General features: G+C 68.7%; 53 protein-coding genes (1 of these 53 running past the window's edge). 26 read left to right on the top strand and 27 right to left on the bottom strand.

What is annotated here, in order from left to right:
- Window positions 1-144: 144 nt before the first annotated feature.
- From ACIBZJ_RS28415 to ACIBZJ_RS28430, 4 genes are all read right to left on the bottom strand, one after another.
- On the bottom strand, window positions 145-903 hold the full coding sequence (locus ACIBZJ_RS28415; RefSeq protein WP_395934875.1) for an SDR family oxidoreductase: 759 nt from the start codon (window positions 901-903) through the stop codon (window positions 145-147).
- 107 nt (window positions 904-1,010) lie between these two features.
- The gene (locus ACIBZJ_RS28420) at window positions 1,011-2,477 is read right to left on the bottom strand and encodes a PhoH family protein (RefSeq protein WP_395934876.1); all 1,467 of its coding nucleotides are present in this window, start codon (window positions 2,475-2,477) and stop codon (window positions 1,011-1,013) included.
- Window positions 2,478-2,749: 272 nt separating this feature from the next.
- On the bottom strand, window positions 2,750-3,517 hold the full coding sequence (locus ACIBZJ_RS28425) for an isoprenyl transferase (protein ID WP_395934878.1): 768 nt from the start codon (window positions 3,515-3,517) through the stop codon (window positions 2,750-2,752).
- A gap of 116 nt (window positions 3,518-3,633) precedes the next feature.
- Window positions 3,634-5,472 carry a phosphoenolpyruvate carboxykinase (GTP) gene (locus ACIBZJ_RS28430; RefSeq protein WP_395934880.1) on the bottom strand — a complete coding sequence of 613 codons (1,839 nt, stop codon included), beginning with the start codon at window positions 5,470-5,472 and terminating at the stop codon, window positions 3,634-3,636.
- A gap of 430 nt (window positions 5,473-5,902) precedes the next feature.
- Here ACIBZJ_RS28430 and ACIBZJ_RS28435 point away from each other — a divergent pair, with 430 nt between their 5' ends.
- Window positions 5,903-6,523 (top strand): hemolysin III family protein, encoded by a 621-nt coding sequence (locus ACIBZJ_RS28435; protein WP_395935566.1) that lies wholly within the window; start codon window positions 5,903-5,905, stop codon window positions 6,521-6,523.
- 77 nt (window positions 6,524-6,600) lie between these two features.
- On the opposite strand, the gene ACIBZJ_RS28440 is transcribed toward ACIBZJ_RS28435, so the two are convergent.
- Window positions 6,601-7,206 carry a hypothetical protein gene (locus ACIBZJ_RS28440; RefSeq protein WP_395934882.1) on the bottom strand — a complete coding sequence of 202 codons (606 nt, stop codon included), beginning with the start codon at window positions 7,204-7,206 and terminating at the stop codon, window positions 6,601-6,603.
- Between the two features lie 129 nt (window positions 7,207-7,335).
- Between ACIBZJ_RS28440 and ACIBZJ_RS28445 the strand changes: the two genes are divergently transcribed.
- Both ACIBZJ_RS28445 and ACIBZJ_RS28450 read left to right on the top strand, forming a co-directional pair.
- The gene (locus ACIBZJ_RS28445) at window positions 7,336-8,073 is read left to right on the top strand and encodes a TetR/AcrR family transcriptional regulator (RefSeq protein ID WP_395934884.1); all 738 of its coding nucleotides are present in this window, start codon (window positions 7,336-7,338) and stop codon (window positions 8,071-8,073) included.
- Complete coding sequence (locus ACIBZJ_RS28450) at window positions 8,070-8,492, top strand: DUF6069 family protein (protein ID WP_395934886.1); 423 nt, start codon at window positions 8,070-8,072, stop codon at window positions 8,490-8,492. The genes ACIBZJ_RS28445 and ACIBZJ_RS28450 overlap by 4 nt, the downstream gene beginning before the upstream one ends.
- A 35-nt stretch (window positions 8,493-8,527) precedes the next feature.
- Here the strand turns inward: ACIBZJ_RS28450 and ACIBZJ_RS28455 are convergent, their stop codons facing one another.
- From ACIBZJ_RS28455 to ACIBZJ_RS28470, 4 genes are read right to left on the bottom strand one after another with little or no spacing between them, the layout of a single operon-like run.
- Window positions 8,528-10,888: a hypothetical protein gene (locus ACIBZJ_RS28455; protein ID WP_395934888.1), complete on the bottom strand. Its 2,361-nt coding sequence runs from the start codon at window positions 10,886-10,888 to the stop codon at window positions 8,528-8,530.
- 51 nt (window positions 10,889-10,939) lie between these two features.
- Window positions 10,940-12,907 (bottom strand): thioredoxin domain-containing protein, encoded by a 1,968-nt coding sequence (locus ACIBZJ_RS28460; RefSeq protein WP_395934890.1) that lies wholly within the window; start codon window positions 12,905-12,907, stop codon window positions 10,940-10,942.
- Window positions 12,904-14,142, bottom strand: a complete 1,239-nt coding sequence (locus ACIBZJ_RS28465) for an RNA polymerase sigma factor (protein WP_395934892.1) — start codon at window positions 14,140-14,142, stop codon at window positions 12,904-12,906. The genes ACIBZJ_RS28460 and ACIBZJ_RS28465 overlap by 4 nt, the downstream gene beginning before the upstream one ends.
- Window positions 14,143-14,183: 41 nt before the next feature.
- The gene (locus tag ACIBZJ_RS28470; RefSeq protein ID WP_395934894.1) at window positions 14,184-14,609 is read right to left on the bottom strand and encodes a YciI family protein; all 426 of its coding nucleotides are present in this window, start codon (window positions 14,607-14,609) and stop codon (window positions 14,184-14,186) included.
- Between ACIBZJ_RS28470 and ACIBZJ_RS28475 the strand changes: the two genes are divergently transcribed.
- Entirely contained in the window at window positions 14,590-14,778 is a 189-nt protein-coding gene (locus tag ACIBZJ_RS28475) for a hypothetical protein (RefSeq protein ID WP_395935600.1), read from the top strand. The two genes, ACIBZJ_RS28470 and ACIBZJ_RS28475, sit on opposite strands and share 20 nt — an antisense overlap.
- On the opposite strand, the gene ACIBZJ_RS28480 is transcribed toward ACIBZJ_RS28475, so the two are convergent.
- Window positions 14,772-15,218, bottom strand: a complete 447-nt coding sequence (locus ACIBZJ_RS28480; RefSeq protein ID WP_395934896.1) for a hypothetical protein — start codon at window positions 15,216-15,218, stop codon at window positions 14,772-14,774. The two genes, ACIBZJ_RS28475 and ACIBZJ_RS28480, sit on opposite strands and share 7 nt — an antisense overlap.
- 115 nt (window positions 15,219-15,333) lie before the next feature.
- On the opposite strand from ACIBZJ_RS28480, the gene ACIBZJ_RS28485 reads away from it, so the two are divergent.
- Together ACIBZJ_RS28485 and ACIBZJ_RS28490 are read left to right on the top strand one after the other, a co-directional pair.
- Window positions 15,334-15,990, top strand: coding sequence for a phosphatase PAP2 family protein (locus tag ACIBZJ_RS28485; protein ID WP_395934898.1), 657 nt, complete (start codon window positions 15,334-15,336; stop codon window positions 15,988-15,990).
- Between the two features lie 29 nt (window positions 15,991-16,019).
- Complete coding sequence (locus tag ACIBZJ_RS28490) at window positions 16,020-16,277, top strand: hypothetical protein (protein WP_395934900.1); 258 nt, start codon at window positions 16,020-16,022, stop codon at window positions 16,275-16,277.
- On the opposite strand, the gene ACIBZJ_RS28495 is transcribed toward ACIBZJ_RS28490, so the two are convergent.
- Window positions 16,274-17,458 carry a 4-hydroxybenzoate 3-monooxygenase gene (locus ACIBZJ_RS28495; RefSeq protein WP_395934902.1) on the bottom strand — a complete coding sequence of 395 codons (1,185 nt, stop codon included), beginning with the start codon at window positions 17,456-17,458 and terminating at the stop codon, window positions 16,274-16,276. The two genes, ACIBZJ_RS28490 and ACIBZJ_RS28495, sit on opposite strands and share 4 nt — an antisense overlap.
- 102 nt (window positions 17,459-17,560) lie before the next feature.
- Between ACIBZJ_RS28495 and pcaH the strand changes: the two genes are divergently transcribed.
- Genes pcaH through pcaC form a run of 5 tightly spaced genes read left to right on the top strand, consistent with a single transcriptional unit; the run spans window position 17,561 to window position 21,278 of the window.
- Window positions 17,561-18,274: a protocatechuate 3,4-dioxygenase subunit beta gene (gene pcaH / locus ACIBZJ_RS28500; protein ID WP_395935568.1), complete on the top strand. Its 714-nt coding sequence runs from the start codon at window positions 17,561-17,563 to the stop codon at window positions 18,272-18,274.
- Window positions 18,271-18,828 (top strand): protocatechuate 3,4-dioxygenase subunit alpha, encoded by a 558-nt coding sequence (gene pcaG / locus ACIBZJ_RS28505; RefSeq protein WP_395934904.1) that lies wholly within the window; start codon window positions 18,271-18,273, stop codon window positions 18,826-18,828. Before pcaH ends, pcaG begins: the two co-directional genes overlap by 4 nt.
- A complete protein-coding gene (pcaB, locus tag ACIBZJ_RS28510; RefSeq protein ID WP_395934906.1) occupies window positions 18,818-20,131 on the top strand; it encodes a 3-carboxy-cis,cis-muconate cycloisomerase in 1,314 nt (437 codons plus the stop codon). The genes pcaG and pcaB overlap by 11 nt, the downstream gene beginning before the upstream one ends.
- Entirely contained in the window at window positions 20,128-20,910 is a 783-nt protein-coding gene (gene pcaD, locus ACIBZJ_RS28515) for a 3-oxoadipate enol-lactonase (protein ID WP_395934908.1), read from the top strand. Before pcaB ends, pcaD begins: the two co-directional genes overlap by 4 nt.
- Window positions 20,907-21,278 (top strand): 4-carboxymuconolactone decarboxylase, encoded by a 372-nt coding sequence (pcaC, locus tag ACIBZJ_RS28520; protein WP_395934910.1) that lies wholly within the window; start codon window positions 20,907-20,909, stop codon window positions 21,276-21,278. Before pcaD ends, pcaC begins: the two co-directional genes overlap by 4 nt.
- Window positions 21,279-21,355: 77 nt before the next feature.
- Here pcaC and ACIBZJ_RS28525 read toward each other — a convergent pair whose 3' ends face one another.
- Complete coding sequence (locus ACIBZJ_RS28525; RefSeq protein ID WP_395934912.1) at window positions 21,356-22,153, bottom strand: IclR family transcriptional regulator; 798 nt, start codon at window positions 22,151-22,153, stop codon at window positions 21,356-21,358.
- Between the two features lie 170 nt (window positions 22,154-22,323).
- On the opposite strand from ACIBZJ_RS28525, the gene ACIBZJ_RS28530 reads away from it, so the two are divergent.
- A complete protein-coding gene (locus ACIBZJ_RS28530; RefSeq protein WP_395934914.1) occupies window positions 22,324-22,887 on the top strand; it encodes an NADPH-dependent FMN reductase in 564 nt (187 codons plus the stop codon).
- A 62-nt stretch (window positions 22,888-22,949) separates the two neighbouring features.
- Window positions 22,950-24,635, top strand: coding sequence for an MDR family MFS transporter (locus ACIBZJ_RS28535; protein ID WP_395934916.1), 1,686 nt, complete (start codon window positions 22,950-22,952; stop codon window positions 24,633-24,635).
- Here ACIBZJ_RS28535 and ACIBZJ_RS28540 read toward each other — a convergent pair.
- The 4 genes from ACIBZJ_RS28540 to mca form a co-directional block, all read right to left on the bottom strand.
- A complete protein-coding gene (locus tag ACIBZJ_RS28540) occupies window positions 24,625-25,872 on the bottom strand; it encodes an Ig-like domain-containing protein (protein ID WP_395934918.1) in 1,248 nt (415 codons plus the stop codon). The two genes, ACIBZJ_RS28535 and ACIBZJ_RS28540, sit on opposite strands and share 11 nt — an antisense overlap.
- Before the next feature lie 189 nt (window positions 25,873-26,061).
- Window positions 26,062-28,446 (bottom strand): putative bifunctional diguanylate cyclase/phosphodiesterase, encoded by a 2,385-nt coding sequence (locus ACIBZJ_RS28545; RefSeq protein ID WP_395934920.1) that lies wholly within the window; start codon window positions 28,444-28,446, stop codon window positions 26,062-26,064.
- Between the two features lie 1,421 nt (window positions 28,447-29,867).
- On the bottom strand, window positions 29,868-30,173 hold the full coding sequence (locus tag ACIBZJ_RS28550; RefSeq protein WP_395934922.1) for a hypothetical protein: 306 nt from the start codon (window positions 30,171-30,173) through the stop codon (window positions 29,868-29,870).
- Window positions 30,170-31,054 (bottom strand): mycothiol conjugate amidase Mca, encoded by an 885-nt coding sequence (mca, locus tag ACIBZJ_RS28555; RefSeq protein ID WP_395934924.1) that lies wholly within the window; start codon window positions 31,052-31,054, stop codon window positions 30,170-30,172. The genes ACIBZJ_RS28550 and mca overlap by 4 nt, the downstream gene beginning before the upstream one ends.
- 102 nt (window positions 31,055-31,156) lie before the next feature.
- Here mca and ACIBZJ_RS28560 point away from each other — a divergent pair, with 102 nt between their 5' ends.
- The 3 genes from ACIBZJ_RS28560 (at window position 31,157) to greA (ending at window position 33,752) form a co-directional block, all read left to right on the top strand.
- Window positions 31,157-31,558, top strand: coding sequence for a DUF4307 domain-containing protein (locus ACIBZJ_RS28560; RefSeq protein ID WP_395934926.1), 402 nt, complete (start codon window positions 31,157-31,159; stop codon window positions 31,556-31,558).
- Between the two features lie 203 nt (window positions 31,559-31,761).
- Window positions 31,762-32,871 (top strand): hypothetical protein, encoded by a 1,110-nt coding sequence (locus tag ACIBZJ_RS28565; RefSeq protein WP_395934928.1) that lies wholly within the window; start codon window positions 31,762-31,764, stop codon window positions 32,869-32,871.
- 380 nt (window positions 32,872-33,251) lie between these two features.
- Complete coding sequence (gene greA, locus ACIBZJ_RS28570; RefSeq protein WP_395934930.1) at window positions 33,252-33,752, top strand: transcription elongation factor GreA; 501 nt, start codon at window positions 33,252-33,254, stop codon at window positions 33,750-33,752.
- 8 nt (window positions 33,753-33,760) lie between these two features.
- Here greA and ilvA read toward each other — a convergent pair whose 3' ends face one another.
- On the bottom strand, window positions 33,761-34,966 hold the full coding sequence (ilvA, locus tag ACIBZJ_RS28575; RefSeq protein ID WP_395934932.1) for a threonine ammonia-lyase: 1,206 nt from the start codon (window positions 34,964-34,966) through the stop codon (window positions 33,761-33,763).
- A gap of 267 nt (window positions 34,967-35,233) precedes the next feature.
- Between ilvA and ACIBZJ_RS28580 the strand changes: the two genes are divergently transcribed.
- From ACIBZJ_RS28580 to ACIBZJ_RS28590, 3 genes are read left to right on the top strand one after another with little or no spacing between them, the layout of a single operon-like run.
- Entirely contained in the window at window positions 35,234-36,148 is a 915-nt protein-coding gene (locus tag ACIBZJ_RS28580) for an anti-sigma factor RsbA family regulatory protein (protein WP_395934934.1), read from the top strand.
- A 40-nt stretch (window positions 36,149-36,188) separates the two neighbouring features.
- Entirely contained in the window at window positions 36,189-37,643 is a 1,455-nt protein-coding gene (locus ACIBZJ_RS28585) for a sigma 54-interacting transcriptional regulator (RefSeq protein ID WP_395934936.1), read from the top strand.
- A 14-nt stretch (window positions 37,644-37,657) separates the two neighbouring features.
- Window positions 37,658-39,661: a VWA domain-containing protein gene (locus ACIBZJ_RS28590; protein WP_395934938.1), complete on the top strand. Its 2,004-nt coding sequence runs from the start codon at window positions 37,658-37,660 to the stop codon at window positions 39,659-39,661.
- A 14-nt stretch (window positions 39,662-39,675) separates the two neighbouring features.
- Here ACIBZJ_RS28590 and ACIBZJ_RS28595 read toward each other — a convergent pair whose 3' ends face one another.
- Window positions 39,676-40,098, bottom strand: a complete 423-nt coding sequence (locus ACIBZJ_RS28595; protein ID WP_395934940.1) for a hypothetical protein — start codon at window positions 40,096-40,098, stop codon at window positions 39,676-39,678.
- Window positions 40,099-40,324: 226 nt separating this feature from the next.
- On the opposite strand from ACIBZJ_RS28595, the gene ACIBZJ_RS28600 reads away from it, so the two are divergent.
- Window positions 40,325-40,888, top strand: coding sequence for a DUF2269 family protein (locus ACIBZJ_RS28600; protein WP_395934942.1), 564 nt, complete (start codon window positions 40,325-40,327; stop codon window positions 40,886-40,888).
- Here ACIBZJ_RS28600 and ACIBZJ_RS28605 read toward each other — a convergent pair.
- From ACIBZJ_RS28605 to ACIBZJ_RS28615, 3 genes are read right to left on the bottom strand one after another with little or no spacing between them, the layout of a single operon-like run.
- Window positions 40,881-42,242: an amidase gene (locus ACIBZJ_RS28605; protein ID WP_395934944.1), complete on the bottom strand. Its 1,362-nt coding sequence runs from the start codon at window positions 42,240-42,242 to the stop codon at window positions 40,881-40,883. The two genes, ACIBZJ_RS28600 and ACIBZJ_RS28605, sit on opposite strands and share 8 nt — an antisense overlap.
- Window positions 42,239-43,375, bottom strand: a complete 1,137-nt coding sequence (locus ACIBZJ_RS28610) for a cystathionine gamma-synthase (RefSeq protein WP_395934946.1) — start codon at window positions 43,373-43,375, stop codon at window positions 42,239-42,241. Before ACIBZJ_RS28610 ends, ACIBZJ_RS28605 begins: the two co-directional genes overlap by 4 nt.
- Window positions 43,376-43,385: 10 nt before the next feature.
- The gene (locus tag ACIBZJ_RS28615; protein ID WP_395934948.1) at window positions 43,386-44,039 is read right to left on the bottom strand and encodes a YitT family protein; all 654 of its coding nucleotides are present in this window, start codon (window positions 44,037-44,039) and stop codon (window positions 43,386-43,388) included.
- A 60-nt stretch (window positions 44,040-44,099) separates the two neighbouring features.
- Here ACIBZJ_RS28615 and ACIBZJ_RS28620 point away from each other — a divergent pair, with 60 nt between their 5' ends.
- Both ACIBZJ_RS28620 and msrA read left to right on the top strand, forming a co-directional pair.
- A complete protein-coding gene (locus ACIBZJ_RS28620; protein WP_395934950.1) occupies window positions 44,100-45,506 on the top strand; it encodes a PLP-dependent aminotransferase family protein in 1,407 nt (468 codons plus the stop codon).
- A gap of 123 nt (window positions 45,507-45,629) precedes the next feature.
- Complete coding sequence (msrA, locus tag ACIBZJ_RS28625; RefSeq protein ID WP_395934952.1) at window positions 45,630-46,325, top strand: peptide-methionine (S)-S-oxide reductase MsrA; 696 nt, start codon at window positions 45,630-45,632, stop codon at window positions 46,323-46,325.
- A 64-nt stretch (window positions 46,326-46,389) separates the two neighbouring features.
- On the opposite strand, the gene ACIBZJ_RS28630 is transcribed toward msrA, so the two are convergent.
- Both ACIBZJ_RS28630 and ACIBZJ_RS28635 read right to left on the bottom strand, forming a co-directional pair.
- The gene (locus ACIBZJ_RS28630; protein ID WP_395934954.1) at window positions 46,390-48,621 is read right to left on the bottom strand and encodes a DEAD/DEAH box helicase; all 2,232 of its coding nucleotides are present in this window, start codon (window positions 48,619-48,621) and stop codon (window positions 46,390-46,392) included.
- A complete protein-coding gene (locus tag ACIBZJ_RS28635; protein WP_395934956.1) occupies window positions 48,618-49,307 on the bottom strand; it encodes a hypothetical protein in 690 nt (229 codons plus the stop codon). Before ACIBZJ_RS28635 ends, ACIBZJ_RS28630 begins: the two co-directional genes overlap by 4 nt.
- 1,251 nt (window positions 49,308-50,558) lie before the next feature.
- Here ACIBZJ_RS28635 and ACIBZJ_RS28640 point away from each other — a divergent pair.
- From ACIBZJ_RS28640 to ACIBZJ_RS28650, 3 genes are all read left to right on the top strand, one after another.
- The gene (locus ACIBZJ_RS28640; RefSeq protein ID WP_395934958.1) at window positions 50,559-51,275 is read left to right on the top strand and encodes a hypothetical protein; all 717 of its coding nucleotides are present in this window, start codon (window positions 50,559-50,561) and stop codon (window positions 51,273-51,275) included.
- Between the two features lie 251 nt (window positions 51,276-51,526).
- Complete coding sequence (locus ACIBZJ_RS28645; protein WP_395935602.1) at window positions 51,527-51,820, top strand: hypothetical protein; 294 nt, start codon at window positions 51,527-51,529, stop codon at window positions 51,818-51,820.
- Window positions 51,756-52,913: an MBL fold metallo-hydrolase gene (locus tag ACIBZJ_RS28650; protein WP_395934960.1), complete on the top strand. Its 1,158-nt coding sequence runs from the start codon at window positions 51,756-51,758 to the stop codon at window positions 52,911-52,913. The genes ACIBZJ_RS28645 and ACIBZJ_RS28650 overlap by 65 nt, the downstream gene beginning before the upstream one ends.
- A gap of 106 nt (window positions 52,914-53,019) precedes the next feature.
- Here ACIBZJ_RS28650 and ACIBZJ_RS28655 read toward each other — a convergent pair whose 3' ends face one another.
- Both ACIBZJ_RS28655 and ACIBZJ_RS28660 read right to left on the bottom strand, forming a co-directional pair.
- Window positions 53,020-53,229, bottom strand: a complete 210-nt coding sequence (locus tag ACIBZJ_RS28655) for a DUF397 domain-containing protein (protein ID WP_395934962.1) — start codon at window positions 53,227-53,229, stop codon at window positions 53,020-53,022.
- A complete protein-coding gene (locus tag ACIBZJ_RS28660; protein WP_395934964.1) occupies window positions 53,226-54,092 on the bottom strand; it encodes a helix-turn-helix domain-containing protein in 867 nt (288 codons plus the stop codon). The genes ACIBZJ_RS28655 and ACIBZJ_RS28660 overlap by 4 nt, the downstream gene beginning before the upstream one ends.
- A 172-nt stretch (window positions 54,093-54,264) precedes the next feature.
- Here ACIBZJ_RS28660 and ACIBZJ_RS28665 point away from each other — a divergent pair, with 172 nt between their 5' ends.
- Window positions 54,265-54,774, top strand: a complete 510-nt coding sequence (locus tag ACIBZJ_RS28665) for a hypothetical protein (protein WP_395934966.1) — start codon at window positions 54,265-54,267, stop codon at window positions 54,772-54,774.
- Window positions 54,775-54,928: 154 nt separating this feature from the next.
- Here ACIBZJ_RS28665 and ACIBZJ_RS28670 read toward each other — a convergent pair whose 3' ends face one another.
- Window positions 54,929-55,576, bottom strand: a complete 648-nt coding sequence (locus tag ACIBZJ_RS28670) for a hypothetical protein (RefSeq protein ID WP_395934967.1) — start codon at window positions 55,574-55,576, stop codon at window positions 54,929-54,931.
- Window positions 55,573-56,147, bottom strand: partial view of a replication initiator gene (locus ACIBZJ_RS28675; protein WP_395934968.1) — the 3' portion only. The gene runs 829 nt beyond the window's last position; 575 of the gene's 1,404 nt are visible here — the last part of the coding sequence; its start codon lies beyond the right edge, outside the window; it ends in the stop codon at window positions 55,573-55,575. The genes ACIBZJ_RS28670 and ACIBZJ_RS28675 overlap by 4 nt, the downstream gene beginning before the upstream one ends.

A 56,147-nucleotide genomic window follows, 5' to 3' on the forward strand; every position in this document is an offset into this window, starting at 1 on the left:
CCTTACATCCGGTTTCCTGTTTTGACATAAAATTTTTTTTTTTGGGGTTTTTTTAAAAAACCCACCCCCCCCACCCACCCCCCCCCCCCCCCCCCCCCCCCCCGGCCGCGCCCCCCCCGCGACGGCGAAAACGGTCGGAAGACCTCAGGCCCGTGGGCCACCGGCCACGTAGATGACCTGGCCGGACACGAACGACGCGTCGTCGCTCACGAGGAACGAGGCGACCCCGGCGATGTCTTCCGGCTGCCCCGGACGCCCGACCGGGATCTGCGACGCCGCCGCCTTGATGAAGTCGTCGAACGGGACCCCGATGCGCTCCGCGGTGGCCGCGGTCATGTCGGTCTGGATGAAGCCCGGCGCGATCGCGTTCGCGGTGACGTTGTACCGGCCGAGCTCGATCGCCAGCGTTTTCGTGAAGCCCTGCATGCCGGCCTTGGCGGCGGAGTAGTTCGCCTGTCCGCGGTTGCCGAGCGCCGACGTGCTCGACAGGTTGACGATCCGGCCCCACGCCTGCTCGACCTGGAACTTCTGCACGGCCTTGGTCATCAGGAACGCACCGCGCAGGTGCACGCCCATGACCGAGTCCCAGTCGTTCTCGGTCATCTTGAACAGCATGTTGTCCCGGATGATCCCGGCGTTGTTGACCAGCACGGTCGGCGCACCCAGTCCGTCGACGACCGCCTGGACGCCGTCCTCGACCTCGCCGGAGTGGCTGACGTCGGCGCCGACCGCGAGCGCCCGGCCGCCGGCGGTCGTGATCGTGTCGACGGTGTTCTTGCAGGCCTCCGCGTCCAGGTCGACGACGCCCACGGCGAAGCCGTCCCGGGCCAGGCGGACCGCGGTGGCGGCACCGATCCCCCGCGCCGCGCCCGTCACGATCGCTACCCGCTGCTCTGCGCTCACGTTCTTGCCTCCTCATTACCGGTCAGGCCTGACCGTCACCCTACCGACGCGTACCCGCAGCAAATCGGGGCTATGGCGTGTGCCATAGCCCCGATTTCGTGCTGACGTCAGTGCGGCAGGTCCTCGAGCATCTCGGTGACGAGCGCGGCGATCGGCGACCGCTCGGAACGCGTGAGCGTCACGTGCGCGAAGAGGGGATGTCCCTTCAGCGTCTCCACCACCGCGGCGACCCCGTCGTGCCGCCCGACCCGCAGGTTGTCGCGCTGGGCGACGTCGTGGGTGAGTACCACCCGCGAGTTGGCACCGACCCGGGACAGCACCGTGAGCAGCACACCGCGCTCCAGCGACTGCGCCTCGTCGACGATCACGAACGCGTCGTGCAGCGAGCGGCCACGGATGTGGGTCAGCGGCAGGACCTCGAGAAGATCACGGCCCAGCACCTCTTCCATCACCGCGTCGCTGACCAGCGCGCCGAGCGTGTCGAAGACCGCCTGGCCCCAGGGGCTCATCTTCTCGGCCTCACTGCCCGGCAGGTAGCCGAGTTCCTGGCCACCGACCGCGTACAGCGGACGGAAGACGACCACCTTCTTGTGCGCCCGGCGCTCCATGACCTGCTCGAGACCGGCGCAGAGCGCCAGCGCCGACTTTCCGGTGCCGGCCCGGCCGCCGAGCGACACGATCCCGACCTCGTCGTCGAGCAGCAGGTCGAGAGCGACCCGCTGCTCGGCCGACCGGCCGTGCAGACCGAACGCGTCCCGGTCGCCGCGCACCAGGCGGACGCTCTTGTCGGGGCGGACGCGAGCCAGCGCCGAGCCGCGGCCGGAGTGCAGCACCAATCCGGTGTGGCACGGCAAGCCTTGGGCGCCGGCCAGGTCGATCGTCTCCTCGCCGTAGAGGCGGGCCATCTCCTCGTCGGAGATGTCGAGGTCGACCATGCCGGTCCACGGCCGCTCGGCCACCGAGATCATCTCAGCGCGGTACTCGTCGGCGTTCAAGCCGACCGCACCGGCCTTGACCCGCAGCGGGATGTCTTTGGTCACCAGGACGACGTCGGTGCCCTCGGCGGCCAGGTTCAGCGCGACCGCGAGGATCCGGGCGTCGTTCGTCTCGGCGCGGAAGCCGATCGGCAGGTTGTCGGTCGAGACGTGGTTCAGCTCGATGCGCAGCATGCCGCCGGCGTCGTTCACCGGCACCGGAACGTCCAACCGCCCGTGCTTGACCCGCAGGTCGTCGAGCATGCGCAGCGTCTGGCGGGCGAACCAGCCCAGTTCCGGGTGGTGCCGCTTGCCTTCGAGCTCGGTGATGACGACCAGCGGCAGCACTACCTCGTGCTCAGCGAACCGTCCCAGCGCGCCGGGGTCGGAGAGGAGAACCGAGGTGTCGAGCACGTAGACCTTGTCGGGCTCGGATGGGTGGTCCTCCGAACGCGGCGCCCGCTCACGGGTTGCCCATTTCGGGCGGCTCTGCGTGTCCGATGCGGACTGGGCGTCGGGAATGGCCCCCTCGGGCGCGATGACCTCGGTGGGAGCGAAGTCGCTCAGTGAAGAGGTCTCTGGGGTACGACGATCGGACATGAGGTGCTCCTAGTCCCGCGGACGCGCACCCGTGCGCCCACTGGCTCGCCGGATCCGGTACCCGCCCCACGGGGCCGGGTGCCGGCCCCGCGACGAAGACAACCGATCGAAGGTTTCAACGCCTGGGCCTCCCGGGTGGGGAAACAGAACCCCACCGGGACCAAAGCTACGCCGTCCGGCCGCGTTCTGGATCGTTATCGCCCAGACTTGCTCTCCCAGTATGTGAACATCCCGTAACAGGACAGGCCCACTGGGTGATGTCTCCGGGCGGGTCAGACGCCGAACCGACGGTTCCGTTTCGCGTAGTCGCGGAGGGCCCGGAGGAAGTCGGTACGCCGGAAATCGGGCCAGTGCGCGTCGCAGAAGTAGAACTCCGAGTGCGCGCTCTGCCAGAGCAGGAAACCGGAGAGGCGCTGCTCGCCGGACGTCCGGATCACCAGGTCGGGGTCGGGCTGGCCCTTGGTGTAGAGGTGTTCGGCGATGTGGTCGACGTCGAGCACCTCGGCCAGTTCCTCGATCGACGTCCCGAGGCTGGCGTGCTCGTGCAGCAGCGAGCGCACCGCGTCGGCGATCTCGCGCCGCCCGCCGTACCCGACCGCGATGTTCACCGACGTGCCGGTCTTGCCGTGCGTGCGCTCGGCGGCGTCCTTGAGCACGCGCGCGGTATCGGCGGGCAACAGGTCGAGCGCGCCGACCATCCGCAGCCGCCACGGCTGGTCGTCGGCGGCCAGGTCGGTAGCCACACCCTCGATGATCCGCAGCAGCGGAGCCAGTTCACTCTCCGGCCGGGTCAGGTTGTCGGTCGAGAGCAGCCAGAGCGTCACCACCTCTACGCCCTGCTCGGAACACCACCCGAGCACGTTCTCGATCTTGCGGGCACCGACGTGGTGACCCTCGTTCGGATCGTCGAATCCGGCCTCACGGGCCCAGCGCCGGTTGCCGTCGAGGATCACGCCGACGTGCCGCGGACGCGGTTTGTCGATCAGCTCGCGGAGTAGCCGACGCTCGTAGAGGGAATAGAGAACTTCCCGAACAGCCACCCCGGCAGGGTACGCCTCGGAAAGGGGCACTCGGAACGACATGGTGGTTACCGATCGGCTACCGATCGGCGACACGCAGCGGCCCGGTCGGCGGGACCGACCGGGCCGAACGACGCCTACTGCACTCCGAGCTTGGTCTTCAGGACGTCGAGCTCCGACCAGAGGACGCCCGGCAGTTTGTCACCGAACTTCTCGAACCACTCGGTGACCTGCGGGATCTCGGCGCGCCACTCGTCCGCGTCGACGGCGAGGGCGGCCGCGACCTGCTCCGGCGTCATGTCGAGGCCATCGACGTCGAGCGAGCCCGGCGCCGGAACGTGGCCGATCGGGGTGTCGACGGCGTCGGCCTTGCCCTGCAGGCGCTGGATGACCCACTTCAGGACGCGGCTGTTCTCGCCGAAGCCCGGCCAGAGGAAGCCGCCGTCGGCGTCCCGGCGGAACCAGTTGACGTAGTAGATCTTCGGGAGCTTCGACGCGTCGCCGGTCGGGCCGCCTTTGCCCATCTCGATCCAGTGCCGGAAGTAGTCGCCGGCGTGGTAGCCGATGAACGGCAGCATCGCCATCGGGTCACGCCGGACGACGCCGACCGCACCGGCCGCGGCCGCGGTGGTCTCGGAGCTCAAGGTGGCTCCCAGGTAAACCCCGTGGTTCCAGTCGCGGGCCTCGCTCACCAGCGGCACGGTCGTCTTGCGACGGCCGCCGAAGAGGATCGCCGAGATCGGGACGCCCTTCGGGTCCTCCCACTCGGGAGCGATGATCGGGCACTGCCCGGCCGGGGTGCAGAATCGCGAGTTCGGGTGCGACGAGGGCTCCTCCGACGACGGGGTCCAGTCGCGGCCCTTCCAGTCCGTCAGGTGCGCGGGTGCCTCTTCGGTCATGCCCTCCCACCAGATGTCGCCGTCGTCGGTCAATGCGACGTTGGTGAAGAGCGAGTTGCCGCGGTCGATCGTCCGCATGGCGTTGGCGTTGGTGTGCCACCCGGTGCCGGGCGCGACGCCGAAGAAGCCGAACTCGGGGTTGAGCGCGTAGAGCCGGCCGTCCTCGCCGAAGCGCATCCAGGCGATGTCGTCGCCGAGGACCTCGACCTTCCAGCCCGGGACCGTCGGCTCGAGCATCGCGAGGTTGGTCTTGCCGCAGGCCGACGGGAACGCGGCCGCGATGTAGTTGACGTCGCCCTCGGGGTCGGTCAGCTTCAGGATCAGCATGTGCTCGGCGAGCCAGCCCTCGTCGCGGGCCATCACGCTGGCGATCCGCAGCGAGAAGCACTTCTTGCCGAGCAGCGAGTTGCCGCCGTACCCGGAGCCGTAGCTCCAGATCATCCGCTCCTCCGGGAACTGGACGATGTACTTCTCCGGGTTGCACGGCCAGGCCACGTCGTCCTGACCGGGCTCGAGCGGCGCCCCGATCGAGTGCAGTGCGGGCACGAACGCGGCGTCGGAACCCATCTTCTCCAGCACGTCGGAGCCCATCCGGGTCATGATCCGCATGCTGGTGACGACGTAGGCGGAGTCGGTGATCTCGACGCCGAACATCGGGTCGGCGGCGGTCAGCGGCCCCATGCAGAACGGGATGACGTACATCGTGCGGCCCCGCATGCAACCCCGGTAGAGGTCGGACATGAGGGACTTCATCTCGGCCGGATCCATCCAGTTGTTGGTCGGACCGGCGTCGGCCGGATCGACCGAACAGATGAACGTCCGCTCCTCGACGCGGGCGACGTCGGAGGGATCCGTCCGCGCCCAGAACGAATTCGGCTTCTTCTCCGGGTTCAGGCGGACGAGGGTGCCGGACTCGACCAACTCATCGGTGAGCCGGCTCCATTCCTCTTCGGAGCCATCGACCCAGACCACTCGGTCGGGCGTGGTGTGTTCGGCCGTCTCCCGCACCCATTCCAGCAGCTTCTCGTGAGTGGTGGGGGCCTCGGTCAGGCCAGGGATCGCGGTAGGGGCTGACATCGATCACTCCTCGGTGGGGCCGTGGATCGAACCTCGAAAACGCCAAAGGACCGCCCGAAGGCGGGTACTTGGCGGGATGTTTCAGTCAGCGTAGACCCGGCAGAACGGGCTGACCGCCGTCCAGATTGTGAGAACTTGCATAGGCATCGATTCAGTTCCCCAGGCCTGTGACCTGCTTCATCGCTGCTCACCCGCCGCTGTGACGACGAGGTTTCATCAGCGCTGACGAATACTCAGCGGCGGCTTACACCAACCGAACCTACGGTGCCGTAACCTCGAATTCGTGCCTAGCGATGACGTGACCACCGATGAACTGACGACCGAGAATCTGGCGGCCGGCGGCGTGACGGTCGCGGACGTGGCGATGGAGGCCGCGGACGGCTCGCCGATCCTGCTCAGTACCAAGGGAGACCCACTCGGCCGGCCGCGAATGCGTGGCTGGCTCCACGTGTACGCGGTCGGTGTCGCCGCCGTGTGCGGAATCGTGCTGTGCAGCATCGCTGCCGCACGGCCGGGTTGGTCGTATTTCTACGGGTGCCTCATTTACAGCTTCACCGTCTGTGGGCTGTTCGGCACCAGCGCGCTCTACCACCGCCGGATCTGGGGTCCGCGCGGCTACGCGACGATGAAACGGCTCGACCACTCGATGATCTTCGTGTTCATCGCGGGGACGTACACGCCGTTCTGCCTTTTTCTGCTCGAACCGCCCACCGCCGATTGGCTGTTGCTGGTGGTGTGGGGCGGCGCGGCGCTCGGCGTCGCGCTGAAGATGGCGTGGCCGAAGGCGCCGAAGTGGCTGGGGACCCCGCTCTACATCGCACTCGGCTGGGTCGCGGTGCTCGTGCTGCCCGAAATCGGGCACGTGAGCGTGACCGCGCTGGTCCTGCTCGCGGTGGGCGGGGTGATCTACTCGCTGGGCGCGGTCTTCTACGCGACCGGCTGGCCGAACCCGTGGCCCCGGACGTTCGGCCACCACGAGTTCTTCCACGCCTGCACGCTCGTGGCCGCGGTGTGCCACCACATCGCGATCTACTTCGCGGTGTTCGCCTGAGTTCTGTCGAGATCGAATGAGGCCCGGCCCCGGTCGGGGCCGGGCCTCATTATTTCGGAAGTGAAGTATTCGACGGGTCAGGTGGTGGACTCGGGGCCGGCGGCGTCCGGGTCGGAGGTTCCGGCGTCCGGGCCGGCCGCGCGGACGCGATCGACCTCGCTCATCGCCGACCGCAGCTGGTCGAGCCACTCGTCGGCGTTGCGCCCGACGAGCCGCACGCACCAGGCCAGCGCGTCCGAACGGGAGCGCGCCACCCCGGCGTCGACCAGCGTGTCGAGCACCTGACGCTCGGGCTGACGCAGCCGGGTCATCACCGGTGCCGAGTGCGTCGTGAAGAGCTCGGTGGTGCCACCGGCCGCCGCACCCCACGAGACCTTGCGGCCGTAGCGGTGCTCACCCTCGCGGGCGACCCGGATCCGTGCTTCGCGCGTCTCTTCGCGGAAACGGGCGATCAGGCCTGCCTCGTGCCCGGCGCGGTCGGCGTCCGTGGCGTCCGTGGCGTGCTCCACCGGGAGCGTGCCCACGACCAGGATCTCGTCCCGGTCGACCTGCACGTCGGGCGCGCCGGTGAACCATCCGCCCGGGAGCCGGCCGGCGAACCACGCCGGCGCGTCCTCGGCCGGCGGGAGATCCGCCTGCTGCCAGCCGCCGGACCGTCCAAACCCTCGTCCATGTCCTCGCATGACTACCTCCTGCGGCTACTTACCCCGTTGGGGCGATTACATGATTACAAGCTAGCTCCGCTTCACGCCATCGCCAACGCTTCCGGGAAAAGACTTGAATGAGTGAGTCCGCACTCATATAGTTCCAACATGACTCCTCCCTCCTCCCGACGCCGTGCGTCGGCACTCAGCCCCGACGATCGCCGCGAGATGATCGTCAAAGCGGCCCTGCCCCTGGTCTCCGAACGCGGCGCCGCCGTCACCACCGCTCAGGTCGCCCGTGCGGCCGGCATCGCCGAAGGCACGATCTTCCGGGTCTTCCCCGACAAGACCGCGCTGCTGGACGCCTGCGTGGTCGAGGCGCTCCGGCCCGACCACGTGCTCGCCGAGCTGGGTTCGATCGAGCTCGACCAACCGCTCGAGGCCCGGCTCGTCGAGGCCGCCGATGCACTCTCCGCCCATCTCGGACGGATGGGTGCGGTCATCGGCGCCCTGCACGCCACCGGTCGCGCGCCCCAGCGCCGCGGCCCCGCGCCCGGCGATCCCGGCGGGGGCATTCACGCCGCGCTGATCGGCAACGCGCTCGCTTCCGGCGGCCCCGACACCGGCCCGGCCCTACCGGAGGGTGGGGACGAGCCCGGGAGCGCGGGCCGCGCCGAGCCGGTGCGCGGTCGTCAGGCCAGTACCGACGCGACCGTCGCGGCGGTCGCGGCACTGTTCGAACCCGAGCGCGAGCAACTGCGCACCACCCCGGAGACGGCCGCGTCGATCCTGCTCAGCCTGCTCTACAGCAGCCAGGGCCGCCGCCGGCTGCCCAACGACCCGGAGGTCGACGTCGAGACCGTGGTCGACGTGTTCCTGCACGGCGCACTGGAGCAGCCGTCGTGAGCCGGGCCGCCACCCGGGCGCTCGCGGTCGTCGGCGCCGTCGCGGCCGCCGTCGCCGGTTGGATCGTCGTCGGCCCGATCGCCGGCGCCGACCTCCGCGTCGACGGGAACGGCCGTGCGCTGACCGTCGGGGTGGGCCCCGTCGTGTTCCTGACGCTGCTGGCCGGGCTCGCCGGTTGGGGATTGCTCGCGCTGCTCGAGCGGATCACCGCGCGCGCCCGGATCGTCTGGGCCGTCGTCGCGGCGGTCGTGCTGCTGCTCAGTTTCGCCCCGATCACCGGGTCGGACGCGACCACCGGCACGCGCATCGGCCTGGGCCTGCTGCACGTGCTCGTCGCCGCGGTCCTGATCCCGGTGATGTGGCGGACCGCCCGCCGGACCCAGCCGCCCCGCGACCCGATCGGCTCAGCCGCTGTGTGACCCGATCGGCTCAGCCGCTGTAGGACCCGATCGGCTCAGCCGATGCGGACCGCGACGGCGAGCGGCGTCTGCTCGCTGCCCTGGCCCAGCGGATTGTCGCCGAACAGGTTCTCGTAGAACTCCTCCGGACGGTCGGCGTCACTGCCGAGCACGTTCCGCCCGATGTCGTTCGCGTCGATCACGACGACACCGGCCAGCGTCTGGGCCGGCTGCGGGAACCCGGATTCCCGCAGGGTGGACGAGATCGTCGCCTTGAGCTTGGACGCCACCCGGTCGGGGTGCGCGGGCGCCAGCTTGGCCGAGACGTTCGCCGGGTAGACCGAGTACTCCGTCGGCCCGTCGATCGCCCGCACGGAGTGGCCGGCGACCTGGTAGAACAGCCCGCGTTTGCCGACCGCCTTACCGGCCGCGCTGACCCCGGCGGCGAACAAGATCCGGGGCAGGCCGGCCTCCCGGATCGCCAGCTCCATCGTCCACGGACTGCCGAGGCCGATGCCGTACGGCGTCTTCACCACGAACTTCGCCAGGGTGCGGGCCCACCACGAGGGCTCGATGTCCCAGATGAAGTACGAACGACCCTGCGAGATCGCGATGATCTTCTCGCTCACCAGCAGGTACCAGGGCCGGTCGAACGCGCCCACGTAGTGTCCGTCGGCGCGGACGTGGCCGAGGAAGTCGGTGACGTAATCGGTGATCCGGCGGGTGTAGTCCTCTCCGGACGTGAACAGCTCGGTACGGATCGGGAACCGCAGCCAGCGCTCCCCGTCGACCGTGATCTCGAGCTGCTTCTTCGCGTTCGCCTCGAGCGGCTCCTTGATCCGGACCGGCTCTTTCTCTTCCGGCTTCGGATCGAGGAACTCCTGCGCCCAGATCTCGACGCAGTAGATCCGCCAGAACAGGTCCGCGTCGTGGTTGCGGCCCTTGATGAAGTCTTCGAACGCGACGAGGACGTTCTGCTGGTGGAACCAGGGCCGGTTGACGAACGACTCGGCCAGGAACGTGCCGTAGATCCGGTTCTTCAGGCGCAGCAACCAGTCACGCACCGGCGCCGAAGCCCGGACGTCACCCGGCGCACCCTTCGGCAGGGCGGCCCGCAGCGACGCGCCGCCCTGGCCGGCGTCGGCCACCGGGTTGGCGAACGGGGTCTCGATCCGGATGCCGAGGCGGGCGGCCGAACGGTCGGCGCAGCGGCGGGCCTCGGCCAGCCGGGCCGACGCCCGCGCCGCCGGAACCGGCGCCGGGGCCGGGCCGTCGGCCGAAACCGGGCGGGCCTGGGCCAGCGTCGGTGCCAGCAGCGTGGCCGGTGCCACCTCGCGGCGCGCCTTCTTGCCGGTCACCTCGACGGTCAGGCCGTAGGCGGCGATCGCGCCGATCGGGTCGATCAACGAGTCGGCGCCGCCCTCGCGCGCGGTCTTGGCCACCGCGTACTGCACGTATTCGCCGAGGTCGGCGACCGGCTCGCCCTGCGCGCGCAGGAACGTGCCCAGGTCGGCGGCGAGCGTGTCGGCGTTCACCCGGACGGAGTGGACGGTCGAGCCGATCGCCGCGCCGACCGCACCGACGTACAGGTCTTCGGTCGTGTCCATCGGCGCGAAGCTGGCCGAGAACACCGCGGACGGCGGCGTGTCGGGACCGGCGGCCACGGCGGCCAGCGCCGCGCCCGGCAGTCCGAGGCCCAGGCGCACCGCGGGCCGGTCGGTGGCGGTGAACGCCCGGCGGGCGGCGGCCAGGCCGTCGATCGGCGGGACCACCGCGTCGATCGGACGCGTCGCCGCACCACTGCCGTCGACGACGAGCGCCTGACCGGCGGGCAGACGGCGGATCCCGGCGAAGAACGTGGCCTCGCCGTCTTCACCGCCTCCGGTGAGGATGAAGTCGACGACCCGCTCGGTGTCGGGCGCCGAGGCGACCAGGCCCGCGTCGACGAGCGCGGCGGGTTCGGACGCGAACGCCAGACCGTCGACGCCGGCCGCGGCCGGCGCGTAGTAGAGCGGGGCCCCGGCGGCGACCAGCACGAGCGCCTCGCGCGCCGGGTCGAGCAGCGCGGCGGTCCACGGCGTGGGCAGCGTCGCGAGCAGCTCGACTCCCCCGGCGGCGTACCGGTCGGCGACCGCGGCCGGGTCGATCCCCGCCGCGACGACGACCGTGCCGTCGCGGTCGGTGTAGGCCGCTGATGTCTTCTCGGCCGCGCGCGCGATGAGACCGATCCGGCCGGCGACGTTGCGGAATTCGGCCTCACCCCGGTGGGCCAGCGCCGTACTCAACGCAACGAGTGCCGTGGCCTGGCCGGATCGCGCCGCGCCGTAGTACCCGGCAATGCCACCCGGGTTGAAGCCGACGGTCGGAGCCCCTGTTTCGGACACTGCCGCGTCGCCGTCCGTTCCGGTCACACCCATGAACGACCAGTCTCCTGTCTCCGCCGAAGTCCCGCCGATCGTAGCGAGGCCCTACCGCAACTGGTCCACGAGCGTCGACGGCTCGGTCGTCGGGCGGTCGCAGACGAACCCCCGGCACACGTACGCTGCCGGTTCTCCGCCGACCAGCGGCCGATCGGCCAGCAGCGGCACGCCGTCGGCGTCGGGAACACCGGCCACGACCACGGTGCCGGGTGCGGTGCCGCGCCAGGCCACGGTGCGCAGCGCGACCGCGTCCGGACCCGAACCGACGATGGCGACCTGCAGCGGTCCGGCCACGGCGGCCTCCCCCACCGCGCAGGCCCAGCCCGCGAAGCGGGCGAATCGTTCGGCGACCGGCGCCATCTTCTCCAGCGCGGCCTCGGCCGCCTCGCGGTGGCGGATCGAACCGGTCAGCGCGCTGTAGCTGAGCAACGCACCCGCCACCGCCGACGAACCGGACGGCGTGGCGTTGTCGGTCGGGTCCTGCGGACGGCGGATCAGCGCTTCCGCGTCGTCGGCGGTGTCGTAGAAGCCACCGTTGCCGTCCGCGAACCGGGTGAGCGCGGTCTCCAGCAACGCGCCCGCCGCCGCCAGCCACCGGGCTTCCCCGGTCACCTGGTGCAAGACCAGAAGGCCTTCGGCGACGTCCCCGTGGTCCTCCAGGACACCGGCGTGCGGCCCGACCCGCCCGTCCCGTGACGTCCGCCGGAGCCTTTCGTCGACCAGGTGCAGGTTCAGCAGCAGGTCGGCGGCGCGCACGGCGGCGTCCACCGCGGTGTTGTCGTCGGTGAGCTCGCCGTACTCGGCGAGCGCGGCGATCGCCAGACCGTTCCAGGCCGCGACGACCTTGTCGTCGCGCGCGGGCTGCGGCCGCGCGGCCCGTGCGGTCAGCAGCCGACCGCGGAGGGTGGCCCACCGTTGCGCGTCGTCGGGGTCCTGTCGCAGTTGCAGGACGCTGGTCCCGTGCTCGAAAGTGCCTTCGGACGTGACGCCGAGCAGTGTCGCGGCCCAGCGACCGTCGTCGTCTCCGAGCGTTTCGACCAGCTGCGCGGGCGTCCAGGCGTAGGTGAGGCCCTCGACCCCGTCGGTGTCGGCATCGAGCGCGGACGCGAAACCGCCCTCGGGCGTGCGCAGGTCACGGATCAGGAACTCGGCCGTCTCACGAGCGACGCGCAGGGCGAGCGGATCCCCGGTCGCGCGCCAGAGGTGCAGGTAGACGCGGAGCAGCAGCGCGTTGTCGTAGAGCATCTTCTCGAAGTGCGGCACGGTCCAGGTCGCGTCCACCGCGTACCGGGCGAAGCCACCGCCGAGCTGGTCGTACATGCCGCCGCGGGCCATCGCCCCGCACGTCTCGGCGACCATCGTCCGGGAGTTCTGATCGCCGGTGCGGGCGTACTGGCGGAGCAGGAACTCCAGCCCCATCGACGGCGGGAACTTCGGCGCGCCGCCGAATCCCTTGTTCACGCCGTCGTAGTCGCGCCAGAACGTGGACGCGGCGGTGTCGAGCTTGTGCACGTCGAGCGGGTGGCCGGGCGCGAGCGCACCCCCGGTCAGCGCCTCGACGACGTTGCGGCCCTGGGCGATCGCGTCCTCGCGCTTGGTGGCCCAGGCCTCGGCGACGGCGGCGATCAGGCGCTGGAATCCCGGCTTGGGGAAGTAGGTGCCGCAGAAGAACGGTTCGCCGGTGGGGGTGGCGAAGACGGTCATCGGCCAGCCGCCCTGACCGGTCATGGCCTGGGTGGCTTCCATGTAGACCGCGTCGACGTCCGGACGTTCCTCCCGGTCGACCTTGATCGGCACCGTGTACTGGTTGATCAGTGCGGCGGTCTCGTCGTCCTCGAACGACTCGTGGGCCATGACGTGACACCAATGGCAGGCCGCGTAGCCGACGCTCAGCAGGATCGGCACGTCACGCCGTACGGCCTCGGCGAACGCCTCTTCCGACCACTCCCACCAGTCGACCGGGTTGTCTTTGTGCTGCAGCAGGTACGGGCTGTAAGCGCTCGCTAGCCGGTTCACCTGCTCGATGATTTCACGCATTCCTCTGCGCGGCCGCGCAGCAGGTCGCGCTCGCGGTCGTTGTCGGTCAGCGCGGCGGCCCGCTCGAACTCGGCTCTGGCCTCGTCCGGGCGGGAGAGCTTGACCAGCAGGTCGGCCCTGACCGCGGGCAGCAGGTGGTAGCGGGCCAGCGTGCTGTCGTCGGCCAGCGCGTCCACCAGCGCGAGGGCTGCCGCCGGGCCGTCGGCGTACGACACCGCGACGGCCCGGTTCAATTCGACCACCGGGGACGGCTCGACCCGGGCCAGCACCGCGTAGAGCGCGGCGATCCGGCCCCAGTCGGTGTCGTCGGCGGTCGCGGCCCGGGCATGGCAGGCGGCGATCGCCGCCTGCAGCGTGTACGGGCCGCCGCCTCGCGCTTCCGCCTGGTGCAGCGCGGTCAGCCCACGGTGGATCAGCAGCCGGTCCCAGCGGGAGCGGTCCTGGTCGAGCATCGTCACGATCTCGCCGGCCGCGTTCGTCCGGGCCCGCAGACGGGACGCTTGCAGCTCCATCAGCGCGATCAGCCCGTGGGCCTCGGGCTCGTTCGGCACGAGGGCGGCCAGGATCCGGCCCAGCCGCATCGCCTCGTCGCACAGCGCCGGGCGGACGAGGTCGGGCCCGGCGGTGGCCGAGTAGCCCTCGTTGAACAGCAGGTAGACCACGCCGAGCACGGACGCCAGCCGGGGGCCGAGCTCGTCGCCGGTCGGTACCTCGAACGGCACCTCCGCGTCGGCCAGTGTCTTCTTGGCCCGGACGATGCGCTGGGCCATCGTCGGGGTCGGGACGAGGAACGCGCGGGCGATCTCTTCCGTGCGCAACCCGGCCAGCATCTTCAGCGTGAGCGCCGCCCGGGCCGGCGGCGTGAGGACGGGGTGGCAGGCGGTGAACATCAGCCGGAGAACGTCGTCCTCGACGTCGTGGTGTTCCTCCTCGAGATCCTCGAGGAGGAGGCCGAGTTCGGCGACCTTCCGCTCGAGCCTGATCTCCCGCCGGATGCCGTCGATCGCCCGGCGCTTGGCGATCGTCATCAGCCAGGCCCCGGGATTGTCGGGTATGCCCTCGGCCGGCCACTGTTCGAGCGCCGCGACCAAGGCGTCCTGGGCCAGGTCCTCAGCCGTGCCGACGTCGCGGACCAGGCGGGCCAGGCCCCCGATGAGCCTGGCCGCCTCGATCCGCCACACGGCCTCGACCGCCTGGGGCGTCGATTCCCGCATGCCCCGGAATGCTAGGCCGTGTTTCGCACTCGGCCTCGGCGTCAGTCGTGCTGACGCAACACCCCGACGTTGTCGTCGAACGCCTTCACCTCGTCGGTGGCGACCTCGGCGAAGTCCTCGGGCTCGAAGATCTGCCGGATCTCGGCCTCGAAGACGCGGCCGGGCACCACGTTGGGGGTGCGCTTGACCCACTCGATGGCCTCTTCCCTGGAGGCCACGTCGAGGATCGAGAAGCTCGCGATGACCTCCTTCGCCTCGGCGAACGGCCCGTCGACCACCGTGCGGTCGTCACCGTCGAACCGGACGCGCGCGCCCTTCGACGTCGGCTGCAGACCGTCGGCCGCGATCAGGACGCCGGCCTTGACCAGGTCTTCCATGTAGCGGCCCATCTCCACCATCGCCTCGGTGCTGGGCAGCTGACCGGCCTCGGCCTCGTCGGTCATCTTCGTGATCACCATGAACCGCATCGTCATCATCTCCACGTCGTTCGGAACCCTGCTTCACCTGGGCGTCGAACGGGCCGGCCCGGTTTTCGACATCGTCGCCGAGATTCTTCAGAAATTTTCGGCCGGACATCGAGCGCGCCGCGCTGGTGGCTCGTCCGGTGACCCCTTCGGGTGCCGGTCGGTTCAGTAGTCGGGCGTCAGCAGACCCTGGAAACCGACGATGACCGCGATGATCCCGAAGACCGCGAGGAGCAGTGCCGCGCCGGTCGGCGCCGCCACGGTCCGGGTCGCCGTCCCCCCGCCGTTGGTGTGCCCGTCGTCGGCGGGCGCGACCGACGCCGACGGCAGCGGCTTCCGGCCCGGCCGGATGCGACTCCAGAGCAGGGCGACGCCGACCGCGATGCCGACGAGTTCGAAGTGGAAGACGTGCGGCCCTTCGCTGACGTGCAGGAGCAGGTAGTAGCCGCCGCACACCAGCGCGACCAGTCCGACGATCCAGCCGTACGGGGCCGCGGCCCGTGATGCCAGCCCGAGGTCGGAACCGACCCTCGGTAGCCGCTGGAGCAGCACGGAGGCCAGCAGCAGGCCGCCGGCGATGTTCGAGAAGTCCAGGAGAAGCGCCAGAATCATGGTCCGGTCCGGTCCCTTCCGATGGCACCCGGTCTGTTCCCCAACTTCAAGAACGCGCATTGACGCGCTCTCGCCCAATCCCGGCCCGGATTCGCGAAAAGTTAGCCTTCTGAACATGTCTCCGACCGCAGCCGTAGCGAAACTCCGACGGCCGCACTGGGTCGGGGCCGCCGTCGGCGTTTCCGTGTTCGTCGGACTCACGATCGGCATCGCGACCGACGTGCTGACCGGTCTCGACCGGTCGATCGCCTCGGCCGGGCTGGGACGCGACCGGGCGTCGGCGTTCTACTGGCCGGCCCGGGTCGGGTTCTCGCTCGGGCAGAACTGGGTGTTTCCGCTGGCCTCGGCGCTGGTGGCGCTGCTGCTCGCGCTGCGCACCCGACGAGTACGGCCGCTGGTCGGGCTGGCCGGCGTCTTCGCCCTGCACACGGCGGTGATCGGGGTCGCGAAGTTCTGCGCCGGGCGTCCGCCGCCGTCCAGCGGCAACCCGCACCTGTTCGCGGGCGGGCTGAGCTTCCCGTCCGGCCACGCCGCCAACATCCTGGTGTTCAGTGCGACGCTCGGCGTGCTGCTGGTGGCGCTGACCGGCGACGGGCGCTGGGCGCGACGGATGCTCGGCGTCGGGATCGGCGCGGCGGCGATCTGCGTCGCCTGCATGGTTGTTCTGGGCTTCCACTGGGCCAGCGATGCGGCCGCCGGCCTCGCCCTCGGTGTCGCACTGCGTGCGATCGTGACGCCACTCTTCGCGTCGTTCGCGTGCAACAATGGGTAGTACACCCGTTCGGACGTGAGGTGCTCGGTATGAAGGGCGACCGCGTAGAAATCGTCATCGACGCCGGCGAGACCACCCGTACCTACGAAGTCGTCGCGACCCGGGCCGGCCGCCGCGTCGACGTCACCCATGGCCGGGGCATCGTCGAGGTCACCGAGGTGACCCGGGGCGGCACCCCGGTGCGCACGGCCCGGTTCATGGCCGCGCGCGTACTCGCCCTCGTCGAGCACCCGGCTCCCCGAGGCGCCCTGGGCGACGAGCGACCGGCCCAGGTCAGCGCGGCTTAGGGCAGGGGCCAGCCGGCGTAGTTCTCGGCGAGGTCGCGCGCGGCCGCATCCGACGACGTCACCTGGCGCAACTGCGCGATCTGCAGCCGCTCCTGGAACTCGGCCTCGGCCGCGCTGGTGAACGAGTCCGCCGGGAAGCGGTGCAGCATCGACGTCATGTACCAGGAGAACCAGGTGCTGCGCCACACCCGCGTCAGGCACGTCTGCGAGTAGGCGTCGGCCAGGTCGGCCTTCCCCTCGACCAGCAGCCGGACGAGTGCGTCCGCCAGCACCTTGACGTCAGCCACCGCCAGGTTGAGCCCCTTCGCGCCGGTCGGGGGGACGATGTGCGCCGCGTCACCGGCGAGGAACAGCCGCCCCGACCGCATCGGCTCGGCCACGAAGCTGCGCATCGGCGTGATGCCCTTCTCGGCGATCGGGCCCTCGTGCAGCGTCCAGCCGGGGTGACCGAGGCGCAGTTGCAACTGCTCCCAGATGCGCTCGTCGGGCCAGTCCTCGATCTTCTCGTCCGGATCGACCTGGATGTAGAGACGGCTGACCTCGGGCGACCGCATGCTGTGCATCGCGAAGCCGGAGGCCGAGTGCGCGTAGATCAGCTCGTCCGTCGACGGCGGAACCGTCGCGAGGATGCCGAGCCAGGCGAACGGATACGTCCGCTCGGAGACCCGCAGTGCGGGCATCGCCGGGCGGGAGACGCCGTAGAAGCCGTCGCACCCGGCGATCGCGTCGCACTCGACCTCGTGCGCGACCCCGCCGGCGTCGGTGAACGAGAGCACCGGGCGTTCGGTATCGATGTCGCGGACCGCGGTGTCGGTGACCTCGAAGTGGATCGGGTGGCCGACCGCGATCGCGTCCTTCACCACCTCGGTCTGCGCGTAGACGGTCAGCGTCCGGCCGCCGGTGAGCGACGGGAAGTCGAGGTGGTGACGCTCTCCGGCGAACTGCAGGTAGATCCCGCTGTGGGTCAGCCCCTCGGCGACCATCCGGTCTCCGAGACCGATCTCCTTCAGCAACTCGACGGTGCCGTGTTCGAGGACGCCGGCCCGCTGGCGTTTCTCGCAGTACTCACGGCTCCGGTTCTCGACGAGCACCGAGTCGACGCCGTGACGGGCCAGCATGTGCTGGAGCAGGAGACCGGCTGGCCCGGCGCCGATGATGCCTACCTGGGTGCGGCTGCGCATCGCTCCAGGATCGCGAACGAAACCAGATCCAGAACCCGAGCCTTCCGCTGGCCGGAAGCCTGATCCCGGAGCCGCCGCGGGCCGCCCTAGCGTGTACGGATGATGGTTCTGCCGAGGTATCTGCGGGACACCGACGTCCACCCGCACCTGGACTACACCGGGTACAAGTCGACGGCGCTGCGCCATCCGAAGCAGCCGCTGATCACGTTGCCGCACGCGTTCACCGAGATCACCGGGCCACTGCTCGGCGAGGGACGGCTCGGCGAGCTCGACAGCGACCTCACCGGACAGCACGACGGCGAGCCGCAGGGCCAGCGGATCATCGTCCACGGACGCGTGCTCGACAGTGACGGGCGGCCGGTGCCGCAGACGCTGCTCGAGATCTGGCAGGCGAACGCCGCCGGGCGCTACCGGCACGTCGTCGACAACTGGCCGGCCCCGCTCGACCCGAACTTCACCGGGCTGGGCCGGACGCTGACCGACGGCGAAGGCAGGTACCGGTTCACCACGATCAAACCCGGCGCCTATCCGTGGAAGAACCACCTCAACGCGTGGCGTCCGGCGCACATCCACTTCTCGCTGTTCGGGCGGGCGTTCACGCAGCGCCTGGTCACCCAGATGTACTTTCCGGACGATCCGTTGTTCCCCTACGACCCGATCTTCAACTCGGTTCCGGACGAGAAGGCCAGGCAGCGAATGATCTCCCGCTTCGATCTGGAGTCGACGCAGCCGGACTGGGCCCTGGCGTTCGAGTTCGACATCGTGTTGCGCGGCTCGGACGCGACGCCGTTCGAGTCGGAGGTGGACGACGAATGACAACTCCTTCACAGACCGTGGGCCCGTATCTGTCGATCGGGCTGACCTGGGACGACGGTCCGTTCGTCGCCCCCGCGGGCACGCCGGGCGGCTTCTGGATCCGCGGCCGGCTCACCGACGGCAACGGTGACGTCGTCCCGGACGGGCTGATCGAGACCTGGCAGGCCGACCCCTCCGGCCGGTTCGACCATCCGGACGACCCCCGCGGTGCGGCGGCGCCGTCGGTCGAGGGCTTTCGCGGTTTCGGACGCTCGGCGACCGACGCCGGCGGCGAGTGGGGCGTCTACACGCTCAAGCCCGGCCGGGTGCCGGACGTCGACGGAGCCCTGCAGGCGCCGCACATCGACGTCTCGGTGTTCGCCCGTGGGATGCTCCAGCGCGTGGTGACCCGGATCTACTTCGCCGACGAGGAAGCCGCCAACGCGGAGGACTCGGTGCTGGCGTCCGTGCCCGCGGCGGCCCGGCCGACGCTGATCGCGCCGACCGCCGACGACGGGTACCGGTTCGACGTCCGGCTCCAGGGAGACGGGGAGACCGCGTTCTTTGCGCTCTGACCTGTTCGACCCGCTCTTCACCGACCCGGTCGTGTCCGCGCGGGTCGATGACGCCGCCGTGGCCCGCGCGATGCTCGACGCCGAGGGCGCGCTGGCCCGTGCGGAGGCGTCCGCCGGGGTGGTCCCGGCGGACGCGGCCGAAGCGATCGGGCTCGCGTGCCAGCACGAGTTCGACCTGGCCCGGCTGGGCGCGGCCGCGCAGTCGTCGGGCAATCCGGTGGTGCCGCTCGTCCGCGAGATCGAGCGGCTGCTGCCGGCCGAGGCCCGCCCCTGGGTGCACCACGGCGCGACCAGCCAGGACATCCTCGACACGGCGCTGATGCTGGTGTCGTCCCGGGCGTCGGCCGTGCTGCTCGCGCGTCTGCGGACGGCGACCGACGCGCTGGCGTCGCTGGCGTCCGAGCACCGCCGCACGCTGACGGTCGGCCGGACGCTCGGCCAGCAGGCGCTCCCGACGACGTTCGGGCTCAAGGCGGCCGGGTGGCTGGTGGCACTGGACACCGCGGCGGCGCGGTTGCGGTCGGTACCGCTGGCGATCCAGTTCGGCGGGGCCGCCGGGACGCTGGCCGCGCTGGGTTCGTCCGGCCTCGCGGTGAGCGCCGCGCTGGCGTCCGAGCTGGGCCTCGAGGATCCGGCCCTCCCGTGGCACACCGACCGCCAGCGCGTCCTCGGCCTCGGTTCGGCGCTCGCGGCGGTCTCGGCGGCACTCGGCAAGATCGCGCTCGACGTCACGCTGCTCGCGCAGTCGGAGGTGGGCGAGGTCGCCGAGGGCGGCGCAGGCGGCGGTTCCTCGGCGATGCCGCACAAGCGCAACCCGGCCAACGCGATCCTGGTCCGGTCCGCGTCGGTGCGGACGCCCGGCCTGCTCTCGACGCTCTACGTCGCGGCCGCGCAGCAGGAGCACGAGCGGGCGACCGGCGGCTGGCACGCCGAGTGGGAGCCGCTCCGCGAGCTGTTCGTCGTCGTCGGGGGCGCGGCCGGTCGCGCTGCCCGGTTCCTGCCCGACCTGCGAGTGGACACGGCCGCCATGCGCGCGACGCTGGACGCCACCGGCGGCGTCCTGCTCAGCGAACACGTCAGCGGGGTGCTGGCCGGGTCACTGGGTCGCGGCGCGGCGCATGATCTGGTGAAAACCGCGGTAGCCAGTGGCCGTCCCCTGCGGGACGTCCTGATCGAGGGCGGGGTGGCCGCCGACCAGGTGGACGCCGCGCTCGATCCCGCGAACTACCTCGGCAGCGCGGACGCGCTCGTCGACCGGGCGTTGGCCGCACACACCGACACGTGGAGAGGACCCTCCCAGTGACCGCTCGACTGGCCACCACCTGGTACGGCGTCGAGGAGGCGCCGGTCGACACCCCGGTTCTCGTCCTCGCCAACTCGATCGGCACCAACCAGGGGATGTGGGAGCCGCTCATCCCGGTTTTCGCCCAGCGGTACCGCGTGCTGGCCGTGGAGAACAGGGGGCACGGCGGGTCCGAGGTTCTGCCCGGGCCGTACACGCTGGACGAACTCGGCGCCGATTTCCTCGCGGTACTCGACGGGCTGGGGCTGGATTCCGTCCACTACGCGGGGCTCTCGCTCGGCGGGATGATCGGGATGTGGCTGGCGTCGACCGCACCGGAGCGGATCGACCGGCTCGCGCTGGTCTGCACGTCGGCCTACCTTCCCCCGGCGACCGGCTGGATCGAGCGCGCCGAAACCGTCCGCTCCGGCGGGACCGGGTCGATCAGCGAGGCAGCCGCCGGCCGGTGGTTCACCGACGGCTTCCGGCAGCGCGAGCCCGATCGGGTGAAGGCCGCGCTCGCGATGCTCGACGCCACACCGGACGAGGGCTACGCGGGGTGCTGCGAGGCGATCGCCGGGATGGACCTGCGGCCCGCGCTGCGCCGGATCACCGCCGACACGCTGGTCATCGCCGGCGCGGACGACCCGGCGACCCCGCCCTCGCACGCGGACGCGATCGTCGAGGAGATCACCGGAGCCCGGCTGCAGATCGTGCCCGACGCCGCCCACCTGGCGACGCTCGAACAGCCGGACACGATCGCGGCGCTGATCAGCGCACATTTCGAGGGGGGCCGATGACCGATCGCCACGAAGCCGGGATGAAGGTCCGTCGCGAGGTGCTCGGGGACGCCCACGTCGACCGGGCCACCGCCGACGCGACCGAGTTCACCGCCGACTTCCAGGACTTCATCACCCGGTACGCCTGGGGCGAGATCTGGACGCGCGAGGGCCTCGACCGCAAGACCCGCAGCTGCCTGACGCTGGCGCTGCTCGCCGCGCTGCGGGCCGAGAACGAGATCCCGATGCACGTCCGGGCCGCCCGCCGGAACGGCCTGACGCCGGACGAGATCAAAGAGGTCTTCCTGCACACCGCGGTCTACGCCGGCGTCCCGGCCGCCAACTCCGCCTTCGCCCTAGCCCAGAAAGTCCTCACCGAAGACGCTTAGCGTCTTGACCTGGAGCCCGCCCAGAGCGGCGCTGACATCCGCGCCGCTCGACGCCGCGTATTGGTCCGGCGCCGCTGTCAGCGTCGTTCCGGGCGGGCCGCCCCCAAACTCCGGGTGATGCCTCGGGCGGCGGCCCGGACGGCGGGCACCAGACCGAGCCGGTCGGCACCCTCACTCGGCACCACCACCGAGAGCGCCGCGACCACGGTGGCGCCCCCCGTCACCCGCGCGGCCATCGCGTCGGCGCCGTCCGGCGGCCCGAACACCGGTGCCGCGACCGACAGCGAGTCCGGGTCGACCATCCGGTCGCAGATCGCGATCCCGCTCCGGCGGACCTCGGCCAGCACCTGCCGCAAGCGCTTCGGATCGGTGGGCGTGTGCCGGGTGAACGCTTTCAGCGGCTGTTCGAGCACCCGGTCCTGGAACTCCGGCGGCGAGTACGCGAGCAGCACCTGCCCGACGCCGGTCGCGTGCAGGGGCAGGCGTCCGCCGACCCGGGAGACGACGCCGATCGCCTGACGGCCGGAGATCCGCTCGACGTATACGGCCTCGTAGCCGTCGCGGACCGCGAGCTGCACGTTCTCGTGGGTGACCTCGTAGAGGTCTTCGAGGAAGGGCATCGCCTGCTCGCGGAGGCCGAGGCTGCGCGGCGCGAGCGAGGCGACCTCCCAGAGCCGCAGCCCGATCCGGTACCGGCCGCTCTCGTCGCGTTCGAGCGCGCCCCACTCGGCGAGCTCACCGACCAGACGGTGAGCGGTGGTGAGCGGCAGCCCGGCGCGACGGCCGATCTCCGACAGCGTGAGCCGGGGCGCGTCGGCGGTGAACGCGGCCAGGATCCCGAGCGCCTTGCTAGTGACCGAAGCTGCGGTATCCACGCTGCCAGAATGGCAGCCTCGGCCTGATGCGCGAACTCGATCAGGCACCACAAAAGTTCCTGCGCTGTGATTGTCGCCTCGCCTGCCGCTCGCCGGAATTGACTGACGCGGTGCACAGGTTGGCCGAGTAGTTGACACGGAGAACGATCCGGATTCCTGAGGAGTCGTGCATGTCCAGGCTGCAGATCATCGTCGCCAGTACCCGCCCGGGCCGCGTCGGCCTGCCCGTCGGACAGTGGGTGGAGGCGGCGGCCGGCAAGCACGGCGGCTTCGACGAGGTCGACCTCGTCGACCTGGCCGAACTCGACCTGCCGCTGATGGACGAACCGAACCACCCCCGGCTGGCCAAGTACACCCAGGACCACACCAAGGAGTGGGCCGCCCGGGTCGACGCCGCGGACGCGTTCGTGTTCGTGCTCGCCGAGTACAACCACAGCTATCCGGCGGCGGTGAAGAACGCCGTCGACTACCTGCACAACGAGTGGCACTACAAGCCGGCCGGCCTGGTCAGCTACGGCGGCGTCTCGGCCGGCCTGCGCTCGGCCCAGGCGTTCAAGCCGGTACTCCAGTCCCTCAAGGTCGTGACGCTGATCGAGGCCGTGACGATCCCGTTCGTCCAGCAGTTCCTCGAGGACGGCGTCTTCGTCCCGAACGAGCTGATCGAGACGTCCGCCAACGCGATGCTCGACGAACTCGGCCGCTGGGGTGTGGCACTGAAGGCGCTGCGCGCCTGATGTAGGTGGAGCGACGCTCCGGGTGTCCGTTGACGCCCGGAGCGTACCTTTTACACTGAATCGTGGCTAATCACGGAACAACCGCGCCTGGGACCGCCCTGACGCACCGGCAGATCACCGCGATCATCATCGGGCTGATGCTCGGGATGTTCCTCAGCGCGCTCGACCAGACCGTGGTGGCTACCGCGATCCGCACGATCGCGGACGACCTCGAGGGCTTCGACCTCCAGGCCTGGGCCACCACCGCGTTCCTGATCACGTCCACGATCGTGACCCCGCTCTACGGCAAGCTCTCCGACATCTTCGGACGCAAGCCGCTGTTCCTCACCGCGATCGGGATCTTCCTGCTCGGCTCGCTGCTCTGCGGGATCTCGTCGTCGATGTACGAGCTGGCGGCGTTCCGGGCGATCCAGGGCCTCGGCGCCGGTGGCCTGATGTCGCTGGCGTTCGCGATCATCGGCGACATCGTCCCGCCCCGGGAGCGGTCCAAGTACCAGGGCTACTTCATGGCGGTGTTCGGCACGTCCAGCGTCCTCGGGCCGGTGATCGGCGGCTTCTTCGCCGGGGCCGACTCGATCCTGGGCACGGCCGGCTGGCGCTGGATCTTCTGGGTGAATCTGCCGGTCGGCGCCGTCGCGCTGGTCGTCGTCACCCGGGTGCTCAACGTCGCACACACCCCGCGTGCACACCGCATCGACTGGCCCGGCGCGCTCGCGCTCGTCGTCGGCCTGGTACCGCTGCTCACGGTGGCCGAGCAGGGCCGCGAGTGGGGTTGGGGCTCGGGCCGGTCGATCGCCTGCATCGTCATCGGCCTGATCGGCATCGGGCTGTTCCTGCTCGCCGAACATACGTACGGCGACGAGGCGCTGCTGCCGCTGCGGATGTTCCGGGGCCGCACCTACGCGGTGGGCTCGGCGGGCAGCCTGATCATCGGCATGGGGATGTTCGGCGCGATGGCGCTGCTCCCCCAGTACCTCCAGATCGTCAAGGGCTCGTCGCCGACGGTCGGCGGGCTGCAGATGCTGCCGCTGGTGATCGGCATCATGACCGCGGCCGCGATCTCCGGCACGGTCATCACCCGTACCGGGCGCTACCGGATCTTCCCGCTGATCGGCGGCGTGCTCATGGCGGTCGCGCTGCTGCTGTTCTCCCGGATCGGCGCCGACACCCCGCTGGCCGCGACGATGCTGATCATGGCGATGTTCGGTGCCGGGCTCGGCGTCAACATGCAGCCGGTCATCCTCGCCGTGCAGAACGCGGTCGACCCCCGGGACATGGGTGTAGCGACCGCCGCGGTCACGTTCTTCCGGCAGATGGGCGGGACGCTCGGAACCGCGGTGTTCCTCTCGGTGCTGTTCTCCGGGCTGACGACGTCGATCTCCTCGGCCGTCCGCTCGGCGGCGGAGACGCCGGAGTACCGGGCCGCGCTCGCCGCCCACCCCGATCAGGCGCGAGCCATCCAGAACCTCGGCGGCTCGCTGTCGGACACCTCGTTCATCACGCACCTCGACGCGACGCTGGCGCACCCGTTCAAGGCCGGCTTCTCCGACGCGATGAGCACGGTGTTCCTGCTGGCCGCGTGCATCATGGCGCTCGGCGTCGTCATCCTGTGGAGGCTGCCGGAGCTGCCGCTGCGGACGCAGTCGGGCCTGCAGGCCCGGGAGGCGGCCGCGGCCGCACCCGCGTTCGTGCCACCCGGTGTCGTCGAGGACGTCGACACCTCCGACCGGGAACCGGTCAGGCCGTAGTGACGACGCCACCCTTGGAGTGGGTGAGCCAGTCGGTGAAGTTCAGCGTCCAGTCGCTGTAGCCGTTACCGAGCTGGATGTCGGTACCGGTGTTCTTCACCGTCACCGGGTCACCGACCTGGACGCGGTTGAACAGCCAGATCGCCATGTCGGGCGCGACGTTGATGCAGCCGTGCGACACGTTTTCCTTGCCCTGCTGAGCGACCGACCACGGCGCCGAGTGGATGAACTCGCCGCCCCAGGTGAGGCGCATCGGGTACTCGACCTTGGTGCGGTAGCCGTCGGGCGAGTCGACCGCGAGCCCGTACGTCGACGAGTCGAACATCGCCTCGCGCCGCTTGTCGATGATCAGCATCGTGCCGCTGCTCGACGGGTACTTCGGCTTGCCCAGGCTGACCGGCATCGTCTTGACGACCTCGCCGCCCTCGCTGACCGTCATCGTGTGGGTCGAGGAGTCGGCGACCAGCCGGCGGTTCGTGCCGATCTTGAAGTCGACGGTCATGTCGGTGCGGCCCCAGACGCCGTCGGCGATCTGGCGGCCCGCGCTGTCGACCGTCACGTGCACGGTGCTGCCGGACTTCCAGTACTCCGACGGGCGGAAGTGCAGTTCGGTCGAGCTGATCCAGCCCCAGGCACCGGTCGTCGACGGGTTCGAGGTGACCTTCAGCATCTTCTCGTACTTGGCCCGGGCCGCGTCGCTCTTCACCGAGTGGCTCAGCTTGAGGATGATCGGCATGCCGACGCCGTAGGTCTTGCCGTCACCGAGGATGCTCGACGCCCGCACCGAGCTGTCGCCCGACGGCGTCGGGACGGTCTGGAATTTCGACGTCAGCGGCGTGGACGAGCCGCTCGTGGTGACCGAGACGGTGTAGGTCGCGCCGAACGCGAGCTTGCCGCTGCTCTCCCAGCTGCGCTGGTCGGCGCCGACCTTGCCCTCGACGGCGTCACCGTCGCCGCCCTTCACCGTGACGGCGGTGATCGTGTCTTTGTCGATCGACAGCTTGATCGTCGACGTCGGGGCCACCGCGGTGGCGTTGGCCGCCGGCTCGACCGTCAGCTTCGGACCGTCGGGCGACTTCGAAGCCGCTGGAGCGGTGCCGCTGCCACCCTTGCCGTCGTCGCCGGAGGAGGAGCAGCCGGTGACGAACAAGGCCGCGGTCGCGAGGAGCGCGACCAGAAAGACCAAACGACTCCGGACGCCGCGGGGGCCGGCATTCAGAGCAACGGGGGTGGTCACGAGCAGCTCCGGGGAGAGACGGTGCGCCGCAGGACGGTGGGGCGCGATCAGCCGCTCTATCGTGCCTCAGGAAATCAAGTACGCCGAGCGAACGGCTGACGGTGCTGAAATAAGGTCTGGTTAACGCTATTCGTGGTTCAGGCTAAGGCACCGGCCTGCGAACCTTTGTCCGGGATACCCCTCCTCCGATCAGCCGGAAAGTCCGCCCGGACCGGCGACAACGGACCACTGCGGTGGGCCGTCGGGGCCGCCGCGGGCGGCGAGTACGGACTTCGCGTCGTCCGGGTCGAGCGGCGGATAGAAGTAGAAGCCCTGCGCACCGTGGCAGCCGAGTTTGACCAGCTCAGCGCGTTGCTGAGCGGTCTCGACGCCCTCCGCGATCGCGCGCAGCCCGAGCGTGTGGGCCAGCCCGACCGTCATCCGGACGACGGCCTCGGCCTGCGGTGACGTGCTCATCGCGATGACGAACTGCCGGTCGATCTTGATCTCGTCGACGGTGACCCGCGCGACCGACATCAGCGAGGAGAACCCGGTGCCGAAGTCGTCCAGCGAGAGCCGGACGCCCAGCTCACGCAGCGCGGTGAGCACCTCGTCGACGACCTCGAGCTCGCTCATCATCGCGGTTTCGGTGATTTCGAGCACCAGCCGGTCGGGCGGGACGTCGAACTCGGCCAGCAACCGGCCCACCTCGTCGGGCAGGTCACGGTTGAGCAGTGAGCGGGCCGAGAGATTCACCGCGACGGGGGCGTCCACCCCGTCGTCCATCCAGGCGCGGTAGGTGCTGAGGGTCAGCTCGAACACGCGCCGGGTCAGCGGGGCGATCAGGTCGGTGTGCTCGATGTCGGGGATGAACGCGGCCGGCGAGAGCATTCCGCGGCGCGGGTGCCGCCACCGGACCAGCACCTCGGCACCCAGCGGAACCCCGGCCACCAGATCGACGCTCGGCTGCAACTGGATGACGATCTGGTCGTCGGCGGCCAGCGCGGCCTGCATCTCGGACGCCAGCGCGAGCCGGTCGACGCTGGCGGTGTCGCGCTCGGCATCGAACTCGACCAGCTCGACACCGCGCGCCTTCGCCCGGTACATCGCGGAGTCGGCCCGGCGGAGCAGCTCGACCATGTCGCAGCTGCCGGTCTCGGCGGCCACCACACCGGCGCTGGCTTCGACCGAGAGCTCGACCCCGTCGACCACCAGCGGGCCACCCAGGGCGGCCAGCAGCGTCCGGGCCCGGTCTCGGGCGTGCACCGAAGCGGCGGCCAGGTCGGCCTGGCCGGGCATCAGCAGCGCGAACTCGTCGCCGCCGAGGCGGGCCAGCGTCTCCCCCAGCGTGACCCGGGCCCGCAGGCGGTCGGCGACCACCCGCAGCAGGTCGTCGCCGGCCTCGTGCCCGAGCGTGTCGTTGACCTGCCGGAAGTGGTCGAGGTCGAGGAGCATCAGCGCGACCGTGCCGTGGCCGCTGGTCAGCACCGCGTTGCCCTCGGCCATCAGGCAGGACCGGTTGGCCAGCCCGGTCAGCGAGTCCTGAGTGGCCAGGTCGTGCAACTGCTGGTGCACGTAGGCGTTCTGCATCGTGCCGGCCAGCGCGCTGCCCAGGGTCGACAGCGCGAGCTGCTCGCGCTCGGGGAGGCGGACCTGCGATCGGAAGCAGAGGCGGAGCTCGCCGAACGAGGGCCCGGAGCCGTTCACCAGCGAGACCGGATACGCGGTCTGCTCCGGACGATAGACGCCCGGCTTTCCTTGCCAGACCTTGCCGGCCGCGTCACCGCGCGTGAGCACCGCGTCGCCGTTGGCCCGTTTCCATTCGACCTCGACGACGTCCGCGGAGAACAACTTCGCCGATTCCACGATCGCCGATCGCAACACAGCGTCGATATCGAGGTGACCCATCTCGCGGGTCGCCACCGTGAGCCGTTGCCACATGCGACGCTCGATCCGGGTCCGAACGCGACCGGCGAAGCCTTCGATCAGCAGCCAGAGAACCGGCGGCAGGACCACGAGGAGGTAGGGCGCGTAGCGCGCGACGGCGAGAATCATCGCGCCGATCGCGAAATTCATGAGGAGACCCAGCGCGCGGGTCCCGACTCCTTCGAAGAGCACGGTCCGGAATGTGTCGCCGCGGGAGAAAGCGACCGCGGCCGCGCACGCCAACTCGCTGACGAGAGCCGAGATCGTGGCCATCACCGCGAGCGCCAGGGCGCCGCGCCAGCTGATCGGGTCGGGCCGGGACCCCGCGATCGCCACCATGACGAGCGCGGCGACACTGACGCCGACGATCGTGGTGGCCACGTTGAACCAGGCCTTGACCGGATCGAACCGTTTCCACGCCATCGCCACGGCGGTGCCGAGCGCGGCCGTGAGCACGGTCCAGGCCGGAGAGATCAGTACCAGGCCGACGATGAGGACGGCCTCGCCCCAGTCGACCAGGATGCCGCTGCCGCCGACGTAGCGGCGCACGATCCAGAGCCGGCTGATCGCGACCATGACCGTGACGAGCGGGATGGCCCACCAGTCTTCGCCCGGCGGGCGCAGCGTCAGAGCGACGCCGGCGATACAGACCGCCGCCAATACGGTCATACCTGTGATCAAGGCGCGAAGGCGACTGGGAAGCGACAGTCGCTGGGCGCCGATAACCGCGTCCACGCTGCCTCCTCGGGGTGCCGGCTGCGGGACCGATACGGCCACGCAACGACGATCCTCTCCGACGGAGGGCGGGTGCGTCACGGGTTATGGGGCGATAAGTAAGTGAGCTTTACCGACTCACGTCCGAACGGCGGTCGGAACCGCCATTTCGGGAGCCGTCAATGACGAGCTGACTACGCTGCGCTATCTGACAGTGCGGCCGCTTCGACGCAGCCGCGGCGATCCATGCCGAGCCGGAGACATTCGTTCCGGGTGGGCACGATCGGCCCTCCGATGGGCAGTTCAGCCCCAGGTCGCACCGCGCATCACGCAACTCCCTTCTCACTGCAATTCCCAGTTGAGCACCGTTGTCATCCCCAGGTCGCGCCACGCATGTCAAGTCCCTCCATTCCCACGAGTCACTAATTGCCACTAAGCCACAAACGGTGCACTCAGCCCCACGTCGCGCCACGCATCACGGACACCTCCCTCTGCGTTTTCAAGAACTCCTTCAAAACTCATCCGGTTCAGCAGTCGCTCCGGTCGAGCCGGGCACCGCGCCGGCCGGTCTCAGCCCCATGTCGCGCCACGCATGTCCACACCTCCGTCCGCCTATCGTTCCTGTACAGATCGGGTCAACTCAGCCCCAAGTCGCGCCACGCATCACTAAACACCTCCCATCACTCCGGTCCCAACAGTCACACCGTTCACTCACGTCGATTTCAGCCCCACGTTGCACCGCGCATCGCCGCCACCCCCTCTCGGAGATCTCCCCGTCGCTGGTCGTCATTGCCGATCCGTACACGCTCGGTCACTCAGGATGGGTAGCCACCGTCGGCCCGGATCACCCATCCGAACGCGTAAGAACGTAACGAGAAATATCTAGGCGCAAATTCGGTCCGCGTTCTGCGAATCGTTTCCGGCGCTTGAACCCTAAATCACTTCCGGATTGCGGTTCCGGATAGGAACAACGCCGACAGTAGTAGTGCTATCGCGGACGGTGAAGTCGCATCAATGGTCATGAATCAATGTGCGATCGCCCGCTGGTCGAGAATGGAGTCGAACGGTAAAGGCGAGCGACTCTACGGCCTGTGATCTATTGATATGCGAAGCGTTACCGTTCCGCCTTCTCAGAAGAACGACATCAACGATTGGGCAACGAATCGAATGCACCGATCCGCGCGGAGTCGACGTTACTCTCCGTACGGAGAGAACGGAAGCCGGGGCCGATTCTCGTAATGCGCGCATAAGGAATTGCCACGTGAAGCGCCCACTACGCAAGGTAACCGAACCCTGGGAAAGACGTCCGCGCGGAAAGAGCCGCCCACCCCTTTCGGTGGACGGCTCTGCGCGTGCGGCCGGACGGTGCCGGGAGTTCAGCGGTCGGTCTCGCCCGACTTCTCGGTGCCCGCGTCCGCGGCCGGGGCGGCGTCCGCGTCGGTCACCGTCGTCCCCGCCTTCGGCGTCGCGGTCGCCACCGATTCGGCCTTGGTGGCGGCCGCCGCGCCCTCGCCGGGCACCGGTGGGAACTCGGCCGGGAGACGCTTGATGCGCGCGGTCATGTTGCGCCAGAGCAACACGGTGGCGATCGCCAGCACCGCGATGACCGCCAGCGCCAGCGGGCCCGCCGAGGCGCCTTCCCGCGTGTCGCCGAAGTTGTTGACCGCTTCGATGAGCGTCATCGGAGCTTCACCGCCTCCCGTATGCCTGCGAACAAATCATCCTCCGGAAGGCCGCTCGCCACTGCGGACCGAGCCAGCTCGTAGTCTTCCGTCGGCCAGATCTTCTGCTGGACGTCGAGCGGAACGCCGAACCAGCGGCCGTTGGGGTCCACCTGAGTGGCGTGCGCCCGCAACGCATCGTCCCGCAGCCCGAAGTACTCGCCGGCGGCGACCCTGGTCGTGATGCGGTCACCCGGGTCCGGACGGTCGTCCGGCCAGTTCTCGAGCCACTCCTGGTACGGCGACTCCAGCCCCGCCTCTTTCATCGCCGTGTCCAGCTTCAGGACCCGGGCCTTGGAGAAACTCATGTGGTAGTAGAGCTTCAGCGGCTGCCAGGGCTCACCCAGCTCGACGTAGCGATCCGGGTCGCCCGCCGCCTCGTAGGCCTCGACCGACACCCGATGGGTCATGATGTGGTCGGGGTGGGGGTAACCGCCGTTCTCGTCGTACGTGAGGATCACGTGCGGACGGAACTCCCGGACCAGCTTCACCAGCGGCGCCGCGGCGACCTCCAGCGGCTGCACCGCGAAGCACCCCTCGGGCAGCGGCGGCAGCGGGTCGCCCTCCGGCAGTCCGGAGTCGACGAACCCGAGCCAGGCCTGGTCGACGCCCAGGATCTCGCGGGCGTGCTGCATCTCGGCCCGGCGCAGATCGCTCAAATTGGCCCAGACCTCGGGCCGGTCCATCTGCGGGTTCAGCACCGAGCCCCGCTCGCCACCCGTGCAGGTGGCCACGAGTACCGAGACGCCTTCCCGGACGTACCGGGCCATCGTCGCGGCGCCTTTGCTCGACTCGTCGTCCGGATGGGCGTGCACGGCCATCAGACGCAACTGCTCCGACACGCGCCGGGCCTCCCTCACGTTGGTGCTGCTACTACTGAAAGTGTCCATGACGGCCGAGGACGCCACGACAGTGGCTCGCCGACCCCCACTACCGGAGCACCCGTGACCGCACCTGTATTTCCTCCCGGCCGGTACGGACGTCGCCGGGCACAGCGCTCCTACCCCCGCTGGCTGGTTCCGGCGCTGGTCGGAGTCGTCGTCGTGGTGGGTCTGGGCATCGCCGGAAAGCTGTACACGACCTTCGGCGACAACGGCGTGGACGCCCGGGTGCTGCGCTACTCGGTCGTGTCCGACCGTGAGGTCCGGATCGAGCTCGAGGTGTCCGGCAAACGCGACACCCCGCTCCGGTGCGAAGTGCGCTCGCGGGCGGCGGACGGCTCCGAGACCGGCCGGGCCGCGATCTCGGTTCCGTCCGGCGAGTCCGTCATCACCCGGATCGTCACCGTCGCCACGACCCAGCGGGCGGTCAGCGGCGAGTCCGACGGATGTACGCCCGCGGAGTGAACCAGCGGCGGCGTCCGGCCGTGGAATCCAGGGAGGGGAGAGCTGTGCCCGGAGGGCAACTGTTCCTCCGAACGTCGGACTCCGAGATCGGGTAGCGGGGTCGCATCCGGACAGGAGCCTCGCCGCGGGCGGAATCCCGGGGTTCCCTGGCAGGTGCGGAACATCGTGTTCCGCACGTTGACACTGCCGGGAGACGCTCAGCCATGGCCGCACGGCACGACCCCTCCACTCCCGGTCACGGGGGCGGTTCGGCGCGCCGCCGGGGCGGCGGCTCGCGCCACTCGGTCGCGAAGACCGACCCGCTCTACTGGGCCCGCGCCCGCGCGGCCGAGGACTCCCCCGACGAGGCCGTCACCGAAGAGTTTCCGCCGGTCGAGACCGAACCGCCGGCCGCGATGTGGTCCGGACGTCTCCCGCTCCCGGCCTGGTCGCCGGAGCTGCGCGAGATCGAGAAGGGCCCTCTCGACAGCACGACGGACTCGCTGCCCGTCCTGGGCGGGGCACCGGACCCCCGCGGCGGCGACGCCACCACCGTCGATCTGCCCGCCGTCCGGGACGTCACCGAAACCGTCGACCACCGTGACCGCCCGCTGGCACTCGTCCCCCGGTCCGACAACCTGCCCGCCCTCCGCGGCGAACGCTCGACGATCGCCCGGCGCGGCTACACCGGCCGGCACCGGCCGCCGGACCCGGTGGCGTCGCCGGTGCGCCTGGGGCTCTCGACGGCCGGCATGACGCTCGCGGTCGGCGTCCTCGGCGTCACGCTGGCGATGTTGCACGCGCAGCCCGACAGCACCGCCGACCGCGGTGTGCCGCCGCTCTCCGCGGTTTCGCCGGGCACCTCCCTCGGGCCCGACGGTCAGCCGATCGACCCGCCGCGGCCGACGCCCGGCCCTGGCCGGGACGTCGTCGAGCGGCCGGCCACGTCTCCCACTCCCGGCGGCGTCCCCACCCGGACGCCCGGCGTGGCCCAGCAGCCGCCCCCGGGAGCACCGGACGGTAACGGAGACGGCACCGGCGACGAGACCGACGAACTCGACTCCGGCGGGGTCGGCAACGGTGGGAACCCCCCACGCACCAGCCGCCCGACCCGGCCGACCCGTCCCACCCGGCCGGGCGGACACCCGACCCGCACACCCGCTGCCTGCACCGCCGTCACGAACCTGCTGGCCGACGATTCCGCCGGGGTCGCCTCCGCGACGACGGCAGCGAGCACCGAGGCCGACCCGACCGAAGACCCGGACGAGCCGGACGAGACCGGCTCGGAGGAGCCCGAGCCCGAGCCCACCCCCAGCGCCACGGATTGTCCCTGAGCGGTTACTCCGGGTTTGGCCACATCGAAGTGGGTAGTGAAGCGACCAGTGGGCACTTCCCGACGCGCCAATCGTTGAACCGAGTGGCAACGGGATGTCATCCTGGACGTCCGGCCGCCTCGGGAGGCGTCCTCCTGAGGCGACGAGAAGAGGTAGTCGAAGCGTGGTGAGAAAGAAGACCGGCGATCACGCCAGGACACGACGAAAAATGTCGTTCCTGGCGGGGATGAGCTCGGTCTGTCTACCGGTCGACTAGTTCGGCTGCGTAACCACCCGACTGCACTGGGCTTCCCTGAGCCCGGCCCGGAAAGTTCGTACCGGGCTATCCTTTGAGTTTCTGTTTCACCCCCCACCTATCCATTGACCCCCGAGGAGCACCCGTGTCTACGACCGATGAGGCGCGCGCAACCTGGCTCACACAGGAGGCGTTCGACCGGCTGAAGGCCGAGCTCGAGGAGCTCAAGAACAACCGCACGGTGATCGCGGCGGAGATCAACGCGCGCCGCGAAGAGGGCGACCTCAAGGAGAACGGCGGCTACCACGCCGCCAAGGAGGAGCAGGGCAAGCAGGAGGGCCGGATCCGGCAGCTCGAAGACCTGCTCCGCAGTGCCCGCGTCGGCGAGGCGCCCACCACGGCGACCGTCGTCGCGCTCGGCACGGTGATCACCGTGCACTTCGACGACGACCCGGACGACGCCGAGACGTTCCTGCTCGGCTCCCGCGAGATCTCGTCGACCACGGACCTGACCGTGTACTCCCCCGAGTCCGCGCTCGGCGCCGCGATCCTCGACCACAAGCCCGGCGACAAGGTGTCGTACGAAGCGCCCAACGGCCGCACGATCAACGTCACGGTCGCGAAGCTGGAGCCGTTCGCGGGCTGAGGCCGGTTCTAGTCCACCGAGTAGCCGGCGGCCCGGAGCGCACTCTTCACCCGGTGCGAGTGGTCGGGGCCGTCGGTCTCCACGGTCAGCGACACCTCGACGTCACCCATCCGCAGTGCCGCGTCGTGGCGGACGTGCGCGATGTCCAGGACGTTCGCCCGCTCCCGGGCCAGCACCCCGAGCAGACCGGCCAGCATGCCCGGGCGGTCCTCGAACCGGACCCGGAGATCCAGGTAGCGCCCGGCCGACGCCATCCCGTGCTCGATCACCCGCAGCAGCAACAACGGGTCGATGTTGCCGCCCGACAGCACCACGACCACCGGCGGCTCGAACGCGGTGGGCTCGGCCAGCACGGCCGCGAGCGCCGCCGCTCCGGCCGGCTCGACGACCATCTTCGCCCACTCGAGGCCGAACAGCAGCGCCCGCGATATCTGCTCCTCGCTGACCGTGCGCACCTCGTCCACCTGGGCCTGGATGTGCGCGAGCGTCAGCTCACCGGGGCGTCCGACCGCGATGCCGTCGGCCATCGTCCGGAGGTCGGCGAGCGAGACCGGGTGCCCGGCCGCCAGCGACGGCGGTACCGCGGCGGCGCCCGCCGCCTGCACCGCGACCAGCCGCGCCGACGGACGCTCCGCGGCCAGCACGGCCGCGATACCGGCGACCAGCCCACCGCCACCGGCCGCGACGACCACCGTGGCGACGTCCGGGCACTGCTCGAGGATCTCCAGCCCGACCGTGCCCTGCCCGGCGACGACGTCCGGGTGGTCGAACGGGTGGATGTAAACGGCGTCCCGTTCCTCGGCGAACGCGGTCGCCGCCGCCATCGCCTCGGCCAGATCGTCGCCGACCAGTTCGACCGTGGCGCCGTACCCACGGGTGGCCGCGACCTTCGGCAGGGAGGCACCGACCGGCATGAACACGGTGGCGTGCGTCCCGACCAGGCGGGCGGCGAGCGCGACGCCCTGCGCGTGATTGCCCGCGCTGGCCGCGACCACGCCGCGGGCCCGCTCGGCGGGCGAGAGCCGCACCAGCCTCAGATAGGCGCCGCGTGGCTTGAACGAACCCGCATGCTGCAGGTTCTCGCACTTCAGCAACGCCGGGCCGCCGACCAGCGCGGAGAGCGGCGCCGACGGTTCCAGCGGTGTGCGACGCACCACACCGGCGAGGACGTCCTGCGCCGCACGGACGTCGTCCACGGTCACCAGCGCGGTCATGGAGCCGATCGTGCCAGCCACCACGCGGGTGCCGTCCGGAGGGTGTGGTGCGACCGCGAGCGAACAGTGGTTACCCTGACCGGCACCGGGTGTGGGTTGAGAATTCGGTACGCGGGTAGTGCCGGTGCATCTGGGAGCCGACTGGCGGGAGAAGACTGTGTGCTCAGCGGGAGAGGGCATTCCGCGGGTTCTCCTGCCCCTGATCGCTTCGGTCCGGCCTTGACAGCGACGCAGATCGACGGCGAACCCTCCCCAGGCGCAGGCCCGATGCTAGGTCACTCCGCTCTCGTCTACTCCTCCCCGGACGAGTTCCTCCGCAGTGCGCACGACTTCGTCCGCCGGGGTCTCGACGGCGGCGACACGGTGCTGCTCGCCACTCCCCGGGCCGGCGACCTGGCGGTCGCTCTGGGCCCGCTGGCCGAGCGCGTCGAAGTCGTGGACGACCGGAGCTGGCACCGTGTCCCGGCCTGGACGATCGGCTCCTACGCGCGCCGGGCCGAACGCGCCGCCCGCAGTGGGCGCCGGCTCCGCGCCCTGGTCGAGCTGCGCTGGGACGACGCCGCCACGGTGGCCGACTGGGAGCGGTACGAGTCGGTGCTGAACATGGCGCTCTCGGGCCTGTCGGTGGACCTGTGCTGCGCGTACGACTCGGGCCGCCTTCCGGACGACGTCCTGGGCACCGCCCGGCACACCCACCCCTCGACGCTGGAGGCGGCCGGCGTGCGCGACTCCGACGGGTACGTCGAGACCGGTGATTTCCTGGCCGCGGCCCCGCAGCCCGACCGCCTGAGCGTGCCCGCCGACGCGACCACGATCGAGTTCGGTGCGGCCGAGATCCCCGCCGTCCGCAAGACCGCGCTGGCCTGGGCACTCGACTCCGGCATGGTCGAAGACGACGCCCACGAGTTCCTGATCGCGATCTACGAGATCGCCAGCAACGCGGTCGAGCACGGCGGCGGACGGGGCACCGGCCGCTTCTGGTCGGAGGCGGACGTGCTGTTCTGCGAGGTCCGCAGCGCGTTGCCGATCGGCAACCCGCTGATCGCCGGCTACCGCCCGCCGGGCACCGCGCAGGAGCGCGGACGGGGTCTCTGGCTGGCCCGGCAGATCTGCGAACGCGTCACTATCCATAACAACGGTGGTGCAACCGTGCAATTGGTGCGCTCGGTCTCGTCCGCCTGATCGTCTCGCCAGCCACCGGATTCCGACGTAGCGTCGAACTGTGACGCGTGATGCCTCGGCGGCCGAGGCGGAAGCCCGGCCCGAACCCACCACTCTCGGCGCCCTGCGGGACGTCGGGACCCCGTACCGCGGCGTGAAAGCCGAGATCCGGCACAACCTGCTGGCCCGCCTGCGCGCAGGCGAACCCTCCGTTCCCGGAATCCTCGGATTCGACGACACGGTCCTACCCGAACTCGAGCGTGCGCTGCTCGCCGGCCACGACCTGGTGCTGCTCGGCGAACGCGGCCAGGGCAAGACGCGCCTGATCCGGGCGCTGGTCTCCCTGCTCGACGAGTGGACGCCGGTCATCGCCGGTTCCGAACTCAACGACCATCCGTTCGCGCCGATCAGCGTGTACGGGCAGAACCTCGTCGCCGAACTCGGCGACGAGACCCCGGTCGAGTGGTTGCACCGCTCGCTGCGGTTCGGCGAGAAGCTCGCCACCCCTGACACCTCCGTCGGTGACCTGATCGGCGACGTCGATCCGATCAAGGTCGCCGAAGGCCGGACGCTCGGCGATCCGGAGACCATCCACTACGGACTCATCCCCCGCACCAACCGCGGCATCATCGCGGTGAACGAACTGCCTGACCTGGCCGAACGTATCCAGGTGGCGCTGCTCAACGTGCTCGAGGAGCGCGATATCCAGGTCCGTGGCTACACCCTGCGGCTGCCGCTCGACCTCCTCGTGGTGGCCAGCGCGAACCCGGAGGACTACACGAACCGGGGCCGCATCATCACCCCGCTGAAGGACCGCTTCGGGGCCGAGATCCGTACCCACTACCCGCTCGACCTGGCCGGCGAACTGGCCGTCATCCAGCAGGAGGCGCTGGTCAGCTGGCCGGACGAACCGCTGGGCGAGCCGGTCGTGCCCGAGCACCTGCGCGAGATCATCGGCCGCTTCACCCGCGAGGTCCGCGAGGCCCCGCAGGTCGACCAGCGGTCCGGTGTCTCGGCCCGGTTCGCGATCGCGGCGCTGGAGACGGTGGCCGCCTCGGCGGTCCGCCGCGCGGCGAAGACCGGCGAGACGCCGGTCGCCCGGGTCTGCGATCTGCCGTCGGTGGTTCCGGCGAGCCGCGGGAAGGTCGAGTTCGCCGACCTCTCCGGCGATCTGGAGGACGGCCGCGAGGTCGAGGTCCTCGACCACTTGCTCCGACGGGCCGTGGCCCGCACGTTCCGCCGCTACTTGGCGGGCGTCGACCTCTCCGGTCTGCAGACCAAGTTCGAGGGCGGCAGCACCGTGATGGCGGGTGAGAACGTCGCCGCGGCCGACCTGCTCCACCAGCTGGGGACCGTCCCCGGCCTGGCTCAGATCCTGGAACGGCTCGGGGTGCCGGACGGCGCCGAGTCTCCCGGCCAGGCCGCCGCCGCGATCGAATTCGCGATGGAGGGCCTGCACCTCAACCGTCGGTTGGCCAAAGACGTCGCCGAAGGTCAGACACTGTATGGCTCCTGACGGGGGCAGTTTTCATGAGCGCTGAACCGCTGGAACCCTCCAACCCCCGCCGCCGCCCCGGCTACCGCTACGGCCGCTGGGCCGGCGGGGCCGACCCGCTGGCACCTCCGTTCGACGTCCGCGAAGCATTGGACGGGATCGGCGACGACATCCTCGCCGGTTCCACTCCGACCGACGCACTGCGTCGGTTGCTGCAACGCGGCCGGGACGGCCTGTCCGGCCTCGACGACCTGCGTCGGCAACTGCGCCGCCGTCGCGAGCAACTGCGCCGCTCCGGGCGCCTGGACGGCACCCTGGACCAGGTCCGGGAACTGCTCGACCAGGCTCTCGAAGCGGAGAAGCGTACGTTGTTCGCTGATCCGGACGACCTGGCGCGGTTCGAAGAAGCCGAGCTGGACGCTCTGCCGAGCGAAACGGCGAGTGCGGTCCGAGCGCTGGCCGACCGGCAGTGGAAGTCGCCGGAGGCCGCGCAGAAGTACCAGGAGATCCAGGATCTCCTGCGCCGGGAGGTGCTCGACTCCCAGTTCGCCGGCATGAAGAACGCGCTGCAGAACGCCTCCCCGGAGGACATGCAGCGGGTGCGCGACATGATGGCGGACCTGAACGACCTGCTGTCGAAGCACGCGCGCGGCGAGGCGTCGCAGGCCGATCTCGACCAGTTCCTCGACAAGCACGGCGAGTTCTTCCCGGAGCGGCCGAACAGCATCGACGAGCTGATCGACCAGCTGGCCCGGCGGGCGGCGGCCTCCCAGCGAATGATGGACGGCCTCACCGCCGAACAGCGCGCCGAGCTGGGTGACCTGATGGACCAGATGCTCGGCGGTGACCTCGGGCTCTCGGCCGAGATGGAGCGGCTCAACCAGCAGCTCCGTGCGGCCCGGCCCGACCTGCGGTGGGGTGGCGACCCACGGATGCAGGGCCAGGAGGGCCTGGGCATGGGCGACGCCACCAGCGCCGTCGCCGAGCTCTCGGACGTCGAATCGCTGGATCGTCAGCTCGGTCAGCAGTACGCCGGGGCCGGGCTGGAGGACGTCGACGAAGAGCTGGTGCAGCGCGCGCTGGGACGGGAAGCCGTCGACGACCTGAACAACCTGCGCCGGATCGAACGCGAGCTGTCGCGCCAGGGGTGGCTGCAGAACCGGAACGGGTCTCTGGAGCTGGCGCCGAAAGCGCTGCGACGACTGGGCGCGACGGCGCTGAAGCGGGTGTTCGCGCAGCTGCACGACGGGCCGCGCGGAGACCACGACATCCCGGACGCCGGAGCCGCGGGTGAGCTGACCGGCAGCAGCCGGACCTGGGAATTCGGCGACACCCAGCCGCTGGACGTGGTCCGGACCGTGCGGAACGCGGTGTTGCGCGCCGGTCCGTCGTCCAGCGGGGTCCGGCTCACCGTGGACGACTTCGAGGTCGTGGAGACCGAGCGGCGATCGCGGGCCGCGGTGGCACTGCTCGTCGACCTGTCGTACTCGATGGAGTTGAACGGGACGTGGGGCCCGGCGAAGTCGACCGCGCTGGCGTTGCACCACCTGGTCACGACGCGGTATCCGCAGGACTCGATCGAGCTGATCGGGTTCAGCCAGTACGCGCGGACGCTGCGCCCGGCCGAGCTGGCCGGGCTCGACTTCGACCCGGTGCAGGGCACGAACCTGCAGCACGCGCTGATGCTGGCGCGCCGTCACCTGGCCCGGCACAGCGACGCCGAGCCGATTCTGCTGGTGGTCACCGACGGCGAGCCGACCGCGCACCTGGAGCGCGACGGCGAGGCCGTGTTCATGTGGCCGCCGATGCCGGAGACGCTCGCGCTGACGCTGGCCGAAGTGGACCGGGCGACCCGGGCCGGGGTCGCGATCAACGTGTTCATGCTGGGTGAAGACCCGCGGCTGATCGACTTCATGACCGAGGTCGCTCGCCGCAACGGTGGCCGGATCTTCACGTCGGACGCCGAGAACCTGGGCGAATACGTGGTCAGCGACTTCCTCAAACGCCGAACCGCCATAGCCTCCGGCCGCCGCCGCTAGCGCGCTTCCGCCGCTCACAAGGCCAGGATCTTGATGGTGCAGATGTACCAACCGTGGTCTTGGAGGGCCTGGAGGCGCATCGGGAACGGGCGGCGGTCGCGTTTGCCGGTGCGGGTCTCGAGGGTGGCGAGCGTGACGTCGAGATCGAGGGAGACCTCGTCCCGGCTCACGTTCGTCTCCTTGGTGACGCGCCAGGTGAGGTCGTCGAGCGTCTGGCCGTACTCGACCAGGCCGCTGTTGAACTCGCGCAGGATCGCGCCCGCCTGGTTGCGCTTGGGCTCGCACAGCGACTGCTCGAACTCGTTGATGCTGTTCTTCCCCATGCTGCGCAACATCTGGTCGGCCGCCGCACGCGGTGTCGCCGGCCCCTGCGTGCCGGTGCGATAGAGGAACACCACGCTGACCGCGCACACGACCACCGCGGCGAAAACCGCCACTGTGCTGATCCTCACGACACGACGGCGCCGTCTCCGCTGCCGCCGTTCCTGGCTACGGGTCGGCCGCACCGTCAGCTCGGGAGGCGGCGGTGCTGCTCGCATCGTTCGCCCTCCCGGTCTCGTGTGAACGGCGCTCACAGTAATACCGGCGAGTAGGGTTCGGAGGCCGAATTCACAGGCCCCACCACACGCATTACGAGCACCACACCTGGGTACGGTGACGCCCATGACGAAGTTCGTGTTGACCCTGCACGTGCTGGCCGCGGTCTTCCTGATCGGGCCGATGGCGATCGCCCCGATGCTGGGCATGCGTGCGATCCGTCGGCACGACGCCCGGGGTGTCCACGAGGCCGCCCGCACCACGACGCTCTACACGCTGCTGTCGCTGATCGTGGCCGGGCTGGGCTTCGTACTCACCGCGGTCGGCAACGACAAATGGTCCTACGGCGACGCCTGGATCGTCATCTCGACCACGCTGTACGTCATCGCGCTGCTGCTCGGGATCGCGGTCGTCGCACCGGGGCTGACCGGCGCGGCCCGCCTGCTGGACGCGGCCACCTCCACGCCCGCGACGCCGCTGACCGCGCCCACGCTGGGCGACGTGACCGACCCGACGAACCCGGCGTCCCCCGAGATCCCGGAGCCCGCCGGCACCGACACGGCGACGATCGACGTCGAAGCGCGCCGGAAGCTCGACGCGGCCTACGGGCGGGTGGCGGCGTCCAGCGGCATCGTCGCGCTGCTGCTGGTCATCATCGTGATCTTCATGGTGGTCCGTCCGTTCAAGTGAGTTCCGGATGCCTAGACCAGGGCAGCACCTCGGCGAGCTGAGCGGCCACGCCCAGCAGCCGGTCTTCGCTGCCGGGCGGCCCGACCAGCTGCACGGACGCCGGCGCCCCGTCGTTCCGGACCCCGGCCGGCACCGCGAGCGCCGGTAGCGAGGCCAGGTTCCACATCCCCGGGTAGGGCGCGAGCCGGCTCGAGAGCTGCGCGTTCGCCCACCACGACTTCGTCGACCAGGCCTCGGCCCGGAGCGGGGCGCGGGCCAGCACCGGAGTGACCAGCAGGTCGACGTCCTCGAAGAACGCCACCGCGCGCTGCCGCCACCGGTCGCGGCCGTTCTCGCTGACGAGTCCGGCCCGCAGGGCCCGGCGGCCCAGTTCGACGTGCTTGCGCGTACGCGGCTGGAGTTTCGACTCGTCGAGGTTCGCGGGGACGTCGGACGCGGTGGCGCCGGTCCAGTAAGCACCGGCGAGCGTCTGCAGGGAGGCCGGGATCTTCGGGTGCCGGCCGACCGTGTCGTGGCCGGCCGCGGCGAGCGCACGGCCGACGCGGTGCAGCGCCCGGACGGTCTCGGCGTCGGGCGGGGCGAACACGACCGGGCTGCGGGAGGAGAGTGCGATCCGCAGCCGGCCGGGTGCGGTGATGCCGATCGGGGTGCCGGCCATCACGCCGAGGCCGAGTGCGGCGTCGGTGACCGTGGTCGCGAGGACTCCGTGCTCGGACAGGCCGAGCCAGCCTTCGCCGTCGACGTGCGGGGTGACGCCCGCACCGGGCTTGAGGCCGACCAGGCCGCAGCACGCGGCCGGGATCCGGATCGAGCCCATGCCGTCGCTGCCGTGCGCGAGCGGCACCATCTTGGCCGCGACGGCCGCGGCGGCGCCGCCGGACGAGCCACCGGCGCTGTAGCGGAGGTCCCACGGGCTGCGGGCGATGCCCTCCGGGTCGTCGCTGGTCGGGAAGACGCACAGCTCGGGCACTCGGGTGAGCCCGACGACGACCGCGCCGGCCGCGCGCCAGCGGGCGACGAGCGGGTGGTCTTCGGTGGCGGGCTGCCTGGACGTGGCCAGGGAGCCGTCGGCACGGACCTCGCCGGTGACGTCGACGTGGTCCTTGATCGCGACCGGAACGCCGGCCAGCGGGCCCCGGTCGGCGCGTCGGTCGACCTCGTCGGCCTCGTCGAGCGCCTCGGCCGCGCGGACGCGGCGGAACGCGCCGTAGGTGGGGTCGACGCGGTCGATGTACGCGAGGTGCGCCGCCACCACGGCGCGAGCCGTGACCCGGCCGGCGCGCACCGCGTCCGCGATGTCGGCCGCCGTGGCCCCGGGGCCGAACCCGGCCGCGGGATCGGACGGGTCGCTCATCCCAGGGCCTGGAGCAGGTCACCGATCAGGTCGTCGACGTTCTCGATTCCGACCGACAGCCGAATCAGGTCGTCCGGGACCTCCAGCGGGGAGCCCGCGACGCTCTGGTGGGTCATCTTGCCCGGGTGCTCGATCAGCGACTCGACGCCGCCGAGCGACTCGGCCAGCGTGAACACCTGGGTCTTCGAGACGACGTCGAGCGCCTTCCCGAGGCCGCCCACGAGCTGAACCGCGACCATCCCGCCGAAGCGACGCATCTGCTTGGCCGCGGTCTCGTGCCCCGGGTGGCCGGGCAGGCCCGGGTAGCGGACGGCCGCGACCGCCGCGTGGTTCTGCAGCACCTCGACGATGCGCTCGGCGTTGTCGCAGTGCCGCTCCATCCGCACCGCGAGCGTCTTGATGCCGCGCAGCGTCAGCCAGGAGTCGAACGGACCGGCGATCGCTCCGACCGCGTTCTGGTGGTAGCCGACCTTCTCGGCCAGCTCCGCGTCGTTCACGACGAGCGCCCCGCCGACGACGTCGGAATGACCGCCGAGGTATTTCGTGGTCGAGTGCACGACCGCGTCCGCGCCGAGCGTCAGCGGCTGCTGCAGGTACGGCGAGGCGAACGTGTTGTCGACGACCAGCAGCGCGCCCGCGTCGTGCGCCATACCGGCCAGCGCCGCGATGTCGGCGATGCCGAGCAACGGGTTCGTCGGCGTCTCGCACCAGACGACCTTGGTTTCCGGGCGGATCGCGGCCCGGACGGCGTCCAGATCGGAAAGGTCGACCGACGTGTGCGTGATGCCCCAGTTCGACAGGACCCCCGCGATGAGGCGGTAGCTGCCGCCGTAGGCGTCGTTCGGCAGGACCACGTGCGTGCCGGGGCGCGCGACCGACCGGAGCAGCGTGTCTTCGGCCGCGAGACCGGAGGCGAACGCGAACGCTTTCGAGCCGCCCTCGAGCGCGGCGAGGCACTCTTCGAGTGCCTGTCGCGTCGGGTTGCCGCTGCGTGCGTACTCGTAGCCGCCGCGCAGGCCACCGACGCCGTCCTGTTTGAACGTCGAGGACAGGTGCAGCGGGGGGACGACCGCACCGGTCGTCGGGTCGGGCTCCTGCCCGGCGTGGATGGCGAGCGTCTCGAAACCGGTCATGGACACGAGCCTAGGCCGCGGCCGGTAACCCGCCGTCGTCGGCTCGGGGTCCCTCTTCGGCGGACACCTCGGGGCCGGCCACCGTGAGCAGCGGCAACGTCACATGGACGACCGGGCCGATGAACAGAGCGTAGGCAATCGTGCCGATGCCCACACTGCCGCCGAGGAGCCAGCCGATCGCCAGCACGGTGAGCTCGATGCCGGTGCGGATCACACGGACCGATCCGCCGGTCTTGCGGACCAGGCCGGTCATCAGGCCGTCGCGCGGTCCGGGGCCCAGCCCGGCGCCGATGTAGCAGCCTCCGGCGACGCCGTTCAGGAGAATGGCGGCGATCATGAACGTCCAGCGGCCCGGCGTCCAGGTCATCGTCGGAAGGAGCCAGAGGGAAGCGTCGACCGCGAGACCGATCACCACGACGTTGCTGATCGTGCCCAAGCCCGGACGCTGCCGCAGCGGGATCCAGAGCAGCAGTACCGCGGCGCCGACGACGATCGTGACCGTGCCGAAGCTCCAGGGAACGTGTTCGGCGATGCCCTGGTGGAAGGCGTCCCAGGGGTCCAGACCGAGGTTCGCGCGGATCATCAGGGCCATCGAGAAGCCGTAGAGGGCGAGGCCGAGGTAGAGCTGGAACAGTCGGCGGGGGCGATGATCGGGCGGAAGCATGGCCTTACCGTCCCCCGGATTGGCCTTCTATCCAAGAGCCAATTGCAGGATAGTGGACTGGTGAACACCGACCGGCGGATCAATGGCCCGCACCTGGTACGCCTGCTGGGCGACTGGCGGAGTGGGTCCACTGCCTATGCCGGGCTCGCGGACCGCCTTCGCCTGCTCATCCTGGACGGCCGGGTGCCGTTGCACACGCGGGTTCCCGCGGAGCGGGAACTGGCCGAAGCGCTCGAGGTGTCGCGCACCACGGTCGCCGGCGCGTACTCGCGGCTGCGGGACGACGGGTTCCTGAGCAGCCGGCAGGGGTCGGGGACGTGGACGGACCTGCCGCCGTCGGGGGTGTCGGCGGCCGGGCCGGTCGCGACGCTCGGCGACGACCTCATCGACCTGGCGCACGCCGCGCCGGCCGCGCCCGCGGAGTTCCTGCACGCGGCCGCGGAATCGGCGGTGACGCAGCTGACCCGATACCTGCCGACGCACGGGTACGACCCGCTGGGACTGTCGGTGCTGCGCGAGGCGGTGGCCGCGCGGTACACCGCACGGGGTGCTCCGACCACGCCCGACCAGGTGCTGGTGACCGGAGGGGCGCAGCACGCGTTCGCGCTGGCGCTGCGTGCGCTCACCGTGCCGGGTGATCGGGTGGTCGTGGAGCATCCGACGTATCCGAACGCGCTGGAGGCGATCCGGGGGGCCGGGTGCCGGCCGGTGCCGGTGTCGCTGGGTCCCGACGGCTGGGACCTGGAGATGCTGTCGGCGACGATCCGGCAGGTCGCGCCGCGGGTCGTGTACCTGATGCCGGACTTCCAGAATCCCACCGGCTCGTTCATGCCTTCGGCTGATCGACTCGCGGTCGTGGAGATCGCCGCGCGCGCCGGGGCCACGCTGGTGATCGACGAAACCGTCGCCGAGCTGTGGCTGGACGGGGGCGCGGTTTCTCCGGTCGGCCTCGATGCGGCCCTGGCCACCGGCTCGACCAAGATGTTCTGGGGCGGGCTGCGAATCGGCTGGTTGCGCGGCGCGGCGGGGTCGGTGCGACGGGTGGCGGCGGCGCGGGCGTCGATCGACCTGGCCAGTCCGATCCTGGAGCAGCTGATGGCGGCGGAACTGGTGCCGAAGACCGTCGCGGTCGCCGCCGTGCGGCGGGACGCGTTGACGGCGGCCCGTTCCGCGCTGGTGCGGTTGCTGGCATCGCGGCTGCCGTCGTGGACGCCGAACGCGCCGTCGGGCGGCCTGGGGCTGTGGGTGGACCTGGGGGCGCCGGTGTCGTCGGCGCTGGCGATCTCGGCCGAGCGCCACGGCGTGGCGCTCGCGGCCGGGCCGCGGTTCGGACTGGACGGGGCTTTCGAGCGGTTCGTACGGTTGCCGTACACGCTGGGAGTTCTTGAGTTGGACGAGGCCGTGGACCGGCTGGCGGCGGCTTTCCTGTCCGTGGGTCAGGACCTACCGTTGAGGGGGGTGAGCTAGCGCCTTCTCCGAGGTTCGGGCCACCGCGCTCGGGAACGTCCGGGAACAGGAGATGGGTTCTCCGTGTTCGGATGAACGTGGGTCGGTACGACCCGGCCCCGCTGAATCGCAGGAGGCGAAACCATGCTGTTCGGCCGCAGCAAGTCCGAGCTGATTTCCGCGGAGAACGCGCTCCCCGGCCGGGCGCAGCCGCTGCCGGTCGCCGCCCGCCACACCGTGCTCGACACCCCGCTGACCGGCCCGTGGCCGGACGGCTACGAGACCGCCGTCTTCGGAATGGGCTGTTTCTGGGGCGCCGAGCGCATCTTCTGGCGGATTCCCGGCGTCTACTCGACCGCCGTCGGTTACGCCGGCGGCTACACGCCGAACGCCACGTACGAGGAGGTCTGCTCGGGGATGACCGGGCATACCGAGGCCGTGCTGGTCGTCTACGACCCGGCCAAGGTGTCGTACGAGACGCTGCTCAAGGCGTTCTGGGAGAACCACGACCCGACGACCCTCAACCGTCAGGGCAACGACCGGGGGACGCAGTACCGCTCGGCGATCTACACCACGACGGACGCCCAGGCGGCCGCGGCGGAGGGAAGCCGGGTGGCCTTCCAGCCGGTGGTGACGGGCGCAGGTCTGGGTGAGATCACGACCGAGATCAAGCCGCTGGGTGAGTTCTTCTACGCGGAGAACTACCACCAGCAGTATCTCTCAAGTGCAAAAAACCCCTACGGGTACTGCAACCATGGCCCCAATGGGCTCAGCTGCCCCATCGGTGTGGGCAACATGCCGGCGCAGACCGAGGTAGAGGTTCCGGGCTCAACGCACTGACCCGCTAGCTCTCCGCAGGACGACGGGCGGTACTGCCTCGCGAGAGGCCGGACCGCCCGCTTGTCTATTTAGGGCCCTGGTCGGGGTCTATCCCCAATCTACGCAACTCATCCTCCATCAGTTCTTGCTCGGATATCTCTAGCAGCGGCTCCTTCAATAGCGTGTCAGCTAGCTCACTTGCATTCGCGAAGCTGTTCATGAGCTGGAGCTTTTCCTTTAACCTGACCTCTATCCGCTCATCGACCGATTCTCGGGCAATCATGCGTGTACAAATCACGCGTTTGTCCTGCCGCATTCGATGGGCGCGCGCGATCGCTTGCGACTCGTATACGGGCGCTAGTTGCGGCTCCATTAAAACCACCACAGAAGCCTCTTGTAGGTTCTTTCCCTCGCCCATCATGCTTATCTGGCCTACCAGTGCTGCGTAACCATCCTTGGACTTAAAGTCTCTCTCACTGCGCGCGTTCTCGGAGGGCGAGAAGTCGCCATGAATGAGGAAAGCATCGCGCCCAATGACTCTGGCGGCTTCATCGAGAACGTCCTTGAAGAAGCTAAAAACCAGAACCTTCTCATTCGCATCCGCGGCGTCGCTAACGATCTGCTTTAACTCTCTCATCTTGGCAGTTGCCGATCCCGGACAAACTGTTGTCGAGCGCCGCATCCCCATGAAATTTCGTGCACGTACCTGTCGGCTATACTCCTGTCGCTCCTGTGACGACAGGTCAACCTCGACCTTCTCTATAAGAAGCGGTGGGAGTTCACCAAGCACGTCGGCTTGTTTTCGTCGTAGATAGTGCTCAGAGAGAGCGACTTGAATCCGATCGGCATCCGAAAATCGATCAGGGGCCGGCCCGAAATCTGCCGCCAGCTGAGCAGCTAGAGCCGGATCCGCGACAGCCAATATAGTAAGCATGTCGCTGAATCCATTAATAAGCGGCGTTCCGGTCATCAGCAGCTTCCGTTTGGCCGCCTTCGATAAAGTGTCAACCCTCCTAGTCCGCTGAGCGTCCGGACTTTTAATCCGGTGAGCTTCGTCAACCACCAACATCCCATAATCTGCAGGATCTTTGGCGAGTAAGGGCCGCGTGTGCTCATAGCTCGTGACAAGCAGCCCGCCACGGTCTGCCCACTGCGCATAGGAGCTATCCCGACTTTTGCCATGAAACCGCAGCACCGGTATGTCTGGAACTACTTCAGACGCTTCTTCCTCCCAAGTGCCGATAAGCGCAGCCGGACAGACGACGATATGCCGAATCTCTTGCTCCGCCGCGTAACAATGCGCGATCGCGGCCAGTGCCTGAGTGGTCTTGCCTAGACCCATCTCGTCCCCTAGGAGGGCGCCATTCGCGCATAGCGCAAAACGTGCACCCTCCTTCTGGTATCGTCGAAGACCCCGCTTGACAAGGCTAAGATTCAGCTCTAGCGCGTTCATCCGCGAAATCAGGCCATGACTTAGACCATGTTCGCTTAGTCGGAAACCAAGATCAGGCTCCTCCCCTCTCGCCACCCGTTGGCGGTCCCGAAAGTTCTCCAGTTCGCTGAGTAATTCAGCTGATCGCTCCGACCAAAGCGACCGATCTAAATTGGCACCGCCGCCTCGGCCTAGCTTCTTTAAGTCGGACGCTAGGCGCTGGTAATCGCTGCCCTGCTCAATGCCGACAGCACGCCGAGCGAGGTCGTTGAATTCACCAGCGATCTGGGCCTTTCGCCGACGCCCGAGGAGCAACCAGCGGTACCAGGTACTTGCGCTGTAAGTCCGCCCGAGATCGCGAACCACTAATTCGAGCGCACGGACACTCGACGAAGCCGTCAATTGGCCTATTCGATACCAAAACGTCAACGCTCTGCCGACGGCTTCATCCGCCCCATCCCACAGGTCCACCGACCCAGAGATCATGGAATCCGTGGCGCGCTCCTTGGCCAACGCGTTCACTCGCCGCCGGAGAATCTTTACTCGGGCCGCACCCAGTTTCGGTATTGCCTCTAGAGCCGAGTCCGTGAGGTTGGCGATATCGAGAGCGTTGTCAATGTTGCGACGCCTTAGTTCGTCTGCAACGTCAGCAGGGATTTTTGAGTCCTCGATCAGACTCTCAACAGTTGACGAGCGGAGACGACTGTTAATCTTCAGCTCTCGACGGCGGCTAAGGCTATCTGAAAGCTCTTCTTCCGCGTTAAGACGAAGACGCCTCGCTCTATCAAGGCTGGGAGCCAAATCGTTAATCAGCGCACCTATAAGGTAGCGAATTTCCGAACGAGTTGGTTCGTCGTCCGCGCGTTCTTGAGCTGTATCACTCATTGTCCGGCGTTGCCTTCAACGTAGAGCCGCACAATCTGGAGCAAGGGCGCTGCGACCGGCCCAAGGAAGGAGGCGATGCCCATCAGTCGCTGGAGCCCTTGACGTCGGGAGGCCGCGTCGCCCGCAAGCTGAAATTCACGTGCGGCGTCGCGCAACTCTTGAGATTCGCGATCCATCAACTGTTTAGCAACAGTGTCAACAACCTCCATAATCTTGTCTATGGTCACCGGGCCTGTGTCGGAGTATTGCGATTCGACCTTCCCGACCAGATTCTCGCGACCTACCGCGCCGACCGTGTTGGACCCGACAATGTTGTTTTGATCGCCGCCGATCACAGTGGACCCTTCCCCGAAAACGAGTCTCTCGATGTATGTAATGGGCGGGAGACTCCGGCCGATTAGCTTTGCCCACGCACCATTAGAATCAACGCGAGGGTTAGGAATCGTATCGACGTTGGGTTTGACATAAGCTGCGCGATTGGCGACACCCCTTACCGTCACGTAGCCTGCGTCAGCCAACAGCATCGACAATATCCAAACGGTTTGCCAGGAGCTATCAAACCGCTCACTCAATTCTTCGACGCTCATCTCCCTTCTTTCATGCAGCAGGTACTCTAGGATCTCTTCGGCTCGGCGATCAGCCTCCTCTTTTGGCAACTTTTCAAGTTGTTCATATGCAATCTCCATGCGCAACTGCTCTAGGAATTTCCGTCTGTCGACCAACCAACGACGTTGTAGCTCATACAAGACGATTAGTCCGCCCGCCGCCACAAGTCCCGCAAGAAGGCTAGCCACAGGTTGAGACCCAAAGTAGCCCGCACCTATATTAGTCGCCGTGTTTGTTGCGGCTATGAGACACACGACAACGCTTACATTTCGATCCTGTGTACGCTTCGACACGAGGTACGCAGCCAGCGAAGTGATTATCAATACTAGCCACGCATCAATCCGAAGTACTAGACCGACATCTCCTACCTTTGCCGGTTCTATAACAATAGATAGTAAGAGTATTGAACCTAGGCTCAACACACCAAGTAGGCGACTACGAAGAATGACAATGCACGTGATCCAGAGCGCCAGATTGATTGCAAAGACTGCGACTGGACCGAGTAGTTCCAAGACCGCCCCCTAAGTCTCGCCAAGCCGCGCCCAGTATTGTCGACGTGGACGCCACGCGCCACTGTCGACACATGCCGCAACCGAGCCCGAATTCCCCCCTCCATTGACGTTCTTGCGCAGTTGCCTATCGAACATACAGAATGGTCGTTAAAAACGTCATCTCAGCCACATGTGGAACGTGCACCTATATACGTGTTTCCTTCGCAAGTGACCGATGCGGAGTCGCTGTTCACATGGGGGTGGCGGAGTGGGGTCCCGCCCGCGGTCGATTCCTCTCCAGGATCGCGCAACTTCCCGGGGAGGTCTGAGGCAGATACCACGACCGATGCCGTATGCGATGCATGTTTGTCGAGCACCCAGGCTGCGCACAGGAGCGGTAGCGCTCATCTGATAGTTGGGATTACCCACCAACGTGAGTGCCCTCGGCGTCGCTGATTTGGCGGCTAGTTCATCGCCTCGCGACAGCCGAGTATCGACATCCCGGACCCTAAGCTGACCGAGTACTCCTGCAACCGTGGCCGTAGCAACTCAGGCCGCTGTGGCTCGCGCTCGCTGCCCGCCATCGCGGCCGTAGTCTCACCCGGGACTCCCTGGCCGCCTCGCGCTCAGTAGTCTTGCGAGTACCCGAACATCCGGGGATGGCATCGTCCGGTCGACGGACGACCTCCGCGCCGGCGACCACCCCAGAGCCGCGGGAGCAACCGACGCATCGAGCCGATGCGAGGCAGATCAGATTGTGCTGGCAGCGCCTCCTCAGGCAGCACATGTTTCATCTACAATCCGAAGACCAGTTGGCGCATATGACGGAGGGCAACACACGTGGCGTCGCCGACCATCGCGCTCGATGTGGCCAGCGTCGTGATAAAGGGCGCATTCAACCCAGCCATATTTTCACCACAGTGGTTCATAGCCAACGACCTCCTGGGGCCAGACGAGGGCGCCGATCCAGTACTTGACGCCATTACGCCGCAGTTCGCCGTGTTCTCGATCGGTTGGCTCAAATTTCAAGCAGTTCCTGATACTTTGCAGATACAGACCGAGTCGCTTGATGACACAGAGCAACTGCGTGACCTAGCAATCGCTATCCTCCGAACCCTGCCGCACACACCGCTAAGCGCATTGGGGATCAACAGGAATCTTCATTTTGACGCTGGATCCCGGAAGCGTCAGAACAGGATTGGCGATTTGCTGGCCCCAAAAAAAGTCTGGTCATCAGTTCTCGTGCACCCCGCCATGCTTTCGACATCCATCATTGGGGCGCGAAGAGACGGAGCTTTTGGCGGTTCGGTGACGGTTACCGTCGAGCCAGCGCCACGCATGGAGAGCGGGGTACATGTTTCGACTAACGACCACTACGACCTCACCCGAGACTCTCGGGTGCCCACCTCCCGCGATCAGATAAAGGTTCCTCAGCTAAACGAGCCACGCACCGGGCTTACCTCTGTAGCGGTTGAGATCCTGCGTGATAGATGGACCGCGAGCCGACTAGCGGCCGACGAGATTGTCGCAGCAATTAGTGCGCTGGGGGATCGATGACTACAGGCGGCTCGACCCTCGAATATCCGATCAATCACGAGTCATCGGCTAGTACCGCCGATCGGACGCTTGGCCCAGTCGATCGTGCTATACGTGCGGTTTTTGCCTCGCCAAGGCCTGCGAGTCGACACCTCACGCCTACCGAGACGCTGGCTGAAGTTTCCGCGTCGACTACCCAACCGATTTTTGACGAGCCGACGCCCGACGTAGGGAAGTTTCGGATAGTAGGATTGCGGAAATGGGACGGTCGAGTGATCGAGGTTGATGTTCCCTATTTCACAGCCGAATTGGTGCCGGCCGATGGCACGTCGCCGACGGTGACTGCGGAATTTGACCTGGATCAATTGAGTCCTAGCGATGCAGAACAAATCGCTCCAGGCGTCTTGTTTTATCTGACTGTGCGAACGGTCTCTGACGGGGGACGACGTCAACGAACGTCGAGCGTCCGTCTCCGGCGCCTTGGCAAGTGGACAGACAAGGATGCCGCTATCGTCGCGGCCGGAGTCGAGAGGCTGCGCAACGACCTTGCCGACCTATGGGAATGACCCGCCCGCCGCCGATGAGATTGAAGTCTCGATTTTCGGTCCAGGCAAGGGTGAGTCGATTGTTGTGCATTTGGGCGACAATCACTGGATAGTTGTTGATTCTTGCCGGGACCAAACAAACGGCGAGATCCCACCGCTGGCGTATCTAAATTCAATGGAAGTCGCACTAAAGGATGCAGTACGTCTGGTCGTCGGCACTCATGCGCACGATGACCATATCGCGGGGCTGTCCTCAGTATACGAGGCCTGCGAGGCCTCTTCATTTGTCTGCTCGGCGGCGCTTTCTACCGATGAGTTCTACGCCCTGGCTGAAGATGATGAGCGCGTAGGTTCGCTCGTGCGAGAGCGAGTCTACCGGGAATACCGAAGTATCTTCGATATTGCGCGAACCCGACCGCGCAGCCTACAAGGCAGGCGCCCTCTCATTCGGGCCACCGAGCGGCTCTCGCTTCTATCCATTCCGGTACAAGACACGCAGGCGGAGATACTGGCGATATCACCCTCTCAGGAGGCGCTTACTCGGTCTATTCGAAAGTTGGCGGATGGTGCGCTAAGACTGGGTGAGTTGCCACGCTCGCCTGCTGCGGACCCGAACGAGTTGGCGGTTGCTCTCTGGATCACTGTCGGGAATCGGAGCATTCTTCTCGGCGCTGACCTACTGAAAGGCCCCGTTGGGTGCGGATGGCAAGGCGCTCTCGATTGGCATAGGCCGGCTCGAAAGGCAGAAGTTGTCAAGGTGCCTCACCATGGTGCTCCCAATGCGCACTGGGCACCGATGTGGGCTGATCTAGCGGTTCCTGAGCCCCTGGCTCTGCTTGCCCCGTATAGGGGTGGAAAGACTAAGCGCCCGGCACCAGACGACATCGTGCGAATCCTTGAGCTGACGCCGGACGCTTACATCACTGCATCACCTAGGCGGCTCCCGCCGTCGTCCACGGTTCGCGGTATCGGCGCCATGATTAATCAAGTGGGTAGGAACGTTCAGGATCCATGGGGTAAGGTCGGCCATGTTCGTGCGCGAGCGCAGATATCTGAAGGCCACTGGCAGGTGCAATGCATGCCCCCCGCATCTCATCTGTTTGCGTATCGGTAACGTCGGATCGCTCACATAGCCGCCGACGTGACCGGCCATGAGCGGACAGCCAGTTTCGCGCGTCGCGGACCACGGCACGAGCATGAGCACCAACGGCTAGCGAGTGTCACGGTTGCTTCTTGAAGTCGCCACGTCGAATGCCGTAGATGAAGCGTTCCCATCCGACCTTGCCGAAGGCAAGAACGGTTCCGTTTGGGTGCTTGCTGTCGCGAAGCATCACAGCGTCGGTTTCGTAGGCGCATTCGACGCATTCACCTCCGCTCCCGCCGGAATAGCTGCTCTTGAAGAATCGTGGGTCCGAGGGTTCTTGCGTCATGTCAGGTACTCCTGGAGGGGAACGGTTGCGGCGCGGACGTGATCGAAGATCGTCGTATAGCGCTCTAGCTCGGTGGGCTGCTGGAGGTAGACGGCCGAGCTGGGCGAGTCGAGGTAGACCACGGACGGGTCTTCCTGTGGATCCTCGAAGTCGAGGATGACGAAGGCGCCCTCCATTGCGGCGTGCGCACCAGCCTTGAGCGGTAACACGTCGATCGTTACCGACGGCCGACCTGCCATCTCGCGCAGCTTTTCGGTCTGGGCGCCCATTACATCTGATCCGCCGACCTCGCGGAGGATGACCGCCTCGTTGAGGACGAAGTGCAACACGGGCGGCCTCGGGCGCTTCAAGATCGCTTGTCGTTCCATGCGCACGCCTACGCGCCTCTGAAGCTCGGCTCCATCGTCTTCAGGGTTTCGTGCCCGATAGACCTCCACGGCGTACTCAGGTGTCTGGAGTAGCCCCGGGACCAGCTCCGGCTGGTAGGACCGGATCCACGCCGCCGCCGGCTCTAGGTCGACGTACAGGCTGAACCATTCGGGGACTGCGTCTGCGCCGAAGATGTGCCACCAGTTGGTGCCCTGCGTCGCGAGAGCCAGTGTCGTCAGCGCCTCCAGTTCTTCGTTCGAGGCGCGATAGTGACGGCAAAGCGCTGCCACGTCCTGAGGTTTCGCCGGGTGCTTTCCCGCTTCGAGCTTGTAGAGCTTGGCCCGGGAGATCCCAAGCCGTGGGTCGGAGACGACGGTTTCAACAGAGACGCCAGCCGTATCTCGGAGCAGCCTCAACCTCCGGCCAAGCTGACGACGAACGACGGTCGGGGTAGCCGCTGCCGTGGTCACCGGCTCGTCTCCCGAACTCTCCACGCGCACATTGTCGTCTCCCCGTGAGACACCGGACTCGCCTTGCGACGAACTGCCTAGAACTGATCTGGTGAAACTCTCATCAAGAGACTCTCACGTCGGCTGAACGCTCGCGAAAATTCGAGCGCACCGGGTGACGTCGCGCGGTAGTCCGTGCCCAGAACGGAGACTTCCGATGATGCACGGCTCAGCTCCGCACCATGACCCCCCGGCATTCGATCTCGAAGGCGGAGACATTCGAGGCTATGACGAGGGCGCGATTCCGGAACCGGATCCGGAGCTCCTCCTCAACGCCCCGTTCAGCTCCCTGGTGGCGAGCGAAGCCCAGCTCAGTCACCGTGCCTACGCAGTTCGGTCGGGCCACCCCTACGCGTCACGCCTCACGGCCGAAGACTTCCTCTACCTGATGGCTCTCCGGACAGCCATCAGCCGGGCGTTGAACTGGGGTTCGCAGGCCGACGTCCGGGATGCGCGCGAAGTGGGCGCGGACTGGTCGGCGATCGCCACCGCGCGAGGCGTCACGGTCGATCGGGCGCAGGCGGAATTCGTGCATTGGATCGACGCGCAAGCGGCTCTGTGGGACAGCGGTCCGACGCCGTCCGGGGTTCGCTTCGGTTTCAGCCTGTCGGAGCGCGCCTCCGTGCGAAGCCTCGTGAGGCCGCCGTGCTCAAGCATGCCCGCCTGAGGCTCTTTCGCTTGCGGGGCGTCCGTCCAACGGAGGTTCGACCCGAGCCGCTGCCGAAGCGGATACCGGGCGCAGCGCTGGCCGCCGGACGTCGAGCGACGCCGGCCCCGGACGCGTGGCGAGTGCGTGGCCAGGTGTCCGGGGCCGTAGTGCCTCAGGTGGGCCGTGACCTCACGTGAGTGATGCACCAGACCCACTCGTGCAGCGGGTTGTGTCGCAGGGTGAACGTCCAGGTCCGGTCGGGTTGGGTGTAGGGGTTGAAGCCGTTCTCGCCGGCTCGATGGATCTCCAGCTCTCCGTCGACGGCCACGCTGGCGTGGTGTCCGGACTCCGTCGACCGGTAGTCCGGATTCCAGGCGTGACGAGCGATCCAGTCCGGAGCGAACTCATCGTGTAGCCGCTGGTCTTCTGCCTGGATGACGGCGGAAACTCTCCCGGTGGCGTCGTCACAGACGTTGCGTTGCCATGGGCCTTTGTCGCCGACGTCGGGAAAAGCCCAGCTGAGGAACCAGAGCACGCGGACCTCGGGAGTGTCCGGGGTGTCGTCGATGACGGAGAGCCCCGCGCCGATCGTGCAGGCTACGAGCCCGAGGACGAGAGCGGCAGCGATGGCGCTCAGCGCCAGGACCGGACGACGCCAATTCGCGATGACCGGCGGCGGATCGTCAGTAGGCCCGTCGTCGACGACGCCCGGGGTCGGGCCGCGTGCAGTGGCAACGCGCCGAGGTGGAACACCCGGTAGGAGCCGGCCGCCCTTTGCGACGACGAGTCGCCCGGATGGGCGGTTACGCGTGGTGGTCATGGTGAGCCTCCTTCCGTCTCGTCGCGGTCGTCGTTGGTGATGAGCCAGGTGCCGGCTGGGTCGAGGCCGGTCCGGGCGTAGCGGAATCGGGTGAGTGCGTCGGCTTGGACGTCGCCGAACCGGTCGCCGCCGGCCGCTTGCGCGGCGCGGTAGTCGCGGCGTTGTTGGTGGAGTGCGGTGAGGGTGGTGGAGTAGGTCCGGGTGCGGGAGGCGACGGTGCCGCGGAATCCGTTCTGGTGTGCCCAGGCCCGTAGCCGCAGTGGCTGGAACTCAGGTAGGCCGCCGAGGCGCCAGGCGATGCCGACTAGTGCTCGGATGTGTCGCGTGACGTCGAGGAGCGGTATCTCGGCGGGTGCTCCGATCCGCCGGGCCAGGCCCGCGCCGAGGGATTTGGTGACGTACTTGGCGAGGTAGGCCGCAAGCCGCCGCTCAGTCTCGTCGTCTTGCCCGGAGGGAATGGGGTCGGCGGTGGCTTGCGGTCCCCAACCGAAGACCCACTCACCTACCCGGTTGGCGGGGGCCTCGACCTGGACGCAGCCGGCCGCGCGGATAGCGGCGTCCGCGAGCAGGT

The organism is Cryptosporangium sp. NPDC051539 (assembly GCF_044454545.1).
In the GTDB taxonomy this organism is placed as follows: Bacteria; Actinomycetota; Actinomycetes; order Mycobacteriales; family Cryptosporangiaceae; genus Cryptosporangium.

What these genes read in the sequence shown, in the direction of transcription:
- ACIBZJ_RS28420 (WP_395934876.1), bottom strand. Translation starts at nt 2,477, where the DNA reads ATGTCCGATCGTCGTACCCCAGAGACCTCTTCACTGAGCGACTTCGCT.
- ACIBZJ_RS28430 (WP_395934880.1), bottom strand. Translation starts at nt 5,472, where the DNA reads ATGTCAGCCCCTACCGCGATCCCTGGCCTGACCGAGGCCCCCACCACT.
- ACIBZJ_RS28435 (WP_395935566.1), top strand. Translation starts at nt 5,903, where the DNA reads ATGCGTGGCTGGCTCCACGTGTACGCGGTCGGTGTCGCCGCCGTGTGC.
- ACIBZJ_RS28440 (WP_395934882.1), bottom strand. Translation starts at nt 7,206, where the DNA reads ATGCGAGGACATGGACGAGGGTTTGGACGGTCCGGCGGCTGGCAGCAG.
- ACIBZJ_RS28445 (WP_395934884.1), top strand. Translation starts at nt 7,336, where the DNA reads ATGACTCCTCCCTCCTCCCGACGCCGTGCGTCGGCACTCAGCCCCGAC.
- ACIBZJ_RS28455 (WP_395934888.1), bottom strand. Translation starts at nt 10,888, where the DNA reads ATGGGTGTGACCGGAACGGACGGCGACGCGGCAGTGTCCGAAACAGGG.
- ACIBZJ_RS28465 (WP_395934892.1), bottom strand. Translation starts at nt 14,142, where the DNA reads ATGCGGGAATCGACGCCCCAGGCGGTCGAGGCCGTGTGGCGGATCGAG.
- ACIBZJ_RS28470 (WP_395934894.1), bottom strand. Translation starts at nt 14,609, where the DNA reads ATGCGGTTCATGGTGATCACGAAGATGACCGACGAGGCCGAGGCCGGT.
- ACIBZJ_RS28480 (WP_395934896.1), bottom strand. Translation starts at nt 15,218, where the DNA reads ATGATTCTGGCGCTTCTCCTGGACTTCTCGAACATCGCCGGCGGCCTG.
- ACIBZJ_RS28485 (WP_395934898.1), top strand. Translation starts at nt 15,334, where the DNA reads ATGTCTCCGACCGCAGCCGTAGCGAAACTCCGACGGCCGCACTGGGTC.
- ACIBZJ_RS28490 (WP_395934900.1), top strand. Translation starts at nt 16,020, where the DNA reads ATGAAGGGCGACCGCGTAGAAATCGTCATCGACGCCGGCGAGACCACC.
- ACIBZJ_RS28495 (WP_395934902.1), bottom strand. Translation starts at nt 17,458, where the DNA reads ATGCGCAGCCGCACCCAGGTAGGCATCATCGGCGCCGGGCCAGCCGGT.
- pcaH (WP_395935568.1), top strand. Translation starts at nt 17,561, where the DNA reads ATGGTTCTGCCGAGGTATCTGCGGGACACCGACGTCCACCCGCACCTG.
- pcaG (WP_395934904.1), top strand. Translation starts at nt 18,271, where the DNA reads ATGACAACTCCTTCACAGACCGTGGGCCCGTATCTGTCGATCGGGCTG.
- pcaC (WP_395934910.1), top strand. Translation starts at nt 20,907, where the DNA reads ATGACCGATCGCCACGAAGCCGGGATGAAGGTCCGTCGCGAGGTGCTC.
- ACIBZJ_RS28530 (WP_395934914.1), top strand. Translation starts at nt 22,324, where the DNA reads ATGTCCAGGCTGCAGATCATCGTCGCCAGTACCCGCCCGGGCCGCGTC.
- ACIBZJ_RS28545 (WP_395934920.1), bottom strand. Translation starts at nt 28,446, where the DNA reads ATGACCGTATTGGCGGCGGTCTGTATCGCCGGCGTCGCTCTGACGCTG.
- ACIBZJ_RS28550 (WP_395934922.1), bottom strand. Translation starts at nt 30,173, where the DNA reads ATGACGCTCATCGAAGCGGTCAACAACTTCGGCGACACGCGGGAAGGC.
- ACIBZJ_RS28565 (WP_395934928.1), top strand. Translation starts at nt 31,762, where the DNA reads ATGGCCGCACGGCACGACCCCTCCACTCCCGGTCACGGGGGCGGTTCG.
- ilvA (WP_395934932.1), bottom strand. Translation starts at nt 34,966, where the DNA reads ATGACCGCGCTGGTGACCGTGGACGACGTCCGTGCGGCGCAGGACGTC.
- ACIBZJ_RS28580 (WP_395934934.1), top strand. Translation starts at nt 35,234, where the DNA reads ATGCTAGGTCACTCCGCTCTCGTCTACTCCTCCCCGGACGAGTTCCTC.
- ACIBZJ_RS28590 (WP_395934938.1), top strand. Translation starts at nt 37,658, where the DNA reads ATGAGCGCTGAACCGCTGGAACCCTCCAACCCCCGCCGCCGCCCCGGC.
- ACIBZJ_RS28600 (WP_395934942.1), top strand. Translation starts at nt 40,325, where the DNA reads ATGACGAAGTTCGTGTTGACCCTGCACGTGCTGGCCGCGGTCTTCCTG.
- ACIBZJ_RS28605 (WP_395934944.1), bottom strand. Translation starts at nt 42,242, where the DNA reads ATGAGCGACCCGTCCGATCCCGCGGCCGGGTTCGGCCCCGGGGCCACG.
- ACIBZJ_RS28610 (WP_395934946.1), bottom strand. Translation starts at nt 43,375, where the DNA reads ATGACCGGTTTCGAGACGCTCGCCATCCACGCCGGGCAGGAGCCCGAC.
- ACIBZJ_RS28615 (WP_395934948.1), bottom strand. Translation starts at nt 44,039, where the DNA reads ATGCTTCCGCCCGATCATCGCCCCCGCCGACTGTTCCAGCTCTACCTC.
- msrA (WP_395934952.1), top strand. Translation starts at nt 45,630, where the DNA reads ATGCTGTTCGGCCGCAGCAAGTCCGAGCTGATTTCCGCGGAGAACGCG.
- ACIBZJ_RS28630 (WP_395934954.1), bottom strand. Translation starts at nt 48,621, where the DNA reads ATGAGTGATACAGCTCAAGAACGCGCGGACGACGAACCAACTCGTTCG.
- ACIBZJ_RS28635 (WP_395934956.1), bottom strand. Translation starts at nt 49,307, where the DNA reads ATGGAGATTGCATATGAACAACTTGAAAAGTTGCCAAAAGAGGAGGCT.
- ACIBZJ_RS28650 (WP_395934960.1), top strand. Translation starts at nt 51,756, where the DNA reads ATGCCGCTATCGTCGCGGCCGGAGTCGAGAGGCTGCGCAACGACCTTG.
- ACIBZJ_RS28655 (WP_395934962.1), bottom strand. Translation starts at nt 53,229, where the DNA reads ATGACGCAAGAACCCTCGGACCCACGATTCTTCAAGAGCAGCTATTCC.
- ACIBZJ_RS28665 (WP_395934966.1), top strand. Translation starts at nt 54,265, where the DNA reads ATGATGCACGGCTCAGCTCCGCACCATGACCCCCCGGCATTCGATCTC.
- ACIBZJ_RS28670 (WP_395934967.1), bottom strand. Translation starts at nt 55,576, where the DNA reads ATGACCACCACGCGTAACCGCCCATCCGGGCGACTCGTCGTCGCAAAG.